General features: G+C 70.6%; 48 protein-coding genes, 1 tRNA gene and 3 pseudogenes (1 of these 52 running past the window's edge). 36 read left to right on the forward strand and 16 right to left on the reverse strand.

Features of this window, described 5'->3' with window-relative positions; genetic code table 11:
• Window positions 1-185 (forward strand): annotated as a pseudogene (locus FHS38_RS00005) (NAD-dependent malic enzyme); the annotation flags it as partial.
• A 272-nt stretch (window positions 186-457) separates the two neighbouring features.
• Complete coding sequence (locus FHS38_RS00010) at window positions 458-739, forward strand: HU family DNA-binding protein (protein WP_184729387.1); 282 nt, start codon at window positions 458-460, stop codon at window positions 737-739.
• Between the two features lie 178 nt (window positions 740-917).
• On the opposite strand, the gene murA is transcribed toward FHS38_RS00010, so the two are convergent.
• Window positions 918-2264: a UDP-N-acetylglucosamine 1-carboxyvinyltransferase gene (murA, locus tag FHS38_RS00015; protein WP_130878078.1), complete on the reverse strand. Its 1347-nt coding sequence runs from the start codon at window positions 2262-2264 to the stop codon at window positions 918-920.
• Between the two features lie 252 nt (window positions 2265-2516).
• Between murA and FHS38_RS00020 the strand changes: the two genes are divergently transcribed.
• From FHS38_RS00020 to FHS38_RS00100, 17 genes and pseudogenes are all read left to right on the forward strand, one after another.
• Window positions 2517-3161, forward strand: coding sequence for a YqgE/AlgH family protein (locus FHS38_RS00020; RefSeq protein ID WP_184729389.1), 645 nt, complete (start codon window positions 2517-2519; stop codon window positions 3159-3161).
• 153 nt (window positions 3162-3314) lie between these two features.
• Window positions 3315-3608 carry a DUF3039 domain-containing protein gene (locus FHS38_RS00025; RefSeq protein ID WP_130878076.1) on the forward strand — a complete coding sequence of 98 codons (294 nt, stop codon included), beginning with the start codon at window positions 3315-3317 and terminating at the stop codon, window positions 3606-3608.
• 283 nt (window positions 3609-3891) lie between these two features.
• The gene (locus FHS38_RS00030) at window positions 3892-5193 is read left to right on the forward strand and encodes an extracellular solute-binding protein (RefSeq protein WP_184729391.1); all 1302 of its coding nucleotides are present in this window, start codon (window positions 3892-3894) and stop codon (window positions 5191-5193) included.
• Window positions 5190-7133, forward strand: coding sequence for a family 20 glycosylhydrolase (locus tag FHS38_RS34790; RefSeq protein ID WP_221494453.1), 1944 nt, complete (start codon window positions 5190-5192; stop codon window positions 7131-7133). The genes FHS38_RS00030 and FHS38_RS34790 overlap by 4 nt, the downstream gene beginning before the upstream one ends.
• Before the next feature lie 299 nt (window positions 7134-7432).
• Window positions 7433-8356 (forward strand): FAD binding domain-containing protein, encoded by a 924-nt coding sequence (locus FHS38_RS00040; RefSeq protein WP_184729393.1) that lies wholly within the window; start codon window positions 7433-7435, stop codon window positions 8354-8356.
• Complete coding sequence (locus FHS38_RS00045; RefSeq protein ID WP_229821915.1) at window positions 8353-10767, forward strand: (2Fe-2S)-binding protein; 2415 nt, start codon at window positions 8353-8355, stop codon at window positions 10765-10767. The genes FHS38_RS00040 and FHS38_RS00045 overlap by 4 nt, the downstream gene beginning before the upstream one ends.
• A gap of 50 nt (window positions 10768-10817) precedes the next feature.
• Window positions 10818-13118 (forward strand): xanthine dehydrogenase family protein molybdopterin-binding subunit, encoded by a 2301-nt coding sequence (locus FHS38_RS00050; protein WP_229821943.1) that lies wholly within the window; start codon window positions 10818-10820, stop codon window positions 13116-13118.
• Window positions 13119-13266: 148 nt separating this feature from the next.
• Window positions 13267-14238 (forward strand): annotated as a pseudogene (locus FHS38_RS00055) (protein kinase family protein); the annotation flags it as partial.
• A 258-nt stretch (window positions 14239-14496) separates the two neighbouring features.
• Window positions 14497-16710, forward strand: coding sequence for a protein kinase domain-containing protein (locus tag FHS38_RS00060; RefSeq protein ID WP_184729397.1), 2214 nt, complete (start codon window positions 14497-14499; stop codon window positions 16708-16710).
• Window positions 16711-16846: 136 nt separating this feature from the next.
• A complete protein-coding gene (locus FHS38_RS00065; protein ID WP_184730982.1) occupies window positions 16847-18958 on the forward strand; it encodes a serine/threonine-protein kinase in 2112 nt (703 codons plus the stop codon).
• Between the two features lie 118 nt (window positions 18959-19076).
• Complete coding sequence (locus FHS38_RS00070; RefSeq protein WP_184729399.1) at window positions 19077-19586, forward strand: DUF2563 family protein; 510 nt, start codon at window positions 19077-19079, stop codon at window positions 19584-19586.
• Window positions 19586-21181 (forward strand): hypothetical protein, encoded by a 1596-nt coding sequence (locus FHS38_RS00075; protein WP_184729401.1) that lies wholly within the window; start codon window positions 19586-19588, stop codon window positions 21179-21181. Before FHS38_RS00070 ends, FHS38_RS00075 begins: the two co-directional genes overlap by 1 nt.
• Window positions 21182-21339: 158 nt before the next feature.
• Entirely contained in the window at window positions 21340-22419 is a 1080-nt protein-coding gene (gene mycP / locus FHS38_RS00080) for a type VII secretion-associated serine protease mycosin (RefSeq protein WP_260420556.1), read from the forward strand.
• Between the two features lie 42 nt (window positions 22420-22461).
• A complete protein-coding gene (locus FHS38_RS00085; RefSeq protein ID WP_184729405.1) occupies window positions 22462-22917 on the forward strand; it encodes a hypothetical protein in 456 nt (151 codons plus the stop codon).
• Window positions 22918-22931: 14 nt separating this feature from the next.
• Window positions 22932-24719, forward strand: a complete 1788-nt coding sequence (locus FHS38_RS00090; protein WP_184729407.1) for an alpha/beta hydrolase — start codon at window positions 22932-22934, stop codon at window positions 24717-24719.
• A gap of 124 nt (window positions 24720-24843) precedes the next feature.
• On the forward strand, window positions 24844-25296 hold the full coding sequence (locus FHS38_RS00095; RefSeq protein WP_184729409.1) for a hypothetical protein: 453 nt from the start codon (window positions 24844-24846) through the stop codon (window positions 25294-25296).
• A gap of 165 nt (window positions 25297-25461) precedes the next feature.
• The gene (locus tag FHS38_RS00100) at window positions 25462-25773 is read left to right on the forward strand and encodes a hypothetical protein (RefSeq protein ID WP_184729411.1); all 312 of its coding nucleotides are present in this window, start codon (window positions 25462-25464) and stop codon (window positions 25771-25773) included.
• A 210-nt stretch (window positions 25774-25983) separates the two neighbouring features.
• On the opposite strand, the gene FHS38_RS00105 is transcribed toward FHS38_RS00100, so the two are convergent.
• Window positions 25984-26178, reverse strand: coding sequence for a DUF397 domain-containing protein (locus FHS38_RS00105; protein ID WP_184729413.1), 195 nt, complete (start codon window positions 26176-26178; stop codon window positions 25984-25986).
• 11 nt (window positions 26179-26189) lie between these two features.
• A complete protein-coding gene (locus FHS38_RS00110; protein ID WP_184729415.1) occupies window positions 26190-27041 on the reverse strand; it encodes a helix-turn-helix domain-containing protein in 852 nt (283 codons plus the stop codon).
• Between the two features lie 272 nt (window positions 27042-27313).
• On the opposite strand from FHS38_RS00110, the gene FHS38_RS00115 reads away from it, so the two are divergent.
• Window positions 27314-27799, forward strand: a complete 486-nt coding sequence (locus FHS38_RS00115) for an ATP-binding protein (RefSeq protein ID WP_184729417.1) — start codon at window positions 27314-27316, stop codon at window positions 27797-27799.
• Between the two features lie 193 nt (window positions 27800-27992).
• Here FHS38_RS00115 and FHS38_RS00120 read toward each other — a convergent pair whose 3' ends face one another.
• The 4 genes from FHS38_RS00120 to FHS38_RS00135 form a co-directional block, all read right to left on the reverse strand.
• A complete protein-coding gene (locus FHS38_RS00120) occupies window positions 27993-28406 on the reverse strand; it encodes a phage holin family protein (RefSeq protein ID WP_184729419.1) in 414 nt (137 codons plus the stop codon).
• A 104-nt stretch (window positions 28407-28510) separates the two neighbouring features.
• Window positions 28511-28825 (reverse strand): DUF4190 domain-containing protein, encoded by a 315-nt coding sequence (locus FHS38_RS00125; RefSeq protein ID WP_184729421.1) that lies wholly within the window; start codon window positions 28823-28825, stop codon window positions 28511-28513.
• A 78-nt stretch (window positions 28826-28903) separates the two neighbouring features.
• Window positions 28904-28975 (reverse strand) — tRNA-Cys (locus FHS38_RS00130).
• Window positions 28976-29099: 124 nt separating this feature from the next.
• Window positions 29100-29981 carry an alpha/beta fold hydrolase gene (locus FHS38_RS00135; RefSeq protein WP_184729423.1) on the reverse strand — a complete coding sequence of 294 codons (882 nt, stop codon included), beginning with the start codon at window positions 29979-29981 and terminating at the stop codon, window positions 29100-29102.
• A gap of 98 nt (window positions 29982-30079) precedes the next feature.
• On the opposite strand from FHS38_RS00135, the gene FHS38_RS00140 reads away from it, so the two are divergent.
• The 7 genes from FHS38_RS00140 (at window position 30080) to FHS38_RS00170 (ending at window position 38373) form a co-directional block, all read left to right on the forward strand.
• On the forward strand, window positions 30080-30985 hold the full coding sequence (locus tag FHS38_RS00140; protein WP_184729425.1) for a LysR family transcriptional regulator: 906 nt from the start codon (window positions 30080-30082) through the stop codon (window positions 30983-30985).
• A 110-nt stretch (window positions 30986-31095) separates the two neighbouring features.
• The gene (locus tag FHS38_RS00145; RefSeq protein ID WP_184729427.1) at window positions 31096-31650 is read left to right on the forward strand and encodes a cysteine dioxygenase family protein; all 555 of its coding nucleotides are present in this window, start codon (window positions 31096-31098) and stop codon (window positions 31648-31650) included.
• Between the two features lie 91 nt (window positions 31651-31741).
• Window positions 31742-32821, forward strand: a complete 1080-nt coding sequence (locus FHS38_RS00150) for a YeiH family protein (protein ID WP_373301759.1) — start codon at window positions 31742-31744, stop codon at window positions 32819-32821.
• Window positions 32822-32948: 127 nt separating this feature from the next.
• The gene (locus FHS38_RS00155; RefSeq protein WP_184729429.1) at window positions 32949-34403 is read left to right on the forward strand and encodes an MFS transporter; all 1455 of its coding nucleotides are present in this window, start codon (window positions 32949-32951) and stop codon (window positions 34401-34403) included.
• Between the two features lie 165 nt (window positions 34404-34568).
• Window positions 34569-36356 carry a DEAD/DEAH box helicase gene (locus tag FHS38_RS00160; RefSeq protein WP_130878057.1) on the forward strand — a complete coding sequence of 596 codons (1788 nt, stop codon included), beginning with the start codon at window positions 34569-34571 and terminating at the stop codon, window positions 36354-36356.
• A gap of 316 nt (window positions 36357-36672) precedes the next feature.
• Complete coding sequence (locus tag FHS38_RS00165) at window positions 36673-37314, forward strand: IclR family transcriptional regulator (protein WP_130878056.1); 642 nt, start codon at window positions 36673-36675, stop codon at window positions 37312-37314.
• Between the two features lie 258 nt (window positions 37315-37572).
• Window positions 37573-38373, forward strand: a complete 801-nt coding sequence (locus FHS38_RS00170; RefSeq protein WP_184729431.1) for a YlbL family protein — start codon at window positions 37573-37575, stop codon at window positions 38371-38373.
• 30 nt (window positions 38374-38403) lie between these two features.
• Here FHS38_RS00170 and FHS38_RS00175 read toward each other — a convergent pair whose 3' ends face one another.
• The 5 genes from FHS38_RS00175 to FHS38_RS00195 all read right to left on the reverse strand — a co-directional run bounded on the left by FHS38_RS00175 (window position 38404) and on the right by FHS38_RS00195 (window position 42898).
• A complete protein-coding gene (locus FHS38_RS00175) occupies window positions 38404-39405 on the reverse strand; it encodes a glycine betaine ABC transporter substrate-binding protein (RefSeq protein WP_184729432.1) in 1002 nt (333 codons plus the stop codon).
• The gene (locus FHS38_RS00180) at window positions 39405-40337 is read right to left on the reverse strand and encodes an ABC transporter permease (protein WP_184729433.1); all 933 of its coding nucleotides are present in this window, start codon (window positions 40335-40337) and stop codon (window positions 39405-39407) included. The genes FHS38_RS00175 and FHS38_RS00180 overlap by 1 nt, the downstream gene beginning before the upstream one ends.
• Window positions 40338-40368: 31 nt before the next feature.
• Window positions 40369-41661 carry an ABC transporter ATP-binding protein gene (locus FHS38_RS00185; RefSeq protein WP_184729434.1) on the reverse strand — a complete coding sequence of 431 codons (1293 nt, stop codon included), beginning with the start codon at window positions 41659-41661 and terminating at the stop codon, window positions 40369-40371.
• On the reverse strand, window positions 41654-42301 hold the full coding sequence (locus tag FHS38_RS00190; protein WP_184729435.1) for an ABC transporter permease: 648 nt from the start codon (window positions 42299-42301) through the stop codon (window positions 41654-41656). Before FHS38_RS00190 ends, FHS38_RS00185 begins: the two co-directional genes overlap by 8 nt.
• Window positions 42302-42430: 129 nt before the next feature.
• Window positions 42431-42898 (reverse strand): Lrp/AsnC family transcriptional regulator, encoded by a 468-nt coding sequence (locus FHS38_RS00195; RefSeq protein WP_130878051.1) that lies wholly within the window; start codon window positions 42896-42898, stop codon window positions 42431-42433.
• Window positions 42899-43019: 121 nt separating this feature from the next.
• Between FHS38_RS00195 and hppD the strand changes: the two genes are divergently transcribed.
• The gene (hppD, locus tag FHS38_RS00200; protein WP_184729436.1) at window positions 43020-44162 is read left to right on the forward strand and encodes a 4-hydroxyphenylpyruvate dioxygenase; all 1143 of its coding nucleotides are present in this window, start codon (window positions 43020-43022) and stop codon (window positions 44160-44162) included.
• Window positions 44163-44274: 112 nt separating this feature from the next.
• Window positions 44275-45663, forward strand: a complete 1389-nt coding sequence (locus FHS38_RS00205) for an FAD-binding oxidoreductase (RefSeq protein WP_184729437.1) — start codon at window positions 44275-44277, stop codon at window positions 45661-45663.
• 222 nt (window positions 45664-45885) lie between these two features.
• Here the strand turns inward: FHS38_RS00205 and FHS38_RS00210 are convergent.
• Window positions 45886-46339, reverse strand: a pseudogene (locus FHS38_RS00210) (SsgA family sporulation/cell division regulator); the annotation flags it as partial.
• 393 nt (window positions 46340-46732) lie between these two features.
• Between FHS38_RS00210 and FHS38_RS00215 the strand changes: the two are divergent.
• Window positions 46733-48283 carry an RDD family protein gene (locus FHS38_RS00215; RefSeq protein ID WP_184729438.1) on the forward strand — a complete coding sequence of 517 codons (1551 nt, stop codon included), beginning with the start codon at window positions 46733-46735 and terminating at the stop codon, window positions 48281-48283.
• A 91-nt stretch (window positions 48284-48374) separates the two neighbouring features.
• Window positions 48375-49025, forward strand: coding sequence for an RDD family protein (locus tag FHS38_RS00220; protein ID WP_184729439.1), 651 nt, complete (start codon window positions 48375-48377; stop codon window positions 49023-49025).
• Here the strand turns inward: FHS38_RS00220 and FHS38_RS00225 are convergent.
• Window positions 49011-49271: a hypothetical protein gene (locus tag FHS38_RS00225; RefSeq protein WP_184731190.1), complete on the reverse strand. Its 261-nt coding sequence runs from the start codon at window positions 49269-49271 to the stop codon at window positions 49011-49013. The genes FHS38_RS00220 and FHS38_RS00225 overlap by 15 nt on opposite strands.
• 317 nt (window positions 49272-49588) lie before the next feature.
• Here FHS38_RS00225 and FHS38_RS00230 point away from each other — a divergent pair, with 317 nt between their 5' ends.
• Together FHS38_RS00230 and FHS38_RS00235 are read left to right on the forward strand one after the other, a co-directional pair.
• Window positions 49589-52000, forward strand: a complete 2412-nt coding sequence (locus FHS38_RS00230) for an immune inhibitor A domain-containing protein (RefSeq protein WP_184729440.1) — start codon at window positions 49589-49591, stop codon at window positions 51998-52000.
• Window positions 52001-52200: 200 nt separating this feature from the next.
• Complete coding sequence (locus FHS38_RS00235) at window positions 52201-52533, forward strand: hypothetical protein (protein WP_184729441.1); 333 nt, start codon at window positions 52201-52203, stop codon at window positions 52531-52533.
• 221 nt (window positions 52534-52754) lie between these two features.
• Here the strand turns inward: FHS38_RS00235 and FHS38_RS00240 are convergent, their stop codons facing one another.
• Window positions 52755-53348 carry an isochorismatase family protein gene (locus FHS38_RS00240; protein WP_184729442.1) on the reverse strand — a complete coding sequence of 198 codons (594 nt, stop codon included), beginning with the start codon at window positions 53346-53348 and terminating at the stop codon, window positions 52755-52757.
• A gap of 141 nt (window positions 53349-53489) precedes the next feature.
• The gene (locus tag FHS38_RS00245) at window positions 53490-54830 is read right to left on the reverse strand and encodes a nicotinate phosphoribosyltransferase (RefSeq protein WP_184729443.1); all 1341 of its coding nucleotides are present in this window, start codon (window positions 54828-54830) and stop codon (window positions 53490-53492) included.
• 342 nt (window positions 54831-55172) lie between these two features.
• Between FHS38_RS00245 and clpS the strand changes: the two genes are divergently transcribed.
• The 3 genes from clpS to FHS38_RS00260 form a co-directional block, all read left to right on the forward strand.
• Window positions 55173-55475 (forward strand): ATP-dependent Clp protease adapter ClpS, encoded by a 303-nt coding sequence (gene clpS, locus FHS38_RS00250; RefSeq protein WP_130878040.1) that lies wholly within the window; start codon window positions 55173-55175, stop codon window positions 55473-55475.
• Window positions 55475-56083 (forward strand): DUF2017 domain-containing protein, encoded by a 609-nt coding sequence (locus FHS38_RS00255; protein WP_184729445.1) that lies wholly within the window; start codon window positions 55475-55477, stop codon window positions 56081-56083. Before clpS ends, FHS38_RS00255 begins: the two co-directional genes overlap by 1 nt.
• Window positions 56084-56526: 443 nt before the next feature.
• Window positions 56527-57671, forward strand: partial view of an amino acid permease gene (locus FHS38_RS00260; RefSeq protein WP_184729447.1) — the 5' portion only. Its footprint extends 346 nt past the window's final position; 1145 of the gene's 1491 nt are visible here — the first part of the coding sequence; it begins with the start codon at window positions 56527-56529; its stop codon lies beyond the right edge, outside the window.

Here is a 57671-nt window from a genome sequence, read left to right on the forward strand (position 1 = left end):
TCAACACGGACATGATGCTCGCCGCCGCCAGCGCCCTCGCGAACGTCGTCACCGAGGACGAGCTCAACGCGAACTACATCATCCCGAGCGTCTTCAACGACAAGGTCGCGGGTGCGGTCGCGGGCGCGGTCCGTGACGCCGCGAAGGCCGCCGGGGCGGCTGTGACGGGTACCACGACCGTCTGAGCACGGCGCGTCGCACGGCCCCGGGTTCGCCAGGCCCCCATAAGGTGGCGGGCAGAAATCAGCCGCAGAGATGCGGCCGTATCCGAGGCTGTGGCGCTTTCCGTGTGACTCTCCAGGGTGCCGGATTGGCTTTCCCGCCACTGGTGGGGGCAGGATGCGTAACTGGGCGCGAGGGTCTGGCAACAGACCCGGGTCCGGGGACTGTCCGAGGGCCCTGGCAGCATCGGCTTCGATCTCACGCCTCATTGGCAAGAAGAACACGGGAGTACAACATGAACCGCAGTGAGCTGGTGGCCGCGCTGGCCGACCGCGCAGAGGTGACCCGCAAGGACGCCGACGCCGTTCTGGCCGCCCTCGCCGAGACCGTCGGTGAGGTCGTCGCCAAGGGCGACGAGAAGGTCACCATCCCCGGCTTCCTGACCTTCGAGCGCACCCACCGCGCCGCTCGCACCGCTCGCAACCCGCAGACGGGCGAGCCGATCCAGATCGCTGCCGGTTTCAGCGTGAAGGTCTCCGCGGGCTCCAAGCTGAAGGAAGCCGCCAAGGGCAAGTAAGGCCTGAAGACGCCGAAAGGGCGGTCACCCCTGATGGGGTGACCGCCCTTTCGGCGTCCCTGCGGCCCTGTAAAGGCCATTACAGGCCCTTTCAGAGCCGCGAAAGCCCGTACGGCCCTCGCGGGGCTGTACGGGCTCTACGCGGCCTTACGGGCCTTACGGCCCGTCAGGTGATCCGTCAGGCGTGGTTGTGGTTGCCGTTCGGCAGTTCCACGTGCGCGCCGAGGTCCGCGAGCTTCGTCATGAAGTTCTCGTAGCCGCGGTTGATCAGGTCGATGCCGTGCACCCGGGACGTGCCCTGGGCAGCCAGCGCCGCGATCAGGTACGAGAAGCCGCCGCGGAGGTCGGGGATGACCAGGTCGGCGCCCTGCAGCTTGGTGGGGCCGGAGACGACCGCCGAGTGCAGGAAGTTGCGCTGGCCGAAGCGGCACGCCGAGCCGCCGAGGCACTCGCGGTAGAGCTGGATGTGCGCACCCATCTGGTTGAGCGCGGACGTGAAGCCCAGCCGCGACTCGTACACCGTCTCGTGGACGATGGACAGGCCCGAGGCCTGCGTCAGGGCGACGACCAGCGGCTGCTGCCAGTCCGTCTGGAAGCCCGGGTGGACGTCCGTCTCCAGGGCGATGGCGTTGAGCGGGCCGCCCGGGTGCCAGAAGCGGATGCCCTCGTCGTCTATCTCGAAGGCACCGCCGACCTTGCGGTAGGTGTTGAGGAAGGTCATCATCGAGCGCTGCTGGGCGCCGCGCACGTAGATGTTGCCCTCGGTGGCCAGCGCCGCGCTCGCCCAGGAGGCCGCCTCCAGGCGGTCCGGCAGGGCGCGGTGGTTGTAGCCGCCGAGCGAGTCGACACCGGTGATCCGGATGGTCCGGTCGGTGTCCATGGAGATGATCGCGCCCATCTTCTGCAGCACGCAGATGAGGTCCTCGATCTCCGGCTCCACGGCCGCGTTGGACAGCTCCGTGACGCCCTCCGCCAGCACGGCGGTCAGCAGCACCTGCTCGGTCGAACCGACCGAGGGGTACGGCAGGCGGATCTTGCAGCCGCGCAGCCGCTGCGGAGCCTCCAGGTACTGCCCGTCCTCGCGCTTCTCGATCGTCGCGCCGAACTGGCGCAGCACCTCGAAGTGGAAGTCGATCGGCCGGCCGCCGATGTCGCAGCCGCCCAGGCCCGGGATGAACGCGTGGCCCAGTCGGTGCAGCAGCGGGCCGCAGAAGAGGATCGGGATGCGGGAGGACCCGGCGTGCGCGTCGATGTCGGCGACGTTGGCGCTCTCCACGTGCGAGGGGTCCAGGACCAGCTCACCGGGCTCGTCGCCGGGGCGCACCGTCACACCGTGCAGCTGCAGCAGTCCGCGGACCACTCGCACGTCACGGATGTCGGGGACGTTCCGCAGTCGGCTGGGTCCGCTGCCGAGCAGCGCGGCGACCATGGCCTTCGGCACGAGGTTCTTCGCGCCGCGGACACGGATCTCGCCCTCGAGCGGGGTGCCGCCGTGGACAAGCAGTACATCGTCAGGGCCGGTCATGGATCTCGCGTTCCTGGAGTTGGGCAGGGGGCAAGAAGAAAGGGTAATGCGACCGGAGGGCCCTTCTGTTAGCCCCGGGGCCCTCTTGGTACGTCATGGCTTTGCAACAACACGCTGCGTTTATGGAATGGTCGCTACCGGTTATCGACGTGGTGGCCATTTTCATACCCATCTCATCCAACACGGGACAACCCCGGCTCCGGACTCGCCGTCCACTCCCCGAACCGGCCGGAAATGCGGGATCATGTGGCCATGACCGAGGTGTCCTCGCTCACAGGACGGCTGCTTGTCGCGACTCCGGCGCTCGCTGACCCGAACTTCGACCGCGCGGTGGTGCTGCTCCTCGACCACGACGAGGCGGGCTCCCTCGGGGTGGTCCTCAACCGCCCGACCCCGGTCGGCGTCGGCGACATCCTGGCGTCCTGGGCCACGCTGGCCGGCGAGCCGGGCGTGGTCTTCCAGGGCGGGCCCGTCTCGCTGGACTCGGCCCTGGGCCTGGGCGTGGTGCCGGGCGAGCCGCACGACCGCAGCAGCCCGGGCCTGAAGGCCGTCAGAGGAGTCTCGGGGGACACCGCCGAGGCCGACACGGTCGTGGCCGGCGACGGCCCACTCGGATGGCGCAGGGTCCACGGGGCCATCGGACTGGTGGACCTGGAGGCCCCGCCGGAGCTGCTGGCGGCGGCCCTGGGCAGCCTGCGGATCTTCGCGGGCTACGCGGGCTGGGGCCCCGGCCAGCTGGAGGAAGAGCTGATCGAGGGCGCGTGGTACGTGGTCGAGTCCGAGCCGGGGGACGTCTCCTCGCCGGACCCGGAGCAGCTCTGGCGGGCCGTGCTGCGCCGCCAGCGCAACGAACTCGCGATGGTCGCCACCTACCCGGACGACCCGAGCCTCAACTGACCGGCCCGGCTCCGGCGAGCCGCCCGCGCACCACCCTCGGACGGGCGTTTTCCGGCCACGGCCCCGGGTGTGTCGTACGGCTCATCAAAGGGAGGCGCGGCTGCCGGGCCGGGGCGGGGCCGGTGGCGTCCCACCCCAGTACTCTTGGAAACCATGAGCACTCTTGAGCCCGAGCGCGGGGCAGGGACCGGCACCCTCGTAGAGCCGACGCCGCAGGTGTCGCACGGCGACGGCGACCACGAGCGCTACGCCCATTACGTCCAGAAGGACAAGATCATGGAGAGCGCGCTCTCCGGTTCTCCGGTCGTGGCACTCTGCGGCAAGGTCTGGGTCCCCGGGCGCGACCCGAAGAAGTACCCGGTCTGTCCCATGTGCAAGGAGATCTTCGAAACCATGGGCCCCGGTGGCGACAAGGACAAGGGCGGCAAGGGCGGCGACAAGAAGTAGCCCGCCCCACCCCTTCTCCACGCCTGCTCCACGTCGGCGGGCTCACACGTCCACCGCCGGGTCGGTGACGGCCTTCGTACGGCCCCTGGGACGCGCCATCACGCGTCCCAGGGGCCGTACGCGTTGCACGGAGTGCTTCCGTCGATCACGAAGTGATCGCGGCACCCCGTGGACCGTGGCAGAACCCTTGTCGGGCCCGTTCGGCCGCCCATAACCTCCTCCCAATTGTGCAAAGCGAAACGCTCATTGCGTATGTTGCAACGCCAATCGGGAGGGGACCTCCATGCCGCTGTCCGCCCGCGTCACCGCCCCGGCGGTGCTCCTCGCGGCGGCCGGGCTCACCGCCGTCACCGCCTGCGCGCCCTCCACCTCCGTCACCGGCGCCCGGGGCGACGCACGGACCGGCACGCTGCGCGTCTGGCTCTTCCGGGAAGTCGACAACAAGCCCAAGGAGGCGGTGGCCCGCGAGGCCGTCGCCGCCTTCACCCGGAACCATCCGGGCGTCAGGGTCGACGTCGCCTACATTCCCGTCGACACCCGCGCCCAGCGGATCAAGGCCGCCTTCAACGACCCGAAGAGCGCACCGGACCTCGTCGAGTACGGCAACACCGACACCGCCGGGTACGTGCGGGACGGCGGACTCGCCGACGTCACCGCCGACCTCGCCACCTGGGCCGACGCCAAGGACACCGATCCGGCGGCCAAGAGGTCCGTGACCGTGGACGGCAAGCAGTACGGCGCGCCGCTGTTCGTCGGCGTCCGGGCGCTGTACTACCGCACCGACGTCTTCCGCGAGCTGGGCCTCAAGCCCCCGGGAACCCTGGCCGAGCTGGCCGCCACCGCAAGGAAGGTCCACAAGGAACGCCCCGGGCTCTACGGACTGGTGGTGGGCGGCGCGTACACCTACGGGGCCATGCCGTTCGTATGGGCGCACGGTGGCGACATGGCGGAGCGTCACGGACGCCGCTACGTCTCCGCCCTCGACGGCGACGCGGCGAAGAAGGGCATCAAGGCCTACACGGACCTCTTCGGCGACGACAACTGTCCCGTGAGCAAGTGCGCCCGGATGGGCGGCAACGACACCGTGCAGGCCTTCGCGTCCGGCAAGGCCGCCATGGCCATCGGCGGGGACTTCAGCCACCGGGCCGTCGAGAACGGCAAGGTCAAGGGTGCCTACGCGGTCGTGCCCCTGCCCGGTGTGCGACGAGGGCAGATAGCCCCGGCCTTCGCGGGCGGGAACAACCTCGGGGTACTCAAGAGCAGTGCGCACCGCACGCTCGCCGTGGACCTGATGAAGTCCCTGGCCGGCAAGCGCACCCAGGCCCGGCTCTTCGACGCGATGGGCTTCCTGCCCACCTACACCGACGTACGGCGGGAAGCCGCACGCCGGCAGCCCTTCGCCCTGCCGTTCGTGCGCACCCTCGCGGCGGGCGCGAGGTCGGTGCCCGCCTCGCCGGGCTGGGCGGCCGTCGACGCGGGCCAAGTGCTGCCGACCCTGTTCCAGGAGGTCGTGAGCGGCCGCGGAAGCGTCGACGCGGCGGCCGGGCGGGCGGCCCGGAAGATGAACGAGGCGTTCGCGAAATGAGCGCGCGGCAGCACGGCGCCGGGCGCTGGACACCCTGGCTCTACCTCGCCCCCGCACTCCTCGTCGTCGGCGGGCTGCTTCTCTACCCCCTCTACCAGCTGGGCCTGATCTCCTTCCTCGAATACACCCAGGCCCAGGTCAGCGGCGGCGAGCCCACCGCCTTCCGGGGCCTTGCCAACTACCGCGAGCTCTTCGCCGACGGCCAGTTCCGGCAGGTCCTCGCCGCCACCGTGGTCTTCGCGGCCGCCTGCGTCGCGGCCACCCTGGCCGTCGGCTGCGCCCTGGCCGTCCTCCTCACCAAGGTGCGCGCCCTGCCGCGCCTGGCGTTGATGCTCGCCGCGCTCGGGGCGTGGGCCACGCCCGCCGTCACCGGCTCGACGGTGTGGCTCTTCCTCTTCGACCCGGACCTCGGCCCGGTCGACAAGGCCCTGACCTGGGCGGGCCTGACCGGCTTCGACGGCTACGCGTGGACCTACGACCGCTACAGCGCCTTCGCGCTCGTACTGCTCGAGATCGTGTGGTGCTCGTTCCCCTTCGTCATGGTCACCGTCTACGCGGGCATCCGGGCGATACCGGGCGAGGTGCTGGAGGCGGCCGCGCTGGACGGGGCGTCCCAGTGGCGGACCTGGCGCGACGTCATGGCGCCGATGCTCCGGCCGATCCTGGTGGTGGTCACCATCCAGTCGGTCATCTGGGACTTCAAGGTCTTCACCCAGATCTACGTGATGACCAACGGCGGAGGCATCGCCGGGCAGAACATGACGCTGAACGTCTACGCCTACCAGAAGGCCTTCGCCTCCTCGCAGTACAGCCTCGGCTCGGCGATCGGAGTGGTGATGCTGCTGATCCTGCTGACCGTCACGGTCGGCTATCTGCGGCTGATGCGGCGGCAGGGGGAGGAGATGCGCGCGCGGACCAAGGTCGGCCACCGGGCGTCCCCGCTCTGGGACGAGCGGCCGCACGGCGGTTACTACACCCAGGACGACATGCGCGAGATCGTCGCCTACGCCGCCGGACGGCACATCACCGTCGTCCCCGAGATCGACATGCCCGGCCACTCGCAGGCGGCCATCGCCGCGTACCCCGAACTGGGCAACACCGACGTCATCGACACCGCCGCGCTCTCCGTCTGGGACACCTGGGGCGTCAATCCGAACGTACTCGCCCCCACGGACACGACCCTCGCCTTCTACGAGGACGTCCTGACGGAGGTTCTCGAAATCTTCCCCTCGCCGTTCGTCCACATCGGCGGCGACGAGTGCCCCAAGGACCAGTGGCGGGCCTCGCCGACCGCCCAGGCGCGGATCGCCGAACAAGGGCTGGCGGACGAGGACGAGTTGCAGAGCTGGTTCGTCCGCCACTTCGACCGCTGGCTCACCGAGCGCGGCCGACGCCTCGTCGGCTGGGACGAGATCCTGGAAGGGGGCCTCGCCGCAGGCGCCACCGTCTCTTCCTGGCGGGGCTACGCGGGCGGGATCGCCGCCGCCCGGGCCGGGCATGACGTCGTGATGTGTCCGGAGCAGCAGGTCTACCTCGACCACCGGCAGGCCGCCGGCGACGACGAGCCCGTCCCCATCGGCTTCGTCCGCACCCTGGAGGACGTCTACCGCTTCGAGCCCGTACCGCCCGAACTCGACGCCGCTCAGGCCGGGCGCGTCATCGGCACCCAGGCGAACATCTGGACCGAGGTCATGGAGAGCCGGCAGCGCGTCGACTATCAGACGTTTCCGCGCCTGGCCGCCTTCGCCGAGGTCGCCTGGTCCCGGCTCCCCGCCCCCGAGGCCCGCGACTTCACGGCCTTCGAACGCCGGATGACCGGCCACTACGCCCGGCTCGACGCCCTCGGCGTCGGCTACCGACCGCCCGGCGGCCCGCTGCCCTGGCAGCGGCGGCCCGGCGTGCTCGGACGCCCGATCGAGGGCGCGCCCCCAATCGTGTGAGGCACGCCGGAAGGTGACCGCCCGCGCGGTTCGCCCCTGGCACGGTGGTCCCCCTCATGTCCTCCACAGACTGCCGTAAGCCGCGCAAGGGTTCCCAATGGTGGCAATCCGCCTACAGCGGAGACATAGCCGAAAATCGGACCATCTCCCTGGCCGGGGACGGAACGGCGGTTCGCGGACCCTCGCGACGACGGACTCGGAAGATGTGCCAGAGTTGCCACGTCCGGGCTGTCAGCACGTACCGTACGGCGGGATCAGACGGGCAACAGCCGGGGACCACCGGGGAAGGGGCAGCTGGGTTGACCACGCACGCACCGCAAGCGGCGAACACGGTGACGTTGCCGGGCTCGCTCGATGAGGCCGTCGAGGCCCTCGCCGCCATGCCCGCCGCCGTGCCCGTCGCGGGCGGCACCGATCTGATGGCCGCCGTCAACTCCGGGCTGCTGCGGCCCGCCGCGCTCGTCGGCCTCGGCCGCATCAGCGAGATCCGCGGCTGGCAGTACCAGGACGGCCACGCGCTGCTCGGCGCCGGCCTCACCCACGCCCGGATGGGCCGACCCGACTTCGCCGCGCTGATCCCGGCGCTCGCCGCCGCCGCGCGCGCCGCCGGGCCGCCCCAGATCCGCAACGCCGGCACCCTCGGCGGCAACATCGCCTCCGCCGCCCCGACCGGCGACGCGCTGCCCGTGCTCGCCGCCCTGGAAGCCACCCTGATCGTGGCCGGTCCCGGCGGCTCGCGGCGCGAGATCCCCGTCGGCCACCTGCTCGCCGGCTTCGAGATGCTGGGGCCGGGCGAGCTGATCGGCTACGTCCGGGTGCCGCTGCTGCACGCCCCGCAGACCTTCCTCAAGGCCACCGGCCGTACGGGCCCGAGCCGGGCCACCGCGTCCGTCGCCGTCGTCCTGGACCCGGCCCGGCGCCATGTGCGGTGCGCGGTGGGCGCGGTCGCGCCCATGCCGCTGCGCCCTCTGGACGCCGAGGCCTGGGTCTCCTCGCTCATCGACTGGGACGGCGAGCGCACGCTCGCGCCCGAGGCGTGCGCCGCCTTCGGCGAGTACGTCGCGGCCGCGTGCATCCCGGACCCCGCGCCCGAGCCGGTCCTGGAGGCCGCACAGTCCCCGCAGCACGGGGAGCCGGGCACCACCCTGCCGCCCGCCGTCCTGCACCTGCGTCGTACGGTGGCGACTCTGGCCCGCCGAGCACTGGGGAGGGCACTCGCGTGAGTGACGAACAGCAGCGACACGCCCCGCCGACCGGGGAGAGCGGCTGGCAGCCGATCCCCCGCGGCGCGGAACTGGACGCGGAAGGCACGACGTTCGTGCAGCTTCCGCCCGAGCTCCTCGCCCACCCGGGCGCGGCGACCCAGGGCGGCTCCTGGGACCCGCTGGCCGCCCCCGGCACGGGCGGCTACACCCCGCCGCCGGCCGCGGCCTGGCAGCAGTCGGCGCCCGCCCAGCAGCCGGTGCACCCCACGCCCGCGCAGGCGCCGGACCAGTGGGCCACGCCCCACGCCTCCACGCATGCCGCGGACCACGCCGTGAGTCACGCGATGAACCACGCCGTGAACCACGCCGCGAATCACCCGGTGGACCATGCCGCGAACCCCGCCGTGAGCCACGCCGAGAACTCCGCCGTGCATCACGCCGCGAACCATGCCGCGAACCATGCCGCGCAGGAGCCGGTGCCGGTGGCGGCGGCCGGGGCGGGTGCGACGCAGGCACAGGACGCGGTTCCGGGGTCGTTCCCGGGCTCGGTTCCGGGTTCCGTTCCGGGCGTTCCGAGCTCGTCGGAGTGGCCGGTTCCGGCCGGTTCGTACGACTACGCGCAGGTTCAGCAGCAGGGGCACGCCCCGATCCACGAGCAGAGCCACGGTCAGCCGCAGGACTACGGGCACGTTCCGGCAGGTGGCGGCGATGACCCGCAGACCACGGCGCAGTGGCCCATGCCGTTCGCCCCGGGCGGGTCCGGCGAGCACGCCGGCGTCGGCGAGCCCGCCCACGCCACGCACCAGCAGGGCGGCTCGACCGGTCAGTGGACGGTCCCGGCCGTCGGGGACGACCCGGTCGACGAGTCCGGCGAGTACGCCCTCGGCAACACCGCCGACCCGCACGACACGGCGCAGTGGCCGGTACCGCACGCCGGGCCCGAAGAGGTCGTGAGCACCGACGCCTGGCACCAGCCGATGGCGGCCGTGGGCGCGGAGACCGGCTCGACGGGCCACTGGTCGATCCCGGCCGCGCCGGACGACACGGCGGACGAGTCCGGGGAGTACGCGCTGGGCGGCTTCGCGGGCGGGGTCCCGACGCCGGTCGACTCCGCGTTCCCCGGCGCCGCCGACGGACACGGGCCGTTCACCTCTCCGCAGCACGACACGCACGACACCGGAGTCACCGGTACGGGCGATCATCAGGCCGCACCGTGGACGCAGCCCGCTGCGGTCCCGGACGGCTCCCACCCCGCGCAGCCGCAGTTCGGCCACGACCCGGCCGACCGGCCGGTGAGCGCGGAGCCGCCGCACGCCGAGGGCCCGGCCGCTCCGGAGACGCCGGGTGCCCCGGTGCCGCCGGAAGGCGGAGCCGAGCACGCGCCGGCGCCGGAGGACGTTGTGCCCGGCGCCGGGACGGATCCCGCCGCCGCGCGTCAGGACGAGCACCCGCACGCCGAGCACGCGCAGCCGGGCCTGCCCGAGCAGCCGGGACAGGTCGAGCTGCCCGAGCAGTACGCGTCGGCAGCAGCGGAACACGCGCCGATCGAGCCGCAGTCGCAGTCGCAGTCGCAGCCCGTGTCCGAGCCCGAGTCGTCCGAATATCCGCAGGTAGCGGCGGATCTTCACCCCCTCGGCCGCGAGGCGGCCGACGAAACGGCCCCGGAAGCCGTTCCCCAGGCCGAAGGTCCGCGGACCGACGACCCGAGACCGGACGTCCCGCAGTCCGAAGCCGAGCAGGCGCCCCCGCTCGACAACCCGCACACCGAGCACCCCAACGCCTCGTACGTCCTGCGCGTCAACGGCACCGACAGGCCCGTGACCGACGCCTGGATCGGGGAGTCGCTGCTCTACGTCCTGCGCGAGCGCCTCGGCCTCGCCGGTGCCAAGGACGGGTGCTCGCAGGGTGAGTGCGGGGCCTGTTCCGTGCAGGTCGACGGGCGGCTCGTGGCGTCCTGCCTCGTGCCCGCCGCGACCGCCGCGGGCGCGGAGGTCCGCACCGTCGAGGGCCTGGCCGCCGACGGACAGCCGTCGGACGTCCAGCGGGCGCTCGCCGCCTGCGGGGCCGTGCAGTGCGGGTTCTGCGTGCCCGGGATGGCCATGACCATGCACGACCTGCTCGAGGGCAACCACGCCCCGACCGAGCTGGAGACCCGCCAGGCGCTCTGCGGCAACCTCTGCCGCTGCTCCGGCTACCGGGGGGTCCTCGACGCGGTCCGCCAGGTCGTCGACGAGCGCGCCGAGTCTGCCGCGGCCCAGGAAGCCGCCAACGAAGCGGCCGACGGCGCGGCGCAGGAGACGGCGTACGGAGCCGACCCCGGGGCCGGTCCCGGGACCGGCCAGGAACAGGCGTGGCCGGGAGCGGACCCGGCACGCATCCCGCACCAGGCGGGCCCGCACGACGGTGGCAGCGGAAGGGCAACGGCATGACTGGAATGGGCGGCTCGGCCGGAGCGGCCGGAATCCCCGATCTCCCGGGGATGGCCCCTTCCGCACCCGCCACTCCCGCCGAGCCCCCGACGCACGGCCTCGGCGTCTCGCTGCCGGCCGCCGACGCGGCCGCCAAGACCCAGGGCGTCTTCCCGTACGCCGCCGACCTGTGGGCCGAGGGCCTGCTGTGGGCCGCCCTGCTGCGCTCGCCGCACCCGCACGCCCGGATCGTCTCGATCGACACGTCGGCCGCCGCCGCGATGGCGGGCGTCCGGGCCGTGATCACGCACGCGGACGTCCCCGGCGACGCGGCCCACGGCCGCGGGGTCGCCGACCGGCCGGTCTTCGCGTCGGAGCTGGTGCGCCACCACGGCGAGCCGATCGCCGCCGTCGCCGCCGACCACCCCGACACGGCCCGGCTCGCCGCGGCGGCCATCGCCGTGGAGTACGAGCTGCTGGAGCCGGTCACCGACCCCGAGCAGGCGTTCGCGGCCGAGCCGCTGCACCCCGACGGCAATCTGATCCGGCACATCCCGCTCCGCTTCGGTGACCCGGAGGTGACCGGCGAGGTCATCGTCGAGGGCCTGTACCGGATCGGGCGCCAGGACCCGGCCCCCATCGGCGCCGAGGCCGCGCTCGCCGTGCCGCGCCCGGACGGCGGCGTCGAGATCTACACCGCCTCCACCGACCCGCACGCCGACCGCGACCTGGCCGCCGCCTGCTTCGGGCTGGCACCGGAGCGGGTGAAGATCGTCGTCACGGGCGTGCCGGGCGCGATGGGCGACCGCGAGGACCCGGGCATCCAGCTGCCGCTGGGCCTGCTGGCGCTGCGCACGGGCCACCCGGTCAAGCTCGCGGCGACCCGCGAGGAGTCCTTCCTCGCCCACCCGCACCGCCACCCCACACTGCTGAGGTACCGTCACCACGCCGACGCCGAGGGCAAGTTGGTGAAGGTCGAGGCGCAGATCCTGCTGGACGCGGGCGCCTATGCCGACTCCTCCGCCGAGGCCCTCGCCGCGGCAGTCTCCTTCGCCTGCGGCCCGTACGTCGTCCCGCACGCCTTCGTCGAGGGATGGGCGGTACGGACCAACAACCCGCCCTCCGGCCACGTCCGCGGTGAAGGCGCCATGCAGGTGTGTGCCGCGTACGAGGGCCAGATGGACAAGCTCGCGGCCCGGCTCGGCATCGACCCCGCCGAGATCCGGCTGCGCAACATCATGGCCACCGGCGATCTGCTGCCCACCGGTCAGACCGTGACGTGCCCGGCCCCCGTGGCCGAACTCCTGCGTGCGGTACGGGACTTCCCGCTGCCCGCCCTGCCGCTGGACGACTCCGAGGCGGACTGGCTGCTGCCCGGCGGCCCCGAGGGCGCCGGCGAGCCCGGCGCGGTGCGGCGCGGCGTCGGCTACGGCGTCGGCATGGTCCACATGCTCGGCGCGGAAGGCGCGGACGAGGTCTCCACCGCGACGGTCAAGGTCACCGGTTCGGTCGCCACGGTCATCTGCGCCGCGGTCGAGACGGGCCAGGGCTTCAGCACCCTCGCCCGCCAGATCGTCCAGGAGGTGCTCGGGCTCGAAGAGGTCTACGTCGCGCCCGTCGACACCGACCAGCCGCCCTGCGGCCCGGCCGCGCACGGCCGCCACACCTGGGTATCCGGCGGTGCGGTCGAACGGGCCGCGCGGATGGTGCGCACGCAGCTCCTCCAGCCGCTGGCCCACCAGTTCGGCATGTCCCACGAGCTGCTGACGATCGCCGACGGCAAGATCACGTCGTACGACGGGGTGCTCAGCACGACCGTCGCGGAGGCCCTGGACGGCAAGGAACTCTGGGCGACCGCCCAGTGCCGCCCCCACCCGACCGAGCCGCTGGACGACACGGGCCAGGGCGACGCCTTCGTCGGCCTCGCCTTCTGCGCCGTGCGCGCGGTCGTCGACGTCGACGTCGAGCTGGGCTCGGTGCGCGTCGTGGAGATGGCCGTCGCCCAGGACGTCGGCCGGGTCCTCAACCCCCGCCAGGCCCACGCCCGGATCGAGGCGGGCATCACCCAGGGCATCGGCGCGGCCCTCACCGAGAACCTCCGCACCAACGGCGGCCTCGTCCGCCGCCCCGACCTCACGGGTTACTCCCTGCCCACGTCGCTCGACACCCCCGACATCCACATCGTGAAGCTGGTCGAGGAACGCGACGTGGTCGCCCCCTTCGGCGCGAAGGCCATCAGCGCGGTCCCGGTCGTCACCTCCCCGGCGGCGGTGGCCGCGGCGGTACGGGCGGCGACGGGCCGCCCGGTCAACCGACTGCCGATCCGGCCGCAGTCGGCGGTGTCCTCGAACGCCGGCGGGCTCGGCGGCTGAGCTCAGCCACGTCCAGCCTGTCCGGCGCTTGAGGGCGCGCCCGCAGGGCGCTCGCCGCCGCAGGCGGCAAGACGGGCCCGTAGCCGAAAGGGCGTCCCTAGTAGGCTCCCGAATGCTGCGCACACCGGCTCGGGGGGATCGTTCACACATGTCAGCGCCACATACGGCCGTGCCGCGACGCATCGGCCCGTACACGGTCATCACCCGGCTGGACGGCGACAGGTCCGGACCGGCCGGGCTGTCCGTGTCCCCCGTGCCGCCCGTGCCGGAGAATCGGTTCATCGCTCGGAGCGCGGACGGCGAACGCACCGTCCTCGTCGGTGTTCCGCGCGCGGGCGCCGATCACGGACGGTTCGCCGCCGAGGCCGAGGCGTCCCGGTACCTGCTCGGGCCGTGGTCGGCCCCGGCCACCGAAACCGCGGCCTCCGGGTCGGGCTCGGGCTCGGGCTCGGGTTCGGGTTCGGGTTCGGGTTCGGGTTCGGGGGAAGTCCCGTGGCACGCCCGCCCGTACGTCCCCGCCCTGCCGCTCCCCACGGCCCTCGCCGTGCACGGCGGCCCCCTGCCGGAACACACCGTGCGCGCGCTCGGCGCGGCCCTCGTCGAAACCCTCGCGATCCTGCACGGACAGGGCCTGACGCATGCGGGCCTCTCCCCGGCAGCCGTACTGCTCGCGGCCGACGGCCCCCGCCTGACCTGCTTCGGCGCGGTACGGGCCGCCGCCGCGGACGGCGAGCCGCGCTCCGGCCACCCCGCCCTGGAGTCGGGCAGCCTCCCGCCCGAGCAGGCCGCCGGCGAACGCCCGCACCCGATGGGCGACATCTACGCGCTCGGCGCGGTCCTCGCGTACGCCGCCACCGGCCACACGGTCCCCGAGCGGGACGAACTCCCGCCCGCCCTGCGCGGAACCATCGCGGCCTGCCTCTCCCGCGACCCGGCGGCACGCCCGCAGGCGGCGGCGCTGCTGGAAGCGTTCACGGCGTCCGACACGGTCGACGCGACGGCCGGGAGCCGGGCGGCGGAGCTGCTGGGCGCCGGATGGCTGCCGGGCCGGGTGATCGCGGCCATCGCCCGCCAGTCGGCGGCGGTCCTCGCGGCGGAGATCCCGGTCGAATCCCGTCCCGGCGGCGCCGAGCCTGCCACGGCCGTGCTCCTCGAGTCCGCCGAGCCTGTCACCGCTGTGCTTCCCGCCCCCGCCGAGCCTGTTACCGCTGTCCTCCCAGAGCCTGCCGCACCCGGCACGGTCGTACTCGGGAAGCCTGCCGGGATTCCGGTCGAGGCCGCCACGGTCGTGCTCGGCGAGCCCGCCGAGCCCCCCGCCGAGCCCGTCACCGTCGTGCTCACCGAGCCCGCCCACCGCGCCAGGACTGATCGATAGCCCATGCCCTTCCCCCTCACGCACGACGATCCGCAGCACATAGGCCCGTACCGCCTGGTCGCCCGCCTGGGCAGCGGCGGCATGGGCACCGTCTACCTGGCCCGCTCCGCCGGGGGCCGTACCGTCGCGCTCAAGACGATGCACGCCTCGATCGCCTCGGACACCACCTGCCGCACCCGTTTCCGGCTGGAGTCCGACGCGGCACGCGTCATCGGCGGGCTGCACGGCGCCGAGGTCGTGGACGCCGACCCGCGCGCCGAAACCCCCTGGCTGGCGACCGAGTACGTGCTCGGCCCGCCGCTCGACGAGGCGGTCCGCCTCGCCGGACCGCTCCCCGAGCCGTCCGTACGGGCCCTGGGAGCCGCGCTGTGCGGAGCCCTCGGCCAGCTGCACGGCTCGGACGTCGTGCACCGCGACCTCAAGCCGTCCAACATCATGATCACGGCGTACGGTCCGAAGGTCATCGACTTCGGCATCGCCCGCGCCATCGGCGACGACCGGCTCACCCGCACGGGGGCCGCGGCCGGCACGCCCGCCTTCATGTCCCCGGAACAGGCGACGGGCGGCGAGCACAGCCCGGCGGGCGACGTCTTCGCGCTCGCCGGAGTCCTCGTCTTCGCGGCGACGGGCCACGGCCCGTTCGGCAACGGCCAGCCGGCGGACCTGCTGTACCGCGTCCGCTACGAGGCCCCGGACCTGACGGGCGTGCCCGCCGCCCTGACCCCGCTGCTGTCCCGCTGCCTGAGCAAGAACCCCGACGAGCGCCTGACCACGGCGGAGCTGGCGACCGCGCTCCATGACGGCGACGGCCAGTTCGCCGACCATCTGCCGGATGCCCTGCTCGCGGAGATCGCCCGCCGCGCGACGGAGGTCTGGCAGTTCCGGCCCGAGCGGCTCCCCGCGCCGTACGACCTGCCGGAGGAGCCCAGCCGTACCCCGGGCACCACCGTCGCGCTGTCCCGGCGCCGCCTGCTGACGGTGGCGGGCGGTTCCGCACTCGGCGTGGCGGCGGCCGGGGCGGGCACCTGGGCCTGGCTCGGCCGGGACGACCCCGACCCGGGCCCCGCCCCGTACAAGAAGCCGGACCCCGGTCCCAGCGCCAACGACCTGCCGCGGCAGAAGCACGACTCGACCTGGCAGATCCAGGTCGCGGGCCCGCCCGACCATATGGTCCCCGCAGAACCGCTCGTCGCCGGAGACCGGGTCTTCCTGGTCGCCAGCGCCGGCCTGGCGGGCATCGACGCGAAGACCGGGGCGGTCGAGTGGGCGTCCCAGAAGATGGAACGTACCTGGCAGACCGTCTCCGACGGCACCCACGTCTACCGCCTCGTGGAGCTGGACGAGTCCGAGGGCCACAAGGGCCGGCACTGGCCGCTGATCATCGCGTCGGTCGATCTCGCCACCGGCAAGGCGAAGGAGCCCTTCGCCCGGTACGAGGACTACAACGGGGTCATCTACGAGAACCAGCTGCTGTGCGTCGCCGACGGCGTCGTCTATCTGGCCGTCGGGGAGGGCGAGTACTCGATGGACGGCTTCCTCAGCGCTCAGACCTGGTCCTTGCTCGCCGTCGCCGTCGACTCCGGCAGGAAGATCTGGACCCAGCCCCTGCCGGCGAGACCCGACAAAGCGGACCGGCTGCACTTCCTCGCCGCCCGGGCCGTGGGCGACCGTCTGGTGCTGTTCCAGGAGACGGACGACGGCAAGGTCCGGCTCGTCGTACGCGACACCCGTACCGGAAAACCCGTATGGGACAAGCCGTTGGACGGCGCGAAGGCGGACCCGCTGCGGGTGCCGCCGGCGGTGGACGGCAACCACGTCTACCTGGGCCTGGGACAACTGCGCGCGCTGCGCCTGCGCGACGGCTCGCAGGCGTGGAAGGGCACCGGGCGCCGGTACGGGCCGCCCGCGCTCAAGGACGGTGTGGTGTACGCGGTCGAGGAGGGGCGCGGCGTGGTCGCGGTCGACGCGGCGAGCGGAAAGCCGCGGTGGGAGGAGAAGAGCGGCGAGGGGGCGACGGCGGCCCTCGTCGATCCGCCGGTTGTCGGCCCGAAGTACGTGTTCAGCAAGGGATTGTCGGGACTGAGGGCGATCGACCCCGCGTCCCGTTCGACGGTCCGTGTGTACAAGACGACCGGCGAGCGCTTCGTCGCCCATGAGCGCGCCAAGACAGTCGTCGCCTTGGGGGGCCGCTTCCTGGCCGCCTTCCCTCTCGAGTGAGCCCTCTCTCGTGACCCTGCTCTCGTGACCCTGCTCTCGTGACCCTGCTCTCGTGACCCTGCTCCCGTGACCCTGCGCCCGTGACCCCGCTCCCGTGCCCTCTCCCTCCAGCGACCCCGGCCAGAAAGCCCCGTTCATGAAACCCCTCGGCACCGGCGACCCGCTTCGCCTCGGCCCGTACCGCCTGCTCGGCGTGCTCGGCGAAGGCGGCATGGGCAAGGTGTACATCGGACAGGACGGCGCCGGGCAGGCCGCCGCCGTGAAGGTCCTGCGGCCCGAACTGGCCCACGAGCACAACCTCGCGGCCCGCTTCGTCCGCGAGGCGCAGACGGCGCAGGCCGTCACGAGCCGCGGGGTGGCGCGCGTCCTCGGAGCGGAGACCGAGGGCGGCAGGCCGTGGATCGCCACCGAGTTCCTGGCGGGTCCGACGCTGGAGGAGGTCGCCGACGACATCGGCTTCCTCGACGAACCCGGCGTACGTGCCCTCGCGGCCTCCCTCGCACGCACCCTGGCGGACATCCACGCGGCGGGCCTCATCCACCGCGACCTCAAGCCCTCCAACATCATCCTCACCTCGGCCGGCCCGCGCGTCATCGACTTCGGCATCGCCCGCCCCGAACACGGCCTCACCCTCACCACCACCGGCCAGATCCCCGTCACCCCCGGGTACGGAGCCCCCGAACAGGTGCTGGGCCGCCGCGTCGCGCCCTCCGCCGACGTCTTCTCGCTCGGCGCGGTGCTGATCTACACGGCGAGCGGACACCGGGCGTTCGACGCGAGCCATGTCGCGGCGGTGCAGTACGAGGTCGTACACGGCGAGCCGGTGTGGGGGGACGTCCCGGACGCCCTCCGGGAGCTCATCGCCCCGCTGCTGGCCAAGGATCCGGCGGCCCGGCCCACTCCCGACCAGATCGTGAAGGCGTTCGCCCCGCCTCGGGGCGCCGACCGCATCTGGCGGCGCGGACCGGTGGCCGACGGCATCAAGCGTCGGGAAGGCGACGCACGGGCGCTGGTGGCGCCGATCACGGAGACGAGCGCCGGCGGCCGCCAGGTCTCGCGGCGTCACTTGATCACGGGGCTCGCCGTGGGCGGCACCGTGCTCGCGGCGGCGGGCGGCTCGGCCGCGTGGTGGCTGAGCCGCGGTTCCGGGAAGGTGACGCCGAAGCCGGACCCCTTCGCCATCCCGCCCGCGGTGAAGACCCCCGCGGCGCGCATCCTGTCCGCGGACGAGGGCGACTTCATCACCGGCGGGTCGCCGAAGGAACTGTGGGGCCCGGTCAAGGTGCTCCACACCGATTCACCCGCACCGCTGCCCGTGCGCGACGTCATCGTCCTCGGCTCGGTGGACGGCGGCCTTGCCGCCCACAACGTCGTCGACGGCAAACGCCGCTGGGCCGCGGCCCAGGTCCACGCGCCCGGCCGCTACCTCTCACTGTCGGACCGGCTGATCGCGGCCGTCGGCACCGACGGCACACTGCTGACGTTCGTCGCGTCCACCGGCGAACCCAAGTGGACGGCCCCGGCCGAGGCCGCATGGCTCCTCGCGTCGGACGCCGAGGCGGTCTACCTCGTGACGAAGGACGGCCGGCTGCGCAGCGTCGGCCGCTCCGACGCGCGGATCCGCTGGACGGCCAAGGTCTCCGTCCGCCTCGGCGGCAAGCAGGGGAACGCCTCGCCCCGGGGCGTCATCGAGCGTGGCCACCTGGTCGTGGGCACCGCCGACGGGGACGTCGTCACCGTCGACACGAGCGACGGCCGCACGGTGTGGGACCTCCGCGCCCAGTCGGCGGAGCTGATCCGCCCTGCCGTATCCGACGGCACGGTGTACCTGAACGGCACGAACCTGGTGGCCCGCTCCCTGACCGACGGCAAGGAACTGTGGACGGTCAAGGCCAAGGACTACATGGGCAACGACCAGGCCTGGGGCCCGCCGACCGTCCACGGGGAATCCGTCTACGCCATCCATGGGAACTGGCCCAGACGGCTCAGGAGGGCCGACGGGAGCAAGGAATGGGAGTCACATGAGCCGGGCGGCATGCGCGGCCCGGTCATCATGCAGGGCTCCGGGGTGTGGGTTGCCGAGGACGACCCGGTGTACAGGTCGGTGAACACCGTGAACACGGACAAGGGCATGGGCATGTGGAAGTACAGGCTCAAGAACTCGAAGGAGAAGGTCTGGCTCGTGGCGGACGGCAACCGCGTCTTCGTCCTGGACGGCCAGAACGTGATCGCGTTGCCGGTGTTCTGAGGCGCCGTTCGAACGGATGAGTACCCGTACTCATGTCGCTGTCACTGCCTGTCAGTAGGCTGGGGACGCATGGTGATGCATTGACTGACGGGGAAGACGTGAGGGGCGGGCAGTAGACGTGGTGGACGGTGCCGGCGGGACGGCGGGGACGGCGGGGGCGAGCGGTCCGGGCGGGTCAACGGCGAAGCTGGAAGCGGACCTTGAGCAGCTGAAGTCCTTCCAGGGGCGGGTGGACGCCCTCCTGACCGACCTCACCGGCTCCGAGGGCGGCCCGGACCGCCTCACCGGCAATCGCCTCGCGCAGGCGGTGCTGGGCAAGTCGTTCGGCGAGGCGGACGCCCTGTACTCCGCGTACGACGACGTCCACACCCAGCTGGCGACCCTCTCCCAGCTCCTGTTCGACCAGATCGAGGCCCTCGGCACCGCCATCCACGCCTCCCGGGTCGGCTACGCCAACATCGACCAAGAAGCGCGCGAACGCATGTGGGCCATCCAGGAACGGGCCAAGGAGCACTACAACCGCGAGCTGGACCCGCACGCGAAGGACGTTCCGTCGGAGCCGAGTTCGCAGCCGAGCCCGAAGCCGACACCGCCCCCGACGCCGGGCAGCCAGAAGGGCAGCATCTGATGACCACCCCACCCCCGGGCGGCGTAGGCCCGGTCATCCGGCGGACCGTCAACCCCGCGGTGATCACGTCCGACTTCGAGTCCCGGACCCACGAGCAGCTGCGCGCGATGATCGAGCACGCGGACGCGGCCAAGACGCGGGAACTCGGCGACAAGCTCAAGACCGCGGGCGTGGCCATCGGCAAGATCGGCGAGGACCTCCGGACGTACATGTCCCACGTCAACTGGGAGGGCGAGGCCGGCGACGCCTTCCGCAAGTGGGGCGCGAACATGGTCAACGCCACGACGCGGCTGGGGGAGTTCAGCGACAAGGCGGGCACGTGGATGGGCCACGCGGCGGAGACGCTGAGCTCGGTGAAGTCGTCGATGCCGGAGTACTCGGCGGCGTCGAAGGCGACCCTGAACTCCTACCTGTCCCAGCACCCGGGCGGCTTCCTCCTCAAGCCCCCGGCCTCCTCCGACGCCCCCAAGCCGGGCGGCGGCGTCCTGGCCGGCCCTACGCCGGAGGCGGCCACGGCGGCCCAGAAGCGGCTCGACGAGGACCACGCGGAGGCGGTGAGCCTGATGCGGAAGCTTGCGGGGTCGTATGTGTGGTCGGCGCACAACATGGGGCAGGTGGAGAGGCCGCAGTTTCCGCCGGTGAAGGAAAAGTTCATGCCGGCGCCAGGAATTGACGGCGCGGACTACGTCCCGACCCCAGGCGTTGCTGCACGTCCTGGTCAGGCTGAACTTGGCCTGACGGGCTCGCAGGGATACGAGGACGGACCAGCTCGTTCCGCCGACACGGCTGTGCGCTCAGAACAGGAGGGTCGGGTCGATGTAGCCGCAGCTGCAGGCACAAGTGTGGGTGCGGTGCCCGGCCCTCGTCAGGAGACTGGTCCCGCTGCTGTGGAAATCGATGGTGGAGTGGCGACACCACAAGGTCCCGCCCTCCCCTCCAGGGGGCCAGCGGTTCCTTCCCACGAGGGTGGTGCGCCCGACCAGGCCTTGCCGTTCCCGACCCAGGGCCTGCCTCCGTCGGGGGATATCGGTCGTGCGAAGACGGGCGTGGTGAGGGGGGAGCCGATCGGCGAAGTACGGCAACGGATGGTCCCCGGAATGCCTGGGCAGGGTGGTGGAGGCGGGACAAGCCCGGGGCAAGGTGTTGGTGGTAGGCGGGTCAATATGCCCGGGATGGGCGTACCCAATGACGGCATCGTCGGTGGTCGGCCGATGCCGCGCGCGACGGGGCCGTCACCGGCCCAGGCCCTCCGAGGAACTGTGATCGGAACTGAGTCCGGTTCAGGTCGCCCCCCGATGGGCCACGGTATCGGCGCGGCCATGCCGGGAGCCCCGTCGGGCCGGATGGGCGGCGGCCAGGGCGGTGGCCGACGCCTGGCAACCGAAAGTGGCGGAGTTGTAGGCGGCCGCCTTGCGGGGGCAATGGACCGACCGTTCACGCCAGGTGGGACGGGGCTTGTTCGCAGCCCCGGAGAGGCGGATCGGTCGCTCAATCGGAGCGCCTCCAGGTCCCGGCAACGTCCCGACTACCTGGTCGAGGACGAAGAGTCCTGGCCGCAAAGCGACCGGCGTATCGTCCCACCCGTCATCGACTGATCTCAGGCAGAGGCAGACACATGCATCGCAGCGCAGGTTCCGGGACCGGCAGGCAGAGAAGCTTGGTATGTGGTGTCGCCGTCCTCGTGGCACTTGCGATCTCCGCTCAGTCCGCTCGTGCGGACGCAGTTCGTTCGCAGCAGTGGCACCTGGATGCCATGCGGGCTGAGGAGATGTGGAAGGCCAGCACAGGTGACGGCGTGACGGTGGCAGTCGTCGACAGCGGTGTGGACTCCGAACTACCTGACCTACGTGGTCGGCTTCTTCCGGGCAGAGACTTCTCAGGAGTCGCCGGAGGGGCTGACTCTGACTACGACGGCCATGGAACCAGGATGGCTGCGCTCATTGCAGGAACTGGAAAGAGTAACGCAGGGGCAGGTGCCATGGGACTGGCACCCGGAGCCAAGATTCTTCCCTTGCGTGTTGTCAACGACAAGGCTCCAGTAACTCAGATAGCACCAGGCACTGCCATGAGTGCGGCGATCCGGTACGCGGCGGATTCTGAGGCAAAGATCATCAATATTTCAATGGGAAGGCCGGAAAGGAGCTCACTGGAGGCGGATGCCATTGAGTACGCCATCTCTAAGGGCAAGTTGGTATTTGCTGGTGTCGGTAATTGGGGCGACAAAGCCAACCCTGTTGTATACCCAGCGGCGTTCCCTGGAGTGGTGGGCGTAGCCGGAGTGGACCAGGAGATCGAAGCGACGACGGAGTCGGAGCGCGGTCCGCAAGTCGACCTGGCAGCCCCGGGCGACAACTTGATCATCACCTGCAAGGGTGGCACCGGAGTCTGCCGCAGCCACGGGACCAGCGGCGCCACCGCCCTCGCCTCAGCCTCCGCCGCCCTCCTCTGGTCCATCCACCCCGACTGGACCGCCAACCAAATCACCCGCGTCCTGATCAACACCGCCGGCGGCCCCGAGAACGGCGACAAGCGCAGCGATTCGATCGGCTACGGCGTAGTCCGCCCTCGCATCGCCCTCAAGAACCCCGGGGACCCAGGGCCCGCTGACGTGAACCCCCTCCCAGGTCCCAACTCCGCCTCGCCCGCCCCGCAGGCGACCGCGTCGCGAGCCACCGGTGGCATGCCCGGGCGATCTCCAGCCGATTCCGCATCCAAGGGCGACGACCTGCTCTCGACGCGCAACGTCCTCGCGGCAGGCGCCGCAGCCGTGGTCGCCCTGGCTGTCGCCGTGCCGCTGGGACTCAAGAGACGACGCAGGTCACGCCAGATGTAGCGTGCCGCAGGCATCCACACGATCACACACCAACGGGGAATCATGACGGTTGGCACAGGGCTGCCAGAAGACTGGGACAAGCGCTTCAACCCGAGCCGCTACGACGCCGAGGGCAACTTGACCGCGAGTGCGCGTCAACAGGATGCCCAGATGGGCCTGGCATCGTCCGGTGGTGGCGGAGGAGGTGGAAACGGTACACACAAGGCTTCGAAAGAGCCGTGGACTGCCGCCGGCGGCGTGGCTGACGACTTGCGCTCGTCTGTGAGCGAGGGGATCAACCAGCTCAAGAAGGCTCACGAGAATGTCACGAAGGGGACGTCGGGGTTCTCCAGCGCGAAGGCGTTGGCAGACATCCTCGGTTCGTGGGAAGGGCGGCTGCAGAAGGTCAAAGCCGAGTGTGATGGCCTCAGTAGCAGTCTGAAGCAGACCGGTATCGACTTCAGCGAGAACGACAAGCAGGTCAAGGGCACCTTTGCCTCCGGCAAGGGTGGAAAGTAGGGGGGCCACCGGTCGTGGTGACGATCAAAGAGCTGACCGAGCTGGACAGGTCCAAGTTCTCGGATGCTGCGGGTGGCTGGGCTGCTGTCAGTAACAGAGGCAGCGCGGCAATGGATCGCGTGAACAACGAGATGATCGCCAAGCTGCAGGCGACTCAACAAGGCTATACCGACGAGGCCGCGCGGAAGAGCCTGGCTCGGCTGAGCAGTAACTTCCAGTACATCCATGCGGAATGTGGCCTCATCCGGACAGCACTGAGCGGGCTCGCCTCCGAGCTTGAGGGTCCACAGCGCAAGCTCAAGGAAGCGCTGGCGGATGCCGCCGCCTTGAAGTTCACGGTCGAGGCGAACGGTGCGGTCAAGTACCCGGCCACCGTCCCATACGCGCCCAACCTCTCCGGAGCGCAGCCGAAGGGTGTGCCGTTCGCCGCCAGCGCTGACCCGAACGAGGGCAAGGCCAGAGCGATAGCGAACCGGATAGTCGCCGCTCTCAGCGAGGCCAACGAGATCGACGGTCGTTACGCCAGGGCACTGGCGAAACTAAAGACGGACGCCACTCTCAAGAAGCCCAATTGGGCGGATGTTGCGCGAGACACCAAGGAAATCCAGAGTGCTGCGGGCAAGTATCTCAAGGAATCGGACATCCCCAAGGGTAAATCCCCCAAGGAGAACGCCGCTTGGTGGGGGAGGCTGAGCCAGGCGCAGCGGGAGGAGTACATATCTGTCCACCCGGCCAGCATCGGTGCCCTTGATGGTCTACCCGCCACTGCCCGAGACGAGGCAAACCGCCTCGTGCTCGCTGAGGCTCGGGGAAGTGCTGAGCAGCAGCTCAGGGATCTCGACAGGGGGCCCAAGCCGAAGTACGAGCATCACATCAATCCCATCACCGGGCTTCCCCTGCAAGGGAAGGGGAGCAAAAGGTTGGAGTGGGAAAATAAGAAGAAATACTTGCAAGATCAGCTGGCCGGCATAAAGCAGATTCAGAATCGGTTTGATCAAACCGGTGAAGGGGGACTTCCGAAGGCTTACCTTCTCGGTTTTGATGTCAAGGGATTTGGCCGCGCCATCGTAGCGAATGGGAATCCAGATACCGCCGAACACACTGCGGTCTATGTGCCTGGAACGACGGCTCGGCTAAGTAACGCGGAAAATGATATGGAAAAAGCGCTTGCGTTGTGGAGGCAGAGTAACGCAATGCCTGGCAATCCATCCGTATCGACGGTTACTTGGATCGGATACTCTGCCCCGCAGACTGCGCGCCCGTTTGAGGGCGGACATATCATTCCTGAGGCTTCATCCCTATCCTATGCCGACAAGGCTGCTCCGCAACTGAGTAAATTTCTCGACGGTGTGCGAACGGCGCAGGGTGGACCTCATGCCAGCCACCTCACTGTCGTTGGACACAGCTATGGCACTACGGCTATCGGTGACGCTTCGGTAAACGGTGGTGGCCTTGGGGCAGACGACATCGTAGCGGTCGCCAGCCCTGGAATGCTGGTAAAGCATGCTGATGAGCTCGATGCCCCAAAGGGGCATGTTTGGTCGGAAGCTGCGAGTTGGACCAAGGACCAAGTGCCGGCCGGTGGCAAGATTGTACGCCTAGGGGGCGACAACGAGCTGACGCCGTGGCTTTCCCCGCTGAATCCGTTGAGTCAAAATGTACCCTCTGACCGAGTTTTTGGAGCCAATATCATGCAGACCGACTCCGATGATCACGGAGGTTACTGGAAGAGTGACTCGGTAAGTCTGTGGAATCAGGCAGCAGTGGTTACTGGAAACTACGACTCGGTGAAGCGTGATTAACTCTATGGCTCTCAAAGGTAAGCGTCATCGGCGCGGTTCATTCATATTGACAGCCATTGTGATGATTTCGATTTCTGGATGTGGTGTCATGGGTGATTCAAGTGCAAATGATTACACTCCCGAGGTGCGCGACGTCGACGATTCGCGAAACGTGGCCAAAGAGCTGTCTAGTCAGATCCTTGACGTCATAGACCTGAAGGGGAAGACGAGTGAGCCCGGACCGGGGGTTTCGCCTTGCGAAGAGGATCCCAAGCATCGATACAAAATTCGGCACCCGTGGTCTCTCTGGGGGGTCCCTGAGCAGGACATGGAGCGATCCATGGAGCGACTCAAGGATGAACTGCCCAAGCGTGGCTGGAAAGTGGCAAGTTATGGGCGCGATAAGAGTGCTGCCCAGAACCTTGAACTGATTGCCGAATCGACCAAGTCCAAGTTCTCGGTGAACATTACGTTCATGGATAAAAGAAGGTCGAGTGAGGAGGTGGCCGCCAGGGCAGGCAAGACGTCGGGCATCATGGTCGACCTCGTATCGGGGTGCTTCCGTGTGCCAGACGGCAAGAGTGTCGACCAGTACTGAAGTAATGCGACAACGTGGCGCTCGGCGAACCGAGCCGGACGCGGTGACGACCCAGCTTGTCGAAACTCACCTCGTAGCCTATGGGTCTAGCTCTCGTGCCCTTCGAAGTACGTATGAGTGGCTTCGACTTGGTCGCGAGAGGTGGTCTGGCGGAGGCATTTAGGTATGATCATGTTCATGTTCTTGCCTGTTTTCACGTTGACTCTCGGGCTTGCTGCTACAGCCTTTGGTGTCTGTCTCGCCTTCAATTTCCGGGGCCTTTCTACGGCCCTCGCTCAGTACGCCCAGGCGCGGGGTGAGCGGGTGTACCGGCGGCTTGGCGGGCAGGGGGACCTTGGCGGGTTTGACGGCCTCAGGACACCGCTCATCACCGTAAGCGCCGGTACGGCGAGGTATCGGTACTTGGGTTCACTGATGGCTGTCGTCGGCCTTGCCCTGTCGTTCGGCTCGTTCATGGTGACTCTCAGCCGCTCGTAGCACGGGGGCAGTGCGGGAACTTCGCGTCGCCAGCCTCGACCCACTCACCCGCGTCGTGAAGCGTAATCTCAAGAAGATCCAGAGCGCTCACACTTGCTTAACGGCTGCCTTGCCGAGATCGGCTTGATCACCGATCCGTGATCGACCCTGCCGCTATCGCGATTTCAACCGCAGCAACAAGAAGAGGAAGGCTCGTCGGACATGCGTGATTCACACAAGGTGATCTAGTTCGCCGCTCTTTGCGGCTTCGATGAAGTTGCGCAGGCCTTCCCTCGTGGTCGTGACCAGCTCGTCAGGGCGGCTGGTCTCACGAAGTATGGGTGTGCCGGCGGTGGTGTGGCCGATCTGAATGCACGCGTTGCCGCCGCCCGCGCAGAACGGCTCTTCCCACTTGATTTCGTACATGCTCATCCCCTTCAGAGTTCGCTCTTGATGGCGTGGATCAGGGCGCGAGATTTCTCCGGTGAGAGACATTTGCGCTCCATGCGGTCCAGCAGACTGCGGTAGTTCTCCAGCTGGAGGTCGGCGGTGAGGAAGACCGTGGTGTGCGCGGCATCGAGTTGCACCGTGTCGAGCTGTGGGACCGCGCCGTAGGCGTAGAGCACCGTCTGCCCCGCGCCGGGGAAGCCGCCGACGGCGAAGGGGATGACGTGGATGCGGACGTGTTCCCGCTCGGTTGCGACCAGAAGATGCTCAAGCTGAGCGAGTGCGACCTTGCGGCCACCGAACTGCATGCGCAGAGCTGCTTCGTGGATGACCGCGTCGAACTGTGGTGGGTTCGCCTGATCCAGCACCCCCTGCCGCTTCATCCGGTGAGCGATCCTGATCTCCAGCTCATTCGCGGGTAGCGGTTGCACCGCTTCCTCGAAGATCGCGCGTGCGTGATCCTCGGTCTGGAGCAGCCCGGGAATGTGGACGCTGGACGAGGTGTGCATCCGGCGTGAGCTGTGTTCGAGCTCCGCGATGTCGAGGTAGCCGGGCGGGAGGGATCCTCGGTACTCCTCCCACCACTCCTTGTCGCGCTCGTCGGACATCGCCACGAGGGCATCCACGAGAGCTTCGTTCGCGCATCCGTAGTTGCACGCCAGGGTGCGAAGCCGGTTGGGGGTGACGCCCACGCGGCCGGCTTCCAGGTGGCTGACCTGGTAGGCCTTGATGTTCACCACCGCGCCGGCTTCCTGGGCGCTCATACCTGCGGCTTCGCGAAGCTTGCGCAGCTCGATGCCCAGGCGTCGCTGCCGCTGGGTTGGGTGACTCCTCGACGGCATGTGCCCCCTCCTTCGATCTATCCGAAGCATGCCGCGTAGGCCCAACCTCGGTCCACCGACAGGGTTGTCCTTCTGGACAAGGTTGTCCGGGGGTGCCGAGTGCCCCTACGCTCGGTAACGCACCGCTCACACGCGACAGCACCGGAAGTGCACCGCGCGAGCCTGCCCGTCTTCCCTGTGGCGGGTGCGCTCGCGCCCAGGGAGGCGAGCCACCGGTGGCCGCCTGCGTGCGAGAACTCCACTACCCACCAATGTGCTTGGAGTGACCGCGCATGAGCAACAACGCAGCGTGCCTGCCCGATGGGATCCGGACGGCATCGTTGGAACCGACCCGTGCCAACCTCAACTACTCCTTCGGGCTGCCCGGTGGTCCGTACTGTCTCGGCATGGCCCGGACCGTCGTGCGGCGGCTGCTGTCCGCGCATGGGCTCGCCGACATGGCAGAACTCGGCGTACTCGCCGCCTCCGAACTGCTCGCCAATGCCTGTCTGTTCACGCCGGGGCGCGATGTGAGCCTGTCAGTGCGATGGCGGTACGGGGTGTTGCGGCTGACCGTGTTCGATGAGCACCCCGCGCATGCGGCAGACGTCGGTGACGCTTGCCGCGCGCGGAGACGTCAGGCGCTGGCCACTCTGGATGCCGTCGTGAACGCTTGCGGCGGGATTTGCGGGCTTGCGGCGGCGGAGGGGCCGCTGGCTGGGAGCAGGATGTGGGTCGTGGTCCCGCGAGAGGCGGCGACGCTCTATGCCCGGATCTGAAGCGCGGAGTACTGCCGCCCCCGAAGTGGTGTCCCAGCTCCGCGAGGCGCTGGAGCGCCATGGCCTCAGGCTTCCTTCGCTGAGGGTGGAGCGTGCCGCCACCGGAGATGAACTCATCCAGCTTGGTGGCGCACGCCCGGACGTGGTGCGGCGTCTGGTCGAGGCGCTGCGCGACCGGTCGCCGGGATAGCCGTTAGCTCGCCACTCGTTCCCGCTCCGCTTCCGCCCCCTTCCGGGGCAGTATCCACAGTGCGGCCCACAGCACTGCCCTAGTCACCAACCCCGCCAGGGCCGCCGTGGCGAGGCCGTTCACGTGGAGGTCGCCGCCCGCCAGGGCGAAGAGCCAGGCGGCCAGGAGCCATATCAGGGTGTCCTGGAGCCAGCCCGCCGCTCCGAGGATGAGGAGGACCACCGGGACCTTGGGGCGGGTGAAGACCGGCGTGGTGTCCACCAGGGTGGTGAGGATCATGAAGAGGAGGGCGGTCAGGGCCGCCGTCAGGAGTCTGTCCGGCAGGCCGTCGCCGCCGAGGGTTACTCCGGGGAGGAGGCCCGCGGACAGCGCAATGCCCGCCATGAGGCCGATCTTGCGCTGGTTTTCTTCAGTCATGGGCGTGACTGTGACATGACGTCACCGCCCGCGAAAAATTCCGCAGCCGTCTCCGCGCCCTCCCGTGGCCGGAATCCAACCACCTCCCACTACTGGTGTCACGGCTAGGCCTGAGACAGTCCGTAGAACAGCCATGCCAGGAAGATGGTGGTCGGGACGGTGATGACGGATCCGAGAACGAGCCCCACGCGCGCCATGCGGCCGTTGCTCGCCTCACCACGCTTCGCTCTTCTGACGCCCACCACACCACAGACGATCGCAGCGATGCCGACCGGGATCGCCAGGAAGAACCCACCGGCCACGGTGGTCAGCATGTACGACGAGAGAGCGAGAACCAGCGCCGCGGTCCCCGCGCCGTCGCGGTCTTTCGGCGGCGTGGGCAGGCTGTGGTGCGGCGGGAACATGGCTCGTTGTGTCATGCCCCGACCGTATGGACGCCCCGCGCGGCGGGCATCGGGGCTGGTACTCAGCACCCGGCTGCCCGGGTACTCATTCAGAGGCCGTGACCGGAATCGAACCGGCGTAACTCGCTTTGCAGGCGAGTCCCTCAACCACTCGGGCACACGGCCGTGTTGTGCCTTCCCCCCCTGACCATAGGGGCGTGGTGGGGAGAGCTCAACGGTGCCTCCGGGGTTGCCACAGGGCTGACATATCGCGTTCATCGGGGTTCACCGGGGTTCATCCCGAGACCCGTCAACGCGTCCCCGCCAAGAACTCCTCCACCACCGGGCCGAACATCTCCGGCTCGTCCACCCACGGGTAGTGGCCCACCCCGTGCAGCGGCCTCAGCGTGGCGTTCGGGAAGGACTCGGCGACCACCTCGCCCGCCCGCATGCCCGTCACGCCGTCCCGGTCACCGGTCACCACCAGCGTCGGGCACTCCACCTCGCGCAGGGCCGCGAGGAGGGCCAGGCGGGACGGTTCGTCGACGCCCTGCCAGAAGCCGGCGCGGGGGACCGGGTTCAGCTGGTCGCCCTCGGTGGCCGCGTGGGTGCGTTGGGGGGTGTCCCAGCGGCCGTAGGCCAGGGGGGCCGCGCGGAGGAGGAGGGAGCGGACCTCCGCCATGTCCGTCGCCGTGGCCAGCATGTGGACGGCCACGTACGCGTCCTTCCACCAGTCCTCCGTGGCGCGGGACTCGAAGATCTGCTCGGCGTCGTCGGGGAGTTCGCCCTGGAGCCGGGAGCCGGGGGTGACCAGGACCAAGTGGGACAGATGTTGTCCGTGCGACGCCGCGTACGCCTGGGCCGTCGCGCATGCCGCGTCGTGGGCGAGCAGGGCGAAGCGCGGGACGTCCAGGTGGGCGCGGAGCGCCTCCAGGTCCTGGGCCAGGGAAGGGAAGGCGTACGCGCCGGGGTCGGCGGCCGTCGGGGAGGCGCCCGTGCCGCGGCTGTCGGGGATGATCAGGGTGTGGTGGGCGTCGAGGCCGCCCAGATCGCCCAGATATGCCGCATCGCGGCCCGGCCCGCCGGCCAGGCAGACCAGCGGCGGGCCCGCCGAACCGTCACGTGCTTCCCGCACGCTGTAGGCCAGGTCCGTGCCGTCGAAGGACGTGAAATGCGAAACGTAGTGGGGCATGGCCTCTTCCCTGCCCGATTTGTTCAAGCCCATTCGTGATCCAAAAGCAGCCATCGGCCACTTGCCCGGTTATCCCAACCTCCGCTTATGATTCAGCGGTGTTCGACTCCCGGCACATCAGGACGTTCCACGAAGTGGTCAAGGCCGGTTCCTACTCGGCGGCCGCTCGCTCGCTGGGCTATACGCAGCCCGCGATCACGCAGCAGATGAAGGCCCTCGAACGTTCCGTCGGCACCCCGCTGTTCATCCGTGTCGGCCGCCGGATGCGGCTCACCGAGGCCGGCGAGGCACTCTCCCGGCACGCCGAGACCATCCTCGACAGCCTCACCGCCGCCCAGGCGCAGATGAGTTCCCTCACCCGGCTGCGCGCCGGGCGGGTGAGGGTCTGCGCGTTCCCCAGTGCCAGCGCCACGCTCATACCCGAGGCGGTGGCCCGCCTCGCCATCGACCACCCCGGTGTCCGGGTCGAACTCCAGGAGAGCGAACCCCCCGACTCGCTCCACCGGCTCGTGCGCGGCGAGTGCGACATCACCCTCGCCTTCACCTATCCCGGCCTGCGGGAACAGGTCCCCGACGAGCTCGTCGAGATACCGCTCATGGAGGACCAGCTCACCGTCCTGCTGCCGATAGGGCATCCGCTCGCCCGTCGCCGCGCCGTCAAACTCGCCGATCTCGCGGAGGAGCGCTGGATCGCGGGCTGTCTGCGCTGCCGCACCAACTTCCTGCACGAGTGCGCCGAGCAGGGCTTCGCACCCGACATCGCGTTCACGACCGACGACAATCTCGTCGTCCAGTCGCTCGTCGCGGAGGGGCTCGGCGTCGCGATGATGCCCGGGCTCGTCCTGTCCTTCCTCCGCCACGACAAGATCACCGGGCGGGCGCTGGACCCGGCCTCCCGCCGCCAGGTCTCCGCCTACGTCCTCCGCGACCACCTCCGCATCCCCGCCACCGCGCTCGTCGTGGACGGGCTGAAAGCCGTCGCCGCCCGCCGTATCGGATGTTGAGCGACGGCCACGGGCGTCGCGCGCACGGCACACATCCATAAGCGCGTGTTGGTATCCCGCCAAGGAACTGTCGTTGGACGTGATGGTTCCGACGCCTCGACTCTGCACGTATGACCACCCCCACCGCAGCCTTGACGACCGCTCGCCTCGACCAGCTCGTCGACGACGTCCGGGAGGCCGTAGGCCGTGGCCTGCCGCCCGACACGACGGCGTACCTCGTCGGCGAACGGCTCGCGGGACACCTCGGCGCCCCCGACCTGCTCACCGCCGAACAGCGCGAGGGCGACCCCGACCGCTACCGTCAGCACATCCTGCACGCCGAGTCCGACGGCAGCTTCTCCGTCGTCGCGCTCGTCTGGCTGCCCGGCCAGCAGACCGCCGTCCACGACCACGTCTCGTGGTGCGTCACCGGCGTCCACGAGGGCCAGGAGAGCGAGCGCCGCTACCGGCTCGTCCCCGACGGCACGACGGCCCGCCTCGTCGCCACCGAGGACGTCGTCAACGGCCAGGGCGACGTCTGCGGCTTCGCGCCGCCCGGCGACATCCACCGCGTGCGCAACTCCTGTTCGTCCACGGCGATCTCCATCCACGTCTACGGCGCCGACGTCGCCCGTCTCGGCTCCAGCGTCCGACGCGTCTACGACCTGCCGGTCGGCGAACTGTGATGACACCCCGAGCCCACCGGGCAGCCCGAGCCCACCGGGCACCCCGAGTGCCCCGCGCACCCCGAGTCCTCTCCCCGCGCGGAGTGCCGTCGTGGCACTGATCAGCTCGCGCGTACGGGACCACGCGGTCGGCGACGGCGGCACCCCCGGAGCGCTCAAGCCGCCGCGCAAGATCCCCGCGTCCCTCCCCGGGCTCGCCATGGCCGCCGCGGGCGTCGCGCTCGCCTGGGCGGTCCATTGGCTCGTACCCGCCGTCCCCATGCTCACCGCCGCCGTCGTGCTCGGCATCGCCGCCGCGCACACCCCCGGCCTGCGTGCCCGCATACGCGGCACCGGCCGGGCCGGACTGACCCTGGCCGGGAAGCGGCTCATGCGGATCGGCATCGTGCTGCTCGGCCTCAAGCTCAGCCTCCACGACGTCCTCGGGCTCGGCTGGGCCACCGTCGTGATGGTGCTCGCCGTCGTCGCCGCCACCTTCGGCGGGACGCTCTGGCTCGGGCGCAAGCTCGGGCTGCGCGGCGACCAGCCGCTGCTGATCGCCACCGGCTACTCCATCTGCGGCGCCTCCGCGATCGGCGCGGTCAGCGAGGTGACGGGCAGCGACGAGGAGGACGTCGCGACCTCCGTGGCCCTCGTGACGCTCTGCGGCACGCTCGCCATCGCGGTGCTGCCGCTGCTGCACCACCCGCTCGGCCTCGACGACGCGCAGTTCGGACGCTGGGTCGGCGCGGGCGTGCACGACGTCGGACAGGTCGTGGCCACCGCCCAGACCGCCGGGCCGGACGCCCTGACCGACGCCGTCCTCGTCAAGCTCATGCGGGTGGCCATGCTCGCGCCGCTCGTCGCCGCCGTCGCCATGTCCGTACGGGCCCGCCGCGCCGCCGCGGCGACGGGGAAGTCGCCGGGGAAGCGGCCCGCGCTCGTCCCCCTCTTCGTCCTCGGCTTCCTCGCCATGGTCGCCGTCCGCAGCACCGGCCAGGTGCCCGGCGGGGTGCTCGACGTCGCCCAGCACACGCAGGAGCTGCTGCTCGCCGCCGCCCTCTTCGGTCTCGGCAGCGCGGTGCACCTGCCCTCGCTCGTCCGGACCGGGGGCCGCGTCGCGGCGCTCGGGCTGTCCTCGTGGGTCGTGATCGCCGGCGCGTCGTACGTGGGCGTCCTGCTCACGACGTGACGCGCGTGGCTTCCCCCTTACCCGCCCCACCCGCCTCGCAAGGCCCTTGGGCCTACGTCGGATTGCCGAGTCGACTCCCGTCTCACGACAGGTGTCGACCGGCTTTCCCGCTCCTACGCTGGCCCTCATGACCGCCTCCGAGCCCCCCGGCGCCTCGACGTCCGACATACCGGCCGGCATACCCGCCGACATGTCCACCGGCCCCCTCTCCGACCCCGGCGGGGGCGTCCTCGGACGGCGGTACCGGGCGCTCACCCTCGGCATCGTCTCCGTCGTCTCGCTCATCGCCTTCGAGGCGAGCGCGGTCAACACCGCCATGCCCGTCGCGGCCGACGCGCTCGACGGGATCGAGCTCTACGCCTTCGCCTTCTCCGCCTTCTTCACGGCGAGCCTCTTCGCGATGACCCTGTCGGGGGAGTGGTGCGACCGCACCGGGCCGCTGGTGCCCCTCTTCACCGGCATCGCCGCCTTCGGCACGGGCCTGGTGATCGCGGGCTCGGCCGGGCGGATGTGGATGTTCGTGGCCGGGCGCGGAGTGCAGGGCATCGGCGCCGGGCTGGTGATCGTCGCGCTGTACGTGGTGGTCGGCCGGGCCTATCCGGAGCGGCTCCGGCCGGCCGTCATGGCCTCGTTCTCGGCGGCCTGGGTCGTGCCGGTGATCGTGGGCCCCCTGGTCGCGGGCACGGTCACCGAGCAGCTCGGCTGGCGCTGGGTGTTCCTGGCCATCCCCGTGCTGGTCCTGCTGCCCCTCGCCGTGATGCTCCCGGCGCTGCGCGCCCTCCCCGCCGCCGCCCGCGAAGCCGCCCCCGGCCGCAGCCGCGTCGGGCTCGCCCTCGCCGTGGCCGTCGGCGCGGGACTGCTGCAGTACGCCGGCCAGGACCTCGAGGCGTGGTCCCTGCTGCCCGCCGCGGCCGGGCTCGCCCTCCTCGTACCGTGCGTGCTGCGCCTGCTGCCCCCGGGCACCTTCCGCGCCGGGCGCGGGCTGCCGTCGGTCGTGCTGCTGCGCGGCATCGCGCAGGGCTCCTTCCTGGCCGCCGAGACCTTCGTCCCGCTGATGCTGGTGACCGAACGCGGGCTGTCGGCGACGATGGCCGGGCTGTCGCTCACCGGCGGCGGGCTGAGCTGGGCGCTCGCCTCGTTCACCCAGAGCCGCGGCCGCGCCGAGCCGCACCGCGAGCGGCTGATGAGCCTCGGCATGGCGCTGCTGGCGCTGGCCGTCGCGCTGCTGTCGACCGTGCTGATCGACGGGGTGCCGGTGTGGATGGTCGCCGTCTCCTGGGTCGTCGGCGGCTACGGCATGGGGCTCACGATCTCCGGCGGGGCGGTGCTCCTGCTCAAGCTCTCCCGGCCCGGGGAGGAAGGCACGAACTCCGCCTCCCTCCAGGTCTCCGACGCGCTCGGCAGCATCACCCTGGTCGGACTGGCCGGTGTGCTCTTCGTCTCCTGCGGGGGCGGTTCGGTCGCCGTCGCCGACGGGGGTGCGGCTGCGCCGGTCGGCGCGTTCGTCGCCGTCTTCGTGCTCGCTTCGGCGTGTGCGGTGGTGGGGGCGTACGTGGCCACCAGGCTGAAGCCGCGGGGGTAGTGACCGGGGCTCCGCCCCGGGCCCCGGTCCTCGATCGCCGGACGGGCTGGAACGATGTGACCTCTGTCCCACAGCCGGGTGAGCCCGTGGTGTAGCACCCGGGAGGCGCCGCGGACGCGGGTAGGCTGACGCGGTTGCCGATCGCCGAACCAGCCGACGGAGACCGTGACTACCACCACCGCCAATCACCATCTTTCGCCCGCCTTCCCCGGCCGGGCCCCTTGGGGTACCGCCAACAAGCTGCGCGCCTGGCAGGAGGGCGCGATGGGGAAGTACGTACAGGAACAGCCGCGCGACTTCCTCGCCGTCGCCACCCCGGGCGCGGGCAAGACCACCTTCGCCCTCACCCTCGCCTCCTGGCTGCTGCACCACCACGTCGTCCAGCAGGTGACCGTGGTCGCACCCACCGAGCACCTGAAGAAGCAGTGGGCCGAGGCCGCCGCCCGGATAGGCATCAAGCTCGACCCGGAGTACAGCGCCGGCCCCCTCGGCCGCGAGTACCACGGCGTCGCCGTCACCTACGCCGGTGTCGGTGTGCGGCCCATGCTCCACCGCAACCGCTGCGAGCAGCGCAAGACGCTCGTCATCCTCGACGAGATCCACCACGCCGGCGACTCCCGGTCCTGGGGCGAGGCGTGCCTGGAGGCGTTCGAGCCGGCCACCCGCCGGCTGTGCCTGACCGGCACGCCCTTCCGCTCCGACACCAACCCCATCCCCTTCGTCACGTACGAGGAGGGCAACGACGGCATCCGCCGCTCGTCCGCCGACTACACCTACGGCTACGGCAACGCGCTCGCCGACGGCGTCGTGCGGCCGGTCATCTTCCTCTCCTACAGCGGCAACATGCGCTGGCGCACCAAGGCGGGCGACGAGCTGGAGGCCCGGCTCGGCGAGCCCATGACCAAGGACGCCGTCTCGCAGGCCTGGCGCACCGCCCTGGACCCGCGCGGCGACTGGATGCCGAACGTGCTGCGCGCCGCCGACCAGCGGCTGACCGAGGTCCGCAAGGGCATCCCGGACGCCGGTGCCCTCGTCATCGCCGCCGACCAGGACTCCGCCCGCGCCTACGCCAAGCTGATCCGGGAGATCACCGGCGAGGCGGCGACGGTGGTCCTGTCCGACGACACCGGGGCCTCCCAGCGCATCGACGACTTCGCGGCCTCCGACGCCCGCTGGATGGTCGCCGTCCGCATGGTGTCCGAGGGCGTGGACGTGCCCCGCCTGGCCGTCGGCGTCTACGCGACGACGATCTCCACGCCGCTGTTCTTCGCCCAGGCCGTCGGGCGCTTCGTGCGCTCGCGCCGCCGTGGCGAGACCGCGTCCGTCTTCGTGCCCACCATCCCCACGCTGCTGACCTTCGCCAACGAGATGGAGGTCGAGCGCGACCACGTCCTCGACAAGCCGAAGAAGGACGGCGAGGAGGACCCGTACGCCGAGGAGGACAAGCTCCTCGCCGAGGCCGAGCGCCAGCAGGACGAGGACACCGGCGAGGACGACCAGCTCTCCTTCGAGGCGCTGGAGTCCGACGCGGTCTTCGACCGGGTCCTCTACGACGGGGCCGAGTTCGGCATGCAGGCGCACGCGGGCAGCCCGGAGGAGCAGGACTACCTCGGCATCCCGGGCCTGCTGGAGCCGGACCAGGTGCAGATGCTGCTCCAGAAGCGGCAGGCCCGGCAGATCGCGCACAGCCGCAAGCGGCCCGACGCGGAGGCCGACCTGCTCGAACTGCCCGCCGAGCGGCGGCCGGTGGTCACCCACAAGGAGATGCTGGAGCTGCGCAAGCAGCTCAACACCCTGGTCGGGGCGTACGTGCACCAGAGCGGCAAGCCGCACGGTGTGATCCACACCGAGCTGCGCCGGGTGTGCGGGGGACCGCCGAGCGCGGAGGCCACGGCGGGACAGCTGAACGAGCGGATCAACAAGGTCCGCGAGTGGGCCACGCGCATGAAGTAGGACGTCCTCGAACGCCGGACGGGCTTGATCGGCCCGTCCGGCGTTTGTCGTACGGCTGTCCGCATGCTGGGAACCTCTGCTCGATATTCGTGAATCAGCCGCACGCTGACCGGATTGTGGGCAGACTCTTCCGCTGAGCGGACCGGCTCGCTACCGTGCCGGTCACGCACACGCCCCGTGGCAGCGCCGCCGCGGAGCGCAGCCGGTGCCATGCGACCAAGCGGCCGGCGGCCTCTTGTCGCGCGCTGCCGGACGGGACCGGTGGCGCGAAACCCCCACCGGGACGAGAGCCCGCCACTCATCGGAGGAGGGCCTCGTGACCGCGGAGACCTCACAGACACTCGACCGGGGACTGCGCGTCCTCAAACTGCTCGCCGATACCGACCACGGCCTGACGGTCACCGAGCTGTCCATCAAGCTCGGCGTCAACCGCACGGTCGTCTACCGTCTGCTCGCCACGTTGGAGATGCACGCGCTCGTCCGCCGGGACATAGGCGGCCGTGCCAGAGTCGGGCTCGGTGTGCTGCGGCTCGGCCGCCAGGTGCATCCGCTCGTCCGGGAGGCGGCCCTGCCCGCCCTGCGCTCCCTGGCCGAGGACATAGGCGCCACCGCCCACCTCACGCTCGTCGACGGCACCGAGGCGCTCGCGGTGGCCGTCGTCGAGCCGACGTGGACGGACTACCACGTGGCCTACCGCGCCGGGTTCCGGCATCCGCTGGACCGGGGCGCGGCGGGCCGGGCGATACTCGCCGCCCGCCGGGGCGAGGTCGACAGCCCCGGCTACATGCTCACCCACGGCGAACTGGAGGCCGGCGCGAGCGGGGCGGCCGCGCCCCTGCTCGGGGTGACCGGCATCGAGGGCAGCGTGGGCGTCGTCATGCTCGCCGACTCCGTACCCGCCCGGGTCGGCCCCCGGGTGATGGAAGCGGCGAAGGAGGTCGCGGACGCCCTGCGCTGACGCTGCGCTGAGCTTGTTCGGGTTCCCTCGGGGGCCCCCGGGCGGGTGGTTCGGCTTCCGCCGCGCCGACGCCATTGCGAGGGCGCGCGGCAGGCCTGGGTCGTCCGCACCACCGCTGCGCGGCGGTGTCCTCAAAGGGCGCTTGCCGCCGTAGGCGGCACGGGCGGCCCGCAGCCGAAGATCCGCCGGACATGGCCCAGCGGCCGGCGGCCCGCGGCCCGCGTCACATCGGGATCACGAGTGAACTAGATTCGCTGCATGCCAGCTGTGTCTCTCCTCGCTCGATCGCGTGCCCGCACCCTCGCGGTCTGCGCGACGCTCGTCACCGCCCTGCTCGCGGTCGCGGCGTTCGTGCCGCTGCCGTTCGCGATCGCGCAACCCGGCTCGACCGTGAACGTCCTCGGCTCCGACGACCGCAAGCCCGTGATCACCATCAGCGGTGCCGCGAGCCGGCGGACCAGCGGGCAGCTGCGCATGACCACCATCCTGGCCACCGGCCCGCAGGTGGACGCGAGCCTGAGCGACGTCCTCGACAGCTGGTTCCGCTCCGACCGCGCCGTCATGCCGCGCGACTCCGTCTACCCGCCGGGCAAGTCGGACGAGGAAGCCGAGAAGCACAACCTCGCCGAGATGGCGAAGTCGCAGGACAGCGCCGCCCAGGCCGCGCTGCGCTATCTCAAGCGTTCCCCGAAGGACGTGAAGGTCGACCTCCGCCTCGCCGACATCGGCGGGCCGAGCGCCGGGCTGTTCTTCGCGCTCGGCATCGTCGACAAGCTCGACGGCGACGGCCGCGGCGGCGACCTCACCGGCGGCCGGACGATCGCGGGCACCGGCACCATCGAACCGGACGGCACGGTGGGCGCGGTCGGCGGCGTGGCGCTCAAGACGCAGGCCGCAAAGCGGGACGGCGCGACCGTCTTCCTCGTCCCGAAGGACGAGTGCTCGGACGCCGACGGCCAGGTCCCGAACGGTCTGCGGCTGATCCCGGTGACCGAGCTGAAGGACGCGGTGGCCTCGCTGCGCGCCCTGGCGGCCGGGCAGAAGGTCCCCAGCTGCTGACCACCGCCGGGGCCCCGGCGGCACCGGCCGTCAGCCCTTCTTGATGAACCCCTCCTTGATCAGCCAGTCCTTGGCCACGTCGTGCGGGTCCTCCCCGTCCACGTCGACCTTCGCGTTCAGCTCCCGCGCCACGTCGTTCGTCAGCTTCGCCGTGATCGGGTCGAGCACGTCCTTGATCGCCGGGTACTTCTTCATCGCCTTGGCGTTGATCTCCGGGGCGGCGTTGTAGTTGGGGAAGAAGTGCTTGTCGTCCGCCATCACCGCGAGGTTCATGGCCTTGATGCGGCCGTCGGTGGTGAAGACCTCTCCGAACGTGCACGAGCCGCCGCCCGAGACCTGGGTGTAGATGATGCCGCCGTCCATCTTCTGGATGCGGGAGGCCGGGACGTTCATGCCGTAGGCCTTCGCCATCCCCGGCAGTCCGTCGTTGCGGGCCGCGAACTCGCTCTCCACGCACAGCGACACCGCCGACGGGTCCGACTTCGACAGCGCGGCGACGTCGGAGAGCGTCTTCGTCCCGTACTTCTTCTCGTTCGCCCGGTTCAGCGCCAGCGCGTACGTGTTGTTGAGCGCGGCGGGCGCGAGCCAGGTGATGCCGTTGCGGGCGTCCGCCTCCGCCACCGCCCGCCACTGCTCCCGCGGGTCGGTGATCGGCCTGTCGTGACCGAGATAGGTGATCCAGGCGGTGCCGGTGTACTCGTACATCCCGTCCGCGCCACCGGTCTTGACCGCCTCGCGGGCGCCGATCGACCCCTGGATGTTGGTGCGGTCCAGGACGCTCGCACCCGCCGCCTTGAAGGCGAGGCCCATGATCTGGCCGAGGATGATGTTCTCGCTGAAGTTCTTCGAGGTCACGGTCAGGTCCGCGCCCTTGAGCGGCAGCCCCTGGCCGACCGAACCGGGCACCACGTCGTCGACCATCGGCGAGCCGCTCGTCAGACCGCAGCCGCCGAGGGCGAGCGGGCCCAGCAGCGCGCCCGCGAGGGCCGCGGCCCAGACCGTGCGCGCCGCGCCGCCCGTACGCACCCCCATCAGGTGCCCCCCTCCAGCCCGCGCGGCCGCAGCAGCAGCTCCGCCAGGGACGCCAGCCAGTCCACCAGCAGCGCCAGCGCCACCGTCAGCACCGACCCCAGCACCAGCACCGACATCCGCTGATTGGTGATGCCGGAGGCGATCAGGTCGCCCAGCCCGCCGCCCCCGCCGAAGTACGCGAGGGTCGCCGTGCCCACGTTCAGGACGAGCGCGGTGCGCACCCCCGCGAGGATCAGCGGTACGGCCAGCGGCAGTTCGACCCTGCGCAGCACCCCGAGGGGGGACATGCCGATGCCCCGCGCGGCCTCCACCAGCGTCGGGTCGATGGCCTTCAGACCCGCGACGGTGTTGGCGAGCACGGGCAGGACCGCGTAGGCGATGATCCCGATCAGCGCGGCCCGGGTGCCGATGCCGAGCCAGATCACCAGCAGCGCCAGCAGGCCGATCGCGGGTGTGGCCTGGCCGACGTTGGCGACCCCCATCACCACGGGCGCGGCGGGCCGCAGCCTGCGGCGGGTGAGCAGGATGCCCAGCGGAATGGCGATGATCAGCACGAAGAAGGTGGAGACGACGGTGAGATAGATGTGCTGGCGCAGGCGCAGCCACACATTGCCGTCGTCGATGGAGTTGCGGGCGATGGAGTCGAGGTCGGCGCCGCGGAACCAGAGCCAGGTGGCGAGCAGCACCACGGTCAGGACGGCGGGCAGGAAGGTCAGCTTCTGCCACGTGATGCGGCGGCGCACGGGTGCCGGGGTGGGCGCGGGCGGCGACTGCCCGTCGCGGCCGGGGCCGTCGAGTCCGGTACCGGTCGCACCCCGCGGGTGCGGTCCGGCGGTGCCGGGCTCCTCCGGGTCGCGGAAGGCGATGCCCTGGACCTCGTGCTCGCCCGCGTGCCGTTCGCCCTCGGGCGGCGGCCCGTCCCCGCGCGTCACGGTGTCACCTCCGGGCGCGCCGGGCCTCGCCTCATGGCCGTCCCCCCTGCCCGCCGGTCGTGCCCTCCTGCTCCTGCCGGGTCTGGTGGGCGCGCTGCTCCTCCAGTTCGTGCTGGTGCTCCACGGCGTCGAGCCGGTCCTCCTCCAGCAGTTGCTGGACGGAGTTCATGAGCGTCTCCATGTCCACCACGCCCTCGTACACCCCGCGCCGCCCGGTCACCGCGACCCGCCCGGTGTTGTCCGTCAGCACCGCCTCCAGTGCGTCGCGCAGGGTCGCGTCCCGGGTGACCGTGTCGTGCACGAGCGTGCCCGCCCGGGCCAGCGATCCCTTGGCGCGCATCAGGTCGCCGCGCCGCAGCCACTTGTACGGGCGGTGGTGGCGGTCCAGCAGCAGCAGCTCGTTCGTGGTGCCCGAGCGCAGCTTGTCGAATATCGACTGGAGCGGGTCGTCGATGGTGGCGGTCGGGAAGTCCACCACCGGCACGTCCCGGACGCGGGTGAGGTTGAGCCGCTTGAGCGCCGCGCCGGCGCCGACGAAGCCGGAGACGAAGTCGTCGGCCGGGTTGGTGAGGATCGCCTCGGGGGTGTCGAACTGGGCGATGTGCGAGCGTTCGCGCAGTACCGCGATGCGGTCGCCGAGCTTGATGGCCTCGTCGAAGTCGTGGGTGACGAAGACGATCGTCTTGTGCAGCTCGTGCTGGAGCCGGATCAGCTCGTCCTGGAGGTGGTCGCGGGTGATCGGGTCGACCGCGCCGAACGGCTCGTCCATCAGGAGGACGGGCGGGTCGGCGGCCAGCGCGCGGGCGACCCCGACGCGCTGCTGCTGCCCGCCGGAGAGCTGCCGGGGGTAGCGGCCCTGGAACTCGCCCGCGTCCAGCCCCACCAGATCCAGCATCTCCTCCACCCGGGCGCCGATCCGCGCCTTCGACCAGCCCGTCATCCTCGGCACGAGCGCGATGTTCTGCGCGACGGTCATATGGGGGAAGAGCCCGGAGGACTGGATCGCGTAGCCGATCTTGCGGCGCAGCTTCACCGGGTCCATGTCGGTGACGTCCTCGTCGTCGATCCGGATCCGGCCCGACGTCGGCTCGATCAGCCGATTGATCATCTTCATCGTGGTGGTCTTGCCGCAGCCGGACGGGCCCACGAAGACCACCAGCTCACCGGCCTTGATCTCCATGTTGACGCTGTCCACGGCGGGGGTGGCGCTGCCCGGATAGCGCTTGGTGAGGTTCTCCAGCACGATGGTGGCGCCGGACGGTTTCGGGCCGGCGGGGGACTGCTTCGCCCCCCGCGGTGGTGGTGCGGCGGACGACTCAGGCACGGATCCCCCTCGGAATGGTCAGCCGGCCGATCAGGACGTACGCGGCGTCGAAGAGCAGCGCGAGGACGATGATGCCGAGCGTCCCCGCGAGCACCTGGTTGAGCGCGTTGGCGCTGCCCAGCGACGAGATGCCCCGGAAGATCTCGTTGCCGAGGCCGGGCCCCGAGGCGTAGGCGGCGATCGCGGCGATGCCCATCAGCATCTGCGTGGAGACCCGGATGCCGGTGAGGATCGGCGGCCAGGCCAGCGGCAGCTCGACCCGGAACAGCCGGGCGGGCCGGGACATGCCGATGCCGGTCGCCGCGTCCACCAGCGAGGCGTCCACCCCGCGCAGGCCGACGATCGAGTTGCGGACGATCGGCAGCAGCCCGTACAGGGTCAGCGCCGTGACCGTGGGGGCCACCCCGAGGCCCATGATCGGGATGAGCAGACCGATCATGGCCAGGGAGGGGATGGTCAGGATCGTCGCGGTCGAGGTGACGGCGAGATTGCCGGCCCACTCGGTGCGGTAGGTGGCCACGCCGATCGTCACGCCGAGCAGGGTGGCGACGACCATGCACTGGAACACCGCGCTGGCGTGCTGGTACGTGTCCGCCAGCAACTGGGCGTGGCGGTTGCCGACGTACTCCCAGAAGCTCACCCGCTCCTCCTCGCCGATATCGCCGAGTCAGTTCCCTCGTCGTCAGTACCTCGTCCTCGGTGCTTCGTGCTTCGTGCTTCGTGCTCGGTCCCTCGTGCCCGGTCCCCGGTGCGCGGCCGGTCCGCGTCCTCAGTCCTCCGACGCCTGCTTGACCAGCGGGATGATCCGCAACGGAACCGCGTTTTCCATGACGATCGCCGTGGAGGCCCGCACAATGCCATCAAAACCCACAACCCGGTCGATCACCCGCTGAAGGTCGGCGTTCGAGCGGGCGACCAGACGGCAGAGCATGTCCCCGTGCCCGGTGGTGGTGTGCAGCTCCAGCACCTCGGGGACGGTCGCCAGATGGGTCCGCACGTCCGCGCCCTGGCCCTGCTTGATCTCCAGCGTCGCGAAGGCCGTCACCGGATACCCGAGCGCCGCCGGGTCCACATCGGGGCCGAACCCCCGGATCACCCCCTGGGACTGCAACCGGTCCAGCCGCGCCTGCACGGTGCCGCGCGCCACGCCCAGGCGGCGCGAGGCCTCCAGGACGCCGATGCGCGGCTCCTCGGCGAGCAGCTCGATCAGGCTGCCGTCCAAACGATCGATCGCCATCCAACACCTCTCGTGGTCATCCTGTACAGAACGCCCGGTAACCCTGACCAGGCGCTGTACAGAATGCCCAGTGGAAACACAAACTATTGCGCACGTTGTGGATCGGCGGGACGCTGCGACCATGACTCAGACCACAGATCACACCCTTCACACCGCACGGCAGGCCGACCCGTTCCCGGTCAAGGGGATGGACGCGGTGGTCTTCGCAGTCGGCAACGCCAAGCAGGCCGCCCACTACTACTCCACCGCCTTCGGCATGAAGCGCGTCGCCTACTCGGGCCCGGAGAACGGCAGCCGGGAGACGGCGAGCTACGTCCTGGAGTCCGGCGGCGCCCGGTTCGTCTTCACCTCCGTCATCAAGGCCGCCACCGACCGCGGCCGCTTCCTCGCCGAGCACGTCGCCGAGCACGGCGACGGCGTCGTCGACCTCGCCATCGAGGTCCCGGACGTCCGCCACGCCTACGCCTACGCCCTCGAGCACGGCGCCACCGGCCTGGAGGAGCCGCACGAGCTGACCGACGAGCACGGCACCGTCGTCGTCGCGGCCATCGCCACCTACGGGCAGACCCGCCACACCCTGGTCGAGCGCGCCGGCTACACCGGCCCCTACCTCCCCGGCTTCGTGGCCGCCGAGCCGATCGTGGAGCCCGGCCCGCGCCGCTTCCAGGCCATCGACCACTGTGTGGGCAACGTCGAGCTCGGCAAGATGGATGAGTGGGTCGCCTTCTACAACAACGTCATGGCCTTCACCAACATGAAGGAGTTCGTGGGCGACGACATCGCCACCGAGTACTCCGCACTCATGTCGAAGGTCGTCGCGGACGGCACCCGCAAGGTGAAGTTCCCGCTCAACGAGCCGGCCATCGCCAAGAAGAAGTCCCAGATCGACGAGTACCTGGAGTTCTACAACGGCCCCGGCGTCCAGCACATCGCCCTCGCCACCAACGACATCGTCGCGACCGTACGGGCCATGCGCGCGTCCGGCGTGCAGTTCCTGGACACCCCCGACTCCTACTACGACACCCTCGGCGACTGGGCCGGCGAGACCCGCGTCCCCGTCGAGACGCTGCGCGAGCTGAAGATCCTCGTCGACCGCGACGAGGACGGCTACCTGCTGCAGATCTTCACCAAGCCGGTCCAGGACCGCCCCACCGTCTTCTTCGAGATGATCGAGCGGCACGGCTCCATGGGCTTCGGCAAGGGCAACTTCAAGGCCCTCTTCGAGGCCATCGAGCGCGAGCAGGAAAAGCGCGGGAACCTCTAGCCGGACCGGGGGTCCCGGCGGGGCGGCTGCCCCTGAGCGGGGGCGGGCCCCAAGAACGCCCGAGGTCGCCGGGCGGGCTGATTTTCGGCCCGTCCGGTGACAAGGTGAGGGTATGGGCGATCTGATCAAGGTGCTCCACGAAGGCCTCCCCGTCGAAGCCGTCCTCACCGACCCCGACGTCACCCGCGCGTACGCCAACGACATGGCGAGCTTCTGCGCCTCCGGCACCCCCGCCGTCGTCGTGCTGCCACGCACCGTCGAGCAGGTGCGGCACGTCATGCGCACCGCGACCGCGCTGCGCGTCCCCGTCGTCCCGCAAGGGGCCCGCACGGGGCTGTCCGGCGCGGCCAACGCCAGCGACGGCTGCATCGTGCTCTCGCTCGTCAAGATGGACCGGATCATCGAGATCAACCCGGTCGACCGGGTCGCGGTCGTCGAGCCGGGGGTCGTCAACGCCGTCCTCTCCCGTGCCGTCGCCGAGCAGGGCCTCTACTATCCGCCGGACCCCTCCAGTTGGGAACAGTGCACCATCGGCGGCAACATCGGCACCGCCTCCGGCGGCCTGTGCTGCGTCAAGTACGGGGTCACCGCCGAGTACGTCCTCGGCCTCGACGTCGTCCTCGCCGACGGGCGGCTGATGAGCACCGGCCGCCGCACCGCCAAGGGCGTCGCGGGCTACGACCTCACCCGTCTCTTCGTCGGTTCCGAGGGCAGCCTCGGCATCGTCGTCCGGGCGGTCCTCGCGCTCAAGCCCGCACCGCCCGAACAGCGGGTGCTGGCCGCCGAGTTCCCCTCCGCCGCCGCGGCCTGCGCGGCCGTCTGCGAGATCATGGCCCGCGGCCACGCGCCCTCACTGCTGGAGCTGATGGACCGCACGTCCGTCCGTGCCGTCAACGCGATGACGCACATGGGCCTGCCCGACACCACCGAAGCCCTGCTGCTCGCCGCCTTCGACACCCCCGACCCGGCCCCCGACCTCGCGGCCGTCGCCGAACTGTGCACCGCCGCCGGGGCCACCGAGGTCGTCCCCGCCGACTCCGCCGCCGAGTCCGACCTCCTCCTCCAGGCCCGCCGGATGACGCTGACCGCCCTGGAGACCCTCAGACCCGCCACGATGATCGACGACGTCTGCGTGCCGCGCTCCCGGCTCGCCGACATGCTCGACGGCACCGCGGCCATCGCCGAGAAGTACGCCCTCACCATCGGCGTCTGCGCGCACGCCGGGGACGGCAACACCCACCCCGTCGTCTGCTTCGACCCCGCCGACCCCGACGAGGCGCGCCGCGCCCGCGAGTCCTTCGACGAGATCATGGCCCTCGGCCTGGAGCTCGGCGGCACGATCACCGGCGAGCACGGCGTGGGCGTGCTGAAGAAGGAGTGGCTGGCCAGGGAACTCGGGCCGGTGGGCCTGGAGATGCAGCGGGGCATCAAGGCGGTCTTCGACCCGCTCGGCCTGCTCAACCCGGGGAAGGTCCTGGACCTCTGCCCTCCGGGCGGCTGAGCCCACCGGTCCCTGACCTGCGGCCGTCCTGCCGCCTGCGGCGGCGGGCGCCCTGCGGGCGCGTCCTCGAGCGCCGGACGGGCTTAAATCAAGCCCGTCCGGCGATTGAGGACAGAGCACAGCAGCCCGTCCGGCGATTGAGGACAGAGCACAGCAGCCCGTCCGGCGATCGAGGACAGAGCACAGCAGCCCGTCCGGCGCTTGAGGACAGGGCAGCAGCCCGTCCGACGACCACGGCTCACGCCCCCAACGGGTCGTCACCCGGCGTCGGGGCCAGCAGCTCGCGCAGGGCCTCGTCCAGGCCGAGCAGCTCGGACTCCGTGCCCGGCGGGACGGCCCGCAGCGTCCGCTCCAGCCACGCCGCCACCGCCGACGCGGGCGCGCGCAGCAGCGCGCAGCCGTCCGGCGACGTCAGGGCCACGCAGACCGCGGACCGCCGGCCGGTCTTGGACGGCCACACCCGCACATCACCGACCCCGCATGGCCGGAAGACGCCCTCCACCAGCAACTCGCGGGCGAACGTCCAGTGCACGGGCAGCTCGGAGGTGACGTGAAAGGCGATGTGGACGGCGTACGGGTCGTTCGTACGGTAGGTCAGCCTGGCCGGTACAGGGATGCTGCGCTCCGGCGACAGCACCAGGCTGAGCTCCAGCTCTCGTTCCACCACGGTGTGCATCAGTTGCGCCCTCTCTGCTCTGCTTCTCTCGGTGCGTGGCCCCTTGTGAACGGGCCCGCACCGGATAGAGCGCATCGACCCCCACACCATTACGCGACTTCGCCACATCCATCCGAATTTTTTTCGCGGGGCGACACGGCGGGTCGCACCGCGTCGGCCGGTCGCACGTGTGAGTGGTCCCGACCGCAGGACGGCCACAGACGACTGGGCCGTCTGGTAGACCTGTTGGTTGCGCTCCGGGTTGCCTTTTGCGCATAGAGATCACAAGGTCCCGTCATCCGGGTCCGGAGCGGCATACACGACCTCGCGCGCGTGCGGCAGACTGTTTGCCGCCATCCGCCCCACCGACACGACACCCCAGTACGGCCGAGCAGATACGGGACATCGGAGACCATGAGCGCCCCTACCTCAGGATCCGTCGACGGCAGCCCCGCTTTTGGGTGGTACCCAGACCCTTCCATTCCGAGCTATATCCGGTTCTGGAGCGGAACGGCCTGGGTGCCCGGTACGAGCCGGCCCGCCCCCGCCGAGGGCGAGCCGATGCCCGCACCGCCCGCCGGGGTGGCCCCCGCCCCGGCCCCCGCGCTCGCCGCCCCCGTACCGCCGACCCCTCAGCCGGTCTCCCCGGCCCCGCAGCAGACCCCCCGTCATGTGGACCGTCATGCGGAGCGTCCTGTGGACACCGCGCAGAGCGCCGGGCCGCTGCCGGAGGAGACCGGTCCCATGTTCCTGGACGAGGAGCCCGCGCTGCGCGACGCCCGCGCCGAGGCGGCCGGGCGGGACGGGGGTGCCGGGCGGGACGGCTCGGGCGCCGACCCCCGTGACCCCCGTGACCCTCGTGACCCCCGCGCCGACCGGAGCGGTGCCCGGGGCGCCGCCCTCCCCACCGCCCGCGACCCGCGCCTGCCGGGCGCGGCCACCGACCCCGCGCCGACCGCCGCGCCGGAGAGCCGCACCGGCGCCGAAGGCCGCCCCGGGAGCGCGCGCGGCGGTGACGCCCGGCCCGCCCGTGGCGACGGCACGCTGACCATCCGCGCCAAGCGCCCCGGCCCGGGCCCCGCCCCCGTCAAGCCCGGCGGCACGATGCAGCTCCGCCCGTCGGCCCGGCCGCAGCCCGACCCGGACCTCTCGCCCGCCCCCCAGGTGTGGCCCGACGCCCGCGCCGCCGAAGCCGCCGTCGACACGCCCGCCGCGGCGCCGGCCGAGCGGGAGCGCCCCGAGCAGCGCCGCCCGGTGCTGCCCGCCGCCACCGTCGCCCCCCAGCCCCGGCCCCGGCACGACGAGAGCCGCCCGGAGCGGTCCGCGCCCACCCGCCGGGACGAGCGCCAGGAGCGGCCCGCCCCCGTCGGCTGGGCCCAGCAGGTGCAGCAGCTCGCGCAGGCACAGCCCGGCGACGCCGCCATGGGGTGGAAGCCGCCCAAGGACGACCCGTTCCTGAGGATGAGCCAGACGCAGGGCAGGCCCGCCGCGCTCGGGCGGCGGCTCGCCGCCCGGCTCGTCGACACCGCCGTCCTCGCCGGAGCCGTGGGCGCGGCGGCCGTGCCGCTGTGGGACAAGTCCGTCGACCACATCGACGAGAAGGTGCGGCAGGCGAAGCAGTCCGGGCAGACCGTGACGGTCTGGCTGCTCGACGGCACCACCGGCACCTATCTGGCCGTCGTGCTCGGCGTGCTGCTGCTCTTCGGCGTGCTCTACGAGGCGCTGCCGACCGCCAAGTGGGGGCGCACGCTCGGCAAGAAGCTGTGCGGGGTGCGCGTCCTCGACATCGAGTCCCACGACACGGTCCCGTTCGGGGCGGCGCTGCGCCGCTGGCTGGTGTACGGGGTGCTGGGCGTGCTCGTCGTCGGCGTGGTGAACGTGCTGTGGTGCCTGGTCGACCGGCCGTGGCGGCAGTGCTGGCACGACAAGGCGGCCCGTACGTTCGTCGCGTCCGCCGGGGACTGAGCCCCCGCTTGGGCGAAGCCCCGCGGACCGGGGCAACTCGAACGGCATGCGGACGGATGCACATACCGGAACCCTGGGTTCCACTTGGGCCATGAGCACCGAGCAGCCGCGCGACGACGACCCGTTCCAGAAGAGGCCGCCGGAGCCTCCTCCCGCCGGATCGCCCTACGGCGGGCCCTACGGGAGCCCCCCGCCCGGCGGCGGGCCGTACGGTGACGACCCCTACGGCGGCGGCGCCCGGGGCGGCGGGCCGGGCAATCCGTACGGGGACCAGTACGGCGCGAGCGACCCGCTCGCGGGCATGCCGCCGCTCGCCTCACGGCTGCGCCGACTGGTGGCGCGGATCATCGACGGTCTGCTGGTGAGCGTGCCGATCAGCCTGATCTTCTCGCTCGCCTGGCGCGACTACGACCCGTGGAACGACAACGCCAAGTCCACCAGTCTGTCGATCGTGATCGCCGTCGTGTACTTCTGCTACGAGGGGATGATGCTGACCAGCCGGGGGCAGACGGTCGGCAAGATGGCGATGAAGATCCGGGTCGCGATGCTCGACAACGGCGCGATCCCGGCGGGCCGCGCGGGTTGGACGCGCGCCGCGGTCTACTCCCTGCCGGAGGTCGTGCCGTGCTGTGGCTTCCTCTTCTGGCTGGTCAACGTCCTGTGGTGTACATGGGACAAGCCGTATCAGCAGTGTCTGCACGACAAGGCGGCGAAGACCGTGGTGGTCTCAGCCGCCCAGTGAGTGCTCACTGATCCGTGAACCGGGGTGCCCGGGTGTCCGCTGAGCGGATACCCGGGCTTCGTCGTGTCGCCCCCGGCGGGGCAGCGGCGCGCGGAGGGCGACGAGGAGCCCTAGCGCGAGGGCGGACAGGGCGATGACCGCGATCCCGGCACCCGAGCGCGTCTGCGACAGCAGCAGCATGGCGAGGGTGGAGAGGACAACGGTGGCCGAACCGTAGGCGATCTGCGCGGGAGTCGGACGCGGCATGGCGGGATCCGTCCTCGGAGCATCGATATGGGGGAGGTGAGTCGGCGCTGGTACGTACCGCAAACCGACTCTACGGTCCTGTCTGCCCGGGGGGAACTTGCGGTAAGCGTGACCTAACCCACGGTGTTGGGAGCATGAAGGGCGCACGGGGTCACCGGGCCGTCCAACAGGCGAGATCGACGCGCCCGTTGATGCCCGATTTCGGCAACTTAAAGACCCAGTAACGTACTTGCTCCGACAGTCACAGTCAAGATCTGTCTTTTCTTGTTACTGTCCGGTCAAATACCTCCACAGTTGTTACTGGGGAGGCAGCACAAGTGAAGAGCAGACAACGGAGGATCGCCAGGTCCGCCGCCGTGGCCACGGTGGTCGCCGCACTCGGCACCGGCACCCTCGCGGTCGGTATCGCCCAGGCAGCGGGCGCGTCCGACGGCCCGGCCGAGCGGCAGACGATCCAGCGCCAGGACCCTGACCAGGTCAAGCGCGCCGTCGAGCACGACCTCAAGGGCCCGTACACCAAGAAGAACGAAGCGAAGCGGAAGGCCGCCCTCGAGCAGGTCATATCCGGCGACGCCAAGACCGAGGAGCGCGGCGGCTCGAAGGTCGTCAAGCTCGGCAAGGGCAAGTACGTCGAGCTGGCCCGGGAGAAGACCGACAAGATCTTCACGATCCTCGTCGACTTCGGCGCCAAGGTCGACGACACCACCATGTACGACCCGGACGGCCCCGACGGCCCCAAGCCGCCGGTGAAGAAGTACGGCGGCAAGCCCGGCCCCGCGCACAACGAGATAGCCCAGCCCGACCGCAAGAAGGACAACAGCACGGCCTGGCGGAAGGACTACGACCGCAAGTACTTCCAGGACCTCTACTTCTCGCACGACAAGAACAAGGAGTCCCTGGCCAAGTACTACGAGAAGCAGTCCTCGGGCCGCTACTCCGTCGAGGGCCAGGTCACCGACTGGGTCAAGGTCCCCTACAACGAGGCCCGTTACGGCTCGAACTACTGCGGCTCCACCAACTGCCCGAGCGCCTGGGACCTGATCGCCGACGGTGTGAACCAGTGGGTCAAGGACCAGAAGGCCGCCGGCCGCAGCGACGCGGCGATCAAGGCGGAGCTGGCCAAGTACGACCAGTGGGACCGTAACGACTTCGACGGCGACGGCAACTTCAACGAGCCCGACGGTTACATCGACCACTTCCAGATCGTGCACGCCGGCGAGGACGAGTCCGCGGGCGGCGGCGCCCAGGGCAAGGACGCCATCTGGGCGCACCGCTGGTACGCCTACGGTTCCGACGCCGGCAAGACCGGCCCGGCCACCAACAAGGCGGGCGGCACCCAGATCGCCGACACCGGCATCTGGGTCGGCGACTACACCATGCAGCCGGAGAACGGCGGCCTCGGTGTCTTCGCCCACGAGTACGGCCACGACCTGGGCCTGCCGGACGAGTACGACACCAGCGGTGAGGGCGAGTCCTCGGTCGCCTTCTGGTCGCTGATGTCCTCCGGCTCCTGGCTCGGCAACGGCAAGGAGTCCATCGGCGAGCTGCCCGGCGACATGAGCGCCTGGGACAAGCTGCAGCTGGGCTGGCTCAACTACGGCAAGGCGAAGGCGGCGACGAAGTCGACGCACAAGCTCGGCGTGGCGGAGTACAACACCAAGGACAAGCAGGCGCTCGTCGTCGACCTCCCCGCGAAGAAGGTCACGACCGACGTCGTCAAGCCCGTCGAGGGCTCCCACCAGTGGTGGAGCGGCGCGGGCGACGACCTGAAGAACACCCTCTCCCGGCCGGTCGACCTGACGGGCAAGTCCCAGGCCTCGCTCGACCTTTCGGGCTGGTGGGACATCGAGGAGAACTACGACTACCTCTACGCCGAGGTCTCCACGGACGGCGGCGCCAACTGGACCCCGCTCGACGGCACCGCCGACGGCAAGACCATCACCCGTGACGGCGGCGACAAGCCGGCGCTCACCGGTGTCTCCGGCGCGTACAAGAAGCTCGCCTTCCCGCTCGACGCCTACGCGGGCAAGAAGGTCGACCTGCGCTTCCGCTACTCCACCGACGGCGGCGCGGGCGGCAAGGGCTTCACGGCCGACGCCATCACCGTGAACGCCGACGGCAAGGCGCTCGTCACGGACGGCGCCGAGGCGGGCGACAACGGCTGGACGGCGAAGGGCTTCTCGCGCATCGGCGCCTCCTTCACCAAGGACTACCCGCAGTACTACATCGCGGAGAACCGCCAGTACGTGTCGTACGACAAGACCCTCAAGACCGGTCCGTACAACTTCGGCTGGAAGACCGCCAAGCCGAGCTGGGTCGAGCACTACCCGTACCAGAAGGGCCTGCTCATCTGGAAGTGGGACACCTCGGAGAAGGACAACAACATCAGTGCCCACCCGGGCACCGGCCGGATCCTCCCGATCGACGCCCACCCGAAGGCCGAGAAGTGGACGGGCGGCGAGCTGATGCGCAACCGCTTCCAGGCCTACGACTCGACCTTCAGCTGGTTCCCGGCGCAGGGCTACACGGTCCACCAGGACGGTGTCGCCAAGCGCGTCAAGGGCAAGGCCGGCTCCCCGGTCTTCGACGACCGCAAGGGCTCGTACTACGACGAGTCGAACCCGACCGGCGGTGTGAAGGTTACTGACACCAACACCCGGATCAAGATCCTCCACGAGGCTCTGAACGGCTCCACCATGACCGTCCAGGTGAGCCCGTCCGGCAAGTGACCGGCCAGTAACCGGTAGCTGAACGGCATCACCCCAGGTCAAACACGCGATCGGCCGTCGCCCCCTAGCGGGCGGCGGCCGATCGTGCTGAGAATGCCTGTCATGACCTTCTTATTGACACACTTGTCAAAAGCGCGGCTGCCGCGGCCTGTGATCCGGTGGTCCGCGCTCCGACGGTGTGCGGGAGAGGGGTGACGCGGATGGCAGGTGGTGGATTCGCCAAGCTTCCCGACGGCAGCGTGGTCGTCGCCCTGCCCCTGCCCAGCCCGCCCGGCGGCGGTGGCACGCCGGGCGCCCGCGTACGCGTCCTGGTCCACGCGGCGAACCGGCAGCGGGCCCTGACCCGGCTGCGGAACCTCGGCCTGCGCGCCGTCTACCTGCGCGGCAACGCCGAGCCGCCCACCCCCGACGAGATCACGGCCGTCCTGCACCACCCGGACGGGCTCGTCTGGCGCTCCGTCCCCGACGACGACACCGAATCCTGGCACCCCATCGCCACGTTGCTGCGCCGGCGTCCGGCGGGGGCGGCGTAGGCCGTGGTGGGTGCACCTCCGCTGCGCGGCGGTGTCCTCAATCGCCGGACGGGCTGCTGTGCTGTGTCCTCAAGCGCCGGACGGGCTTGGTGGCTGAGCTCAGCCGAACGCAGCCCGCTGGGGGCACCTCCCAGCGGTAGCTGGGGGAGATTGAGGACACGCCCGCAGGGCGCCCGCCGCCGTAGGCGGCTAGACGGCCCGCAGGCGGAGCCGGACAGGCCTCAGCCGACCTGGACGACCGGCTTGCCGCTCAGCTCCACGCCCGCGTCCCGGAGCTCCTCCAGCGCCCGCTGGGTGGTGTGCGGGGCGACGCCCGCGGTCAGGTCCAGCAGCACCTGCGTGGTGAACCCCTCGCGCCGCGCGTCCAGCGCCGTGGCCCGGACGCAGTGGTCGGTGGCGAGGCCGACCACGTCCACCTCGGTCACCCCGTGGTCGCGCAGCCAGTCCGCGAGCGGGGTGCCGTTCTCGTCGGTGCCCTCGAAGCCGCTGTACGCGGCCGCGTACGCGCCCTTGTCGAAGACGGCGTCGATCGCCCCGGAGGCGATCACGGGCGCGAAATTCGGGTGGAAGCCACTGCCCTCGGTGCCGGCCACACAGTGCGCCGGCCAGGTGTGTTCGAAATCGGGATGCGCGGAGAAGTGCTCACCGGGGTCTATGTGGTGATCACGGGTGGCGACGACGTGCCGGTATCCGGCGGGCGCCTCGCCGACCAGGTCGGTTATGGCTGCGGCCACGTCGGCGCCGCCGGCCACCGCGAGGCTGCCGCCCTCGCAGAAGTCGTTCTGCACGTCGACGATGATCAGCGCACGATGCATGGTGCAGATCCTTTTCGAAGGAGTTATCGGCCGACTGTGCGGATCAACTCGCTGTGACCGAGGGTAGTGACTCTCCGCGCGTTGCGGGAGGGCGTGTCCGGCGGGGCGCTCGCCCCACCGGCCCGGTGCGCCCCCGTGCCCTCACACGTCGTGGGTGAGGTACTCCGTCGGCAGGACCGCCTCGCCGCGCGAGAGCTGGGTGGCCGACATGGGCAGCCCCGCGCGGGCCGCCGCGTGCCGGTCGCGAGCCGCGTCCAGCGGCTCCCGGGCGACGACCTCACCGCCCCGTACGAGCTCCACGAGCAGCTGCCGGTCGGCCAGGACCTCCGGGACCGGGCCGGTGCCGACGACCTCCGCCTCGGCGATCCCGGAGGCGTCCAGGCGGCGCGCGGCCCACTTGCGGCCGCCGATGGAAGTCTTGCCGCCCATCGACTTCTTCGCCACCGGCCGCAGCGGCGCGTCGGCCCCGCCGTCGTCCGCGCGGGCGACGAGCTTGTAGACCATCGAGCAGGTGGGGTGGCCGCTGCCGGTCACCAGCTGGGTGCCCACCCCGTAGGCGTCGACGGGCGCGGCCGCCAGCGAGGCGATCGCGTACTCGTCCAGGTCGCTGGTGACCACGATCTTCGTCTTGACCGCGCCCAGGTCGTCGAGCTGCTGCCGCACCCGGTGCGCGAGCAGCAGGAGGTCGCCGGAGTCGATGCGCACCGCGCCCAGCCCGGGGCCCGCGATGTCCACGGCCATCCGGACGGCCTCGGTGACATCGAAGGTGTCCACCAGGAGGGTCGTGCCACTGCCGAGCGAGTCGACCTGGGCGGTGAAGGCGTCCCGCTCGCTGTCGTGCAACAGGGTGAAGGCATGCGCACTGGTGCCGACGGTCGGGATGTTGTAGCGGAACCCGGCCGCGAGGTCGGAGGTGGTGGCGAAGCCGCCCACGTACGCGGCACGGGCCGCGGCCACGGCCGCCAGCTCGTGCGTGCGCCGCGCGCCCATCTCGATCAGCGGCCGCCCGCCCGCCGCGACCGACATCCGGGAGGCCGCCGCGGCGACCGCCGAGTCGTGGTTGAGGATCGACAGGATGACGGTCTCCAGCAGCACCGCCTCGGCGAAGGTGCCCTCGACCCGCATGATCGGCGAGCCGGGGAAGTACACCTCGCCCTCGGGGTAGCCCCAGACGTCACCGCGGAAGCGGTAGTCGGCGAGCCACGCCCGCGTCGGCTCGTCCACGATGCCCTGCTCGGCCAGGAAGGCCAGCACGTCCGCGTCGAAGCGGAAGTTCTCGATGGCGTCCAGCACCCGGCCGGTGCCCCCGACGACGCCGTAGCGGCGGCCCTCGGGCAGCCGCCGGGTGAAGACCTCGAAGACCGAGCGGCGGTCGGCGGTGCCGGCCCGCAGCGCGGCCTGCAGCATCGTGAGTTCGTACCGGTCGGTGAAGAGAGCCGTCGACGGCACAGCCACCGGCAGCCCCAGGTCCGCAGCGTTCACTTCGCCCTACCTCGCAATTCCGATCCTGGCGTCTGGCACGGATGCTACCCCGATTACTCGTCAGAGTGACGATTTCTAGGGGCGGTCACTCGCGGAACCCGCCCGTGCACGGACCCGTTTGTGCGTCGGGCAGGGGGGAGTGGCAGCATGGATACGTGAGCGACGCACATGAGGCCGCCGGGCCGTGGACGAGGGCGATCCGCAGCTCCGCCTCGTGCGCGGAGAAGCGAACGATGGAGAAGGCGTGAGCGACGCACACGAGGCCACCGGGCCGTGGACGAGGGCGACCCGCTGCTCCGTCCCGTGGGCCTCGTGGGCGGAGAACGCAACGATGGAGCAGTGGTGAGCGTCGCACCGGTCGAGATCGAACGTCCCGAGTCGAGCGAGGCCCCCTACGCGGTGGCCGAACCGGACGTCCCCTGGGTCACGTTGGTCCACAACGACCCCGTCAATCTCATGAGTTATGTGACGTACGTCTTCCAGGCGTACTTCGGCTATTCCAAGGACAAGGCACACCGACTGATGCTCGACGTGCACCACAAGGGCCGCGCCACGGTCTCCAGCGGCAGCCGCGAGGAGATGGAGCGCGACGTGCAGGCGATGCACGGCTACGGCCTCTGGGCGACCCTGTCGCAGGACCGCTGATGGCCGGGCACTTCGAGCCGCTCCCCGGCGGCGGGGCCGCCGTGGTCCTGGACGAGGTCGAGGTCTCCATCCTGCGCAGCCTGGCCGTGCAGCTCCTGGAGCTGATCGGGCCCGGCGCCGACCAGGGCCCGGAAGAAGCCGACCCGCTCGCCCGGCTCTTCGCCGAGGGCCCGAGCGAGCCGCCCGCCGATCCCGCACTGGCCCGGCTCTTCCCCGACGCCTACGGCGCCCCCGGCTCCGAGCAGGACGCGCAGGCCCGCGCGTACGCCGCCGAATTCCGCCGCTACACCGAGAACGACCTGCGCGCCCGCAAGCGTGACGACGCCCTCGCCGTCGTGCACGCGCTCGACTCGCTGACCCTGGACGGCGGCGACGACGGCGGTGACAGCGACGCCGTGCTGCGGCTGTCGGCCGACGAGTGCCGGCAGTGGCTCGGCGCGCTCAACGACCTGCGCCTCGCCATCGGGACCCGGCTGGAGATCGGCGACGAGGACGACAGCGACGAGCTCTTCCGGCTGCCGGACGAGGACCCGCGCAAGCCGATGGTGATGGCGTACCTGTGGCTCGGGGGTCTGCAGGAGACGCTCGTCGAGTCACTGATGGCCTAGTGGCGGCGCAGCGCGCTGCGCCGCCATGTGCCGCTTCAGGCCGCCCGGAGGCTCCGCGGGTGGCCCGGGGCCGGTAAGGGGTCGGCCCGGGATGTCCCGATCCCCCGGGTTCGGGCGGCCGGGATGTCCGGAATACGGACACCCGGCGAGGGGTGTCCGATCACCGGACATTCCACCCCGCATAACGATCCCGTCACCGTAGTGGCAGCATTTGGTGCTGCTCTTTACATTTGTCCTACTTCGCGTGTGACGCCGGTCACACTCCGTTGAACGATCTCCTGTCCGCGTGTGATAAATCTTCACGACCTGCCTCCGTGACGCCACCCATGTCACGGCGGGAGCGCTTAGCCGGCCGACCGTCGGCGTTTTTTCAGGAACTCCATCCGGGGGGATCGGGACCCGATCCGGACGCACCGGGTCGGTATGGAGAAAGGCGCACCACCATGACCTCTGAGCAGGTCGCGGACCGTACCGCAGACGCGGGGACCGCAGGGCAGGACGGAAGCGGACAGGACGCTTCCGAGGGTTACCAGCGTGGTCTGGGCAACCGACAGATCCAGATGATCGCCATCGGCGGTGCCATCGGCACCGGCCTGTTTCTCGGCGCGGGCACGGCCATTCACAAGGCGGGGCCCAGCCTGATCCTGGCCTACGCGATAGCCGGCCTCGTCATCTTCTTCATCATGCGGGCGCTCGGTGAGCTGCTCATGTACCGCCCGGTCTCGGGCTCCTTCTCCGACTACGCACGTGAGTTCCTCGGCCCCTTCTGGGGGTACGTGACCGGCTGGACGTACTGGCTCTTCTGGGTCGTCACCGGCATCACCGAGGTCACCGCGGCAGCGACCTATGTGAACTTCTGGACCAAGGACAGCAGCTTCCACATCCCGCAGTGGGCGTCGGCGCTGGCCTTCACGGTCATCCTCTACTTCGCCAACCTGATCTCCGTGAAGCTCTTCGGTGAGCTGGAGTTCTGGTTCTCCATGGTCAAGGTCACCGCCATCATCGGCATGATCCTGATCGGCATCGGCGTGATCACGGTCGGCTTCTCCGACGCCGGTGACACCGCCACCTTCACCAACCTCTGGTCGCACTCCGGCTTCTTCCCCAACGGCATCCGCAGCACGCTGATGACGCTGCAGATCGTGATGTTCGCCTTCCTCGCCGTCGAGCTCGTCGGCGTCACCGCGGGCGAGGCCAAGGACCCGAAGAAGACCCTGCCCAAGGCGATCAACACCGTCCCGTGGCGCATCGCGGTCTTCTACATCGGCGCCCTGATCATCATCCTGTCCGTCGTCCCGTGGACCGAGTTCATGCCGGGCGTCAGCCCGTTCGTGGCGGCCTTCGAGAAGATCGGCCTGCCGGCCGGTGCCGGCATCGTCAACTTCGTGGTCCTGACCGCGGCGCTGTCCTCCTGCAACTCCGGCATGTACTCCACCGGCCGCATGCTGCGCGACCTCGCGCTCAACGGCCAGGGCCCGAAGTTCCTGGGACACCTCACCAAGAACGGTCTGCCGCTGCGCGGCACCAGCGTCTCCGCCGCGCTGATGCTCGTCGGTGTGTGGATCAACTACCAGTGGCCGGGCGAGGC

Origin of the sequence: Streptomyces netropsis (assembly GCF_014203545.1) — a bacterium.
GTDB lineage: Bacteria > Actinomycetota > Actinomycetes > Streptomycetales > Streptomycetaceae > Streptomyces > Streptomyces netropsis.

What these genes read in the sequence shown, in the direction of transcription:
- FHS38_RS00135 (WP_184729423.1), bottom strand. Translation starts at nt 29,981, where the DNA reads ATGCCCCACTACGTTTCGCATTTCACGTCCTTCGACGGCACGGACCTG.
- FHS38_RS00060 (WP_184729397.1), top strand. Translation starts at nt 14,497, where the DNA reads ATGCCCTTCCCCCTCACGCACGACGATCCGCAGCACATAGGCCCGTAC.
- FHS38_RS00010 (WP_184729387.1), top strand. Translation starts at nt 458, where the DNA reads ATGAACCGCAGTGAGCTGGTGGCCGCGCTGGCCGACCGCGCAGAGGTG.
- FHS38_RS00125 (WP_184729421.1), bottom strand. Translation starts at nt 28,825, where the DNA reads ATGACACAACGAGCCATGTTCCCGCCGCACCACAGCCTGCCCACGCCG.
- FHS38_RS00220 (WP_184729439.1), top strand. Translation starts at nt 48,375, where the DNA reads ATGAGCACCGAGCAGCCGCGCGACGACGACCCGTTCCAGAAGAGGCCG.
- FHS38_RS34790 (WP_221494453.1), top strand. Translation starts at nt 5,190, where the DNA reads ATGAGCGCGCGGCAGCACGGCGCCGGGCGCTGGACACCCTGGCTCTAC.
- FHS38_RS00065 (WP_184730982.1), top strand. Translation starts at nt 16,847, where the DNA reads ATGAAACCCCTCGGCACCGGCGACCCGCTTCGCCTCGGCCCGTACCGC.
- FHS38_RS00115 (WP_184729417.1), top strand. Translation starts at nt 27,314, where the DNA reads ATGAGCAACAACGCAGCGTGCCTGCCCGATGGGATCCGGACGGCATCG.
- FHS38_RS00225 (WP_184731190.1), bottom strand. Translation starts at nt 49,271, where the DNA reads ATGCCGCGTCCGACTCCCGCGCAGATCGCCTACGGTTCGGCCACCGTT.
- murA (WP_130878078.1), bottom strand. Translation starts at nt 2,264, where the DNA reads ATGACCGGCCCTGACGATGTACTGCTTGTCCACGGCGGCACCCCGCTC.
- FHS38_RS00100 (WP_184729411.1), top strand. Translation starts at nt 25,462, where the DNA reads ATGATCATGTTCATGTTCTTGCCTGTTTTCACGTTGACTCTCGGGCTT.
- FHS38_RS00075 (WP_184729401.1), top strand. Translation starts at nt 19,586, where the DNA reads ATGACCACCCCACCCCCGGGCGGCGTAGGCCCGGTCATCCGGCGGACC.
- FHS38_RS00215 (WP_184729438.1), top strand. Translation starts at nt 46,733, where the DNA reads ATGAGCGCCCCTACCTCAGGATCCGTCGACGGCAGCCCCGCTTTTGGG.
- hppD (WP_184729436.1), top strand. Translation starts at nt 43,020, where the DNA reads ATGACTCAGACCACAGATCACACCCTTCACACCGCACGGCAGGCCGAC.
- FHS38_RS00110 (WP_184729415.1), bottom strand. Translation starts at nt 27,041, where the DNA reads ATGCCGTCGAGGAGTCACCCAACCCAGCGGCAGCGACGCCTGGGCATC.
- mycP (WP_260420556.1), top strand. Translation starts at nt 21,340, where the DNA reads ATGCGGGCTGAGGAGATGTGGAAGGCCAGCACAGGTGACGGCGTGACG.
- FHS38_RS00235 (WP_184729441.1), top strand. Translation starts at nt 52,201, where the DNA reads ATGGCAGGTGGTGGATTCGCCAAGCTTCCCGACGGCAGCGTGGTCGTC.
- FHS38_RS00195 (WP_130878051.1), bottom strand. Translation starts at nt 42,898, where the DNA reads ATGGCGATCGATCGTTTGGACGGCAGCCTGATCGAGCTGCTCGCCGAG.
- FHS38_RS00025 (WP_130878076.1), top strand. Translation starts at nt 3,315, where the DNA reads ATGAGCACTCTTGAGCCCGAGCGCGGGGCAGGGACCGGCACCCTCGTA.
- FHS38_RS00050 (WP_229821943.1), top strand. Translation starts at nt 10,818, where the DNA reads ATGGCCCCTTCCGCACCCGCCACTCCCGCCGAGCCCCCGACGCACGGC.
- FHS38_RS00030 (WP_184729391.1), top strand. Translation starts at nt 3,892, where the DNA reads ATGCCGCTGTCCGCCCGCGTCACCGCCCCGGCGGTGCTCCTCGCGGCG.
- FHS38_RS00205 (WP_184729437.1), top strand. Translation starts at nt 44,275, where the DNA reads ATGGGCGATCTGATCAAGGTGCTCCACGAAGGCCTCCCCGTCGAAGCC.
- FHS38_RS00240 (WP_184729442.1), bottom strand. Translation starts at nt 53,348, where the DNA reads ATGCATCGTGCGCTGATCATCGTCGACGTGCAGAACGACTTCTGCGAG.
- FHS38_RS00105 (WP_184729413.1), bottom strand. Translation starts at nt 26,178, where the DNA reads ATGTACGAAATCAAGTGGGAAGAGCCGTTCTGCGCGGGCGGCGGCAAC.
- FHS38_RS00255 (WP_184729445.1), top strand. Translation starts at nt 55,475, where the DNA reads ATGGCCGGGCACTTCGAGCCGCTCCCCGGCGGCGGGGCCGCCGTGGTC.
- FHS38_RS00170 (WP_184729431.1), top strand. Translation starts at nt 37,573, where the DNA reads ATGCCAGCTGTGTCTCTCCTCGCTCGATCGCGTGCCCGCACCCTCGCG.
- FHS38_RS00145 (WP_184729427.1), top strand. Translation starts at nt 31,096, where the DNA reads ATGACCACCCCCACCGCAGCCTTGACGACCGCTCGCCTCGACCAGCTC.
- FHS38_RS00120 (WP_184729419.1), bottom strand. Translation starts at nt 28,406, where the DNA reads ATGACTGAAGAAAACCAGCGCAAGATCGGCCTCATGGCGGGCATTGCG.
- FHS38_RS00020 (WP_184729389.1), top strand. Translation starts at nt 2,517, where the DNA reads ATGACCGAGGTGTCCTCGCTCACAGGACGGCTGCTTGTCGCGACTCCG.
- FHS38_RS00175 (WP_184729432.1), bottom strand. Translation starts at nt 39,405, where the DNA reads ATGGGGGTGCGTACGGGCGGCGCGGCGCGCACGGTCTGGGCCGCGGCC.
- FHS38_RS00155 (WP_184729429.1), top strand. Translation starts at nt 32,949, where the DNA reads ATGACCGCCTCCGAGCCCCCCGGCGCCTCGACGTCCGACATACCGGCC.
- FHS38_RS00085 (WP_184729405.1), top strand. Translation starts at nt 22,462, where the DNA reads ATGACGGTTGGCACAGGGCTGCCAGAAGACTGGGACAAGCGCTTCAAC.